This window comes from Staphylococcus sp. GDB20D11A (assembly GCF_016893255.1).
GTDB classification, from domain to species: Bacteria; Bacillota; Bacilli; order Staphylococcales; family Staphylococcaceae; genus Staphylococcus; species Staphylococcus aureus.
In genome coordinates this window covers 1-57,671 of record NZ_JAFEPJ010000011.1, presented here as the reverse complement: position 1 = coordinate 57,671, position 57,671 = coordinate 1, and the positions used below count along the sequence as shown (strand labels likewise).

47 protein-coding genes, 1 other RNA gene and 2 pseudogenes (1 of these 50 running past the window's edge) are annotated in these 57,671 nt (G+C 33.0%); 43 read left to right on the top strand and 7 right to left on the bottom strand.

The genetic code is table 11. From position 1 onward, the window contains the following. The 4 genes from pepT to gdpS all read right to left on the bottom strand — a co-directional run. Positions 1 to 178: the start of a peptidase T gene (pepT, locus tag JV528_RS08095; protein WP_204254818.1), read on the bottom strand. The gene continues 1,049 nt to the left of window position 1, outside the view; the window shows 178 of its 1,227 coding nt (coding positions 1–178); the start codon lies at positions 176 to 178; the stop codon falls past the left edge of the window. Between the two features lie 13 nt (positions 179 to 191). Beyond that, the gene (locus JV528_RS08090; RefSeq protein ID WP_000899890.1) at positions 192 to 686 is read right to left on the bottom strand and encodes a threonine/serine exporter family protein; all 495 of its coding nucleotides are present in this window, start codon (positions 684 to 686) and stop codon (positions 192 to 194) included. Between the two features lie 17 nt (positions 687 to 703). Then, positions 704 to 1,465 (bottom strand): threonine/serine exporter family protein, encoded by a 762-nt coding sequence (locus JV528_RS08085; RefSeq protein WP_001113406.1) that lies wholly within the window; start codon positions 1,463 to 1,465, stop codon positions 704 to 706. Between the two features lie 195 nt (positions 1,466 to 1,660). Then, positions 1,661 to 2,731 (bottom strand): GGDEF domain-containing protein GdpS, encoded by a 1,071-nt coding sequence (gene gdpS / locus JV528_RS08080; RefSeq protein WP_000460983.1) that lies wholly within the window; start codon positions 2,729 to 2,731, stop codon positions 1,661 to 1,663. A gap of 317 nt (positions 2,732 to 3,048) precedes the next feature. Between gdpS and JV528_RS08075 the strand changes: the two genes are divergently transcribed. Then, a complete protein-coding gene (locus JV528_RS08075) occupies positions 3,049 to 4,104 on the top strand; it encodes a glycosyltransferase family 4 protein (protein ID WP_000258151.1) in 1,056 nt (351 codons plus the stop codon). Positions 4,105 to 4,275: 171 nt separating this feature from the next. Here the strand turns inward: JV528_RS08075 and JV528_RS08070 are convergent, their stop codons facing one another. Continuing rightward, positions 4,276 to 4,917, bottom strand: coding sequence for a YigZ family protein (locus JV528_RS08070; protein WP_000192947.1), 642 nt, complete (start codon positions 4,915 to 4,917; stop codon positions 4,276 to 4,278). Between the two features lie 143 nt (positions 4,918 to 5,060). Between JV528_RS08070 and fakB1 the strand changes: the two genes are divergently transcribed. The 23 genes and pseudogenes from fakB1 (at position 5,061) to JV528_RS07955 (ending at position 32,470) form a co-directional block, all read left to right on the top strand. Continuing rightward, entirely contained in the window at positions 5,061 to 5,927 is an 867-nt protein-coding gene (fakB1, locus tag JV528_RS08065; RefSeq protein WP_000686340.1) for a fatty acid kinase binding subunit FakB1, read from the top strand. Positions 5,928 to 6,290: 363 nt separating this feature from the next. Next, on the top strand, positions 6,291 to 7,373 hold the full coding sequence (locus JV528_RS08060; protein ID WP_014532585.1) for an ATP-dependent helicase ComFA: 1,083 nt from the start codon (positions 6,291 to 6,293) through the stop codon (positions 7,371 to 7,373). Continuing rightward, on the top strand, positions 7,366 to 8,040 hold the full coding sequence (locus tag JV528_RS08055) for a ComF family protein (RefSeq protein WP_001057965.1): 675 nt from the start codon (positions 7,366 to 7,368) through the stop codon (positions 8,038 to 8,040). The genes JV528_RS08060 and JV528_RS08055 overlap by 8 nt, the downstream gene beginning before the upstream one ends. Positions 8,041 to 8,100: 60 nt before the next feature. Next, positions 8,101 to 8,673 (top strand): ribosome hibernation-promoting factor, HPF/YfiA family, encoded by a 573-nt coding sequence (gene hpf / locus JV528_RS08050; RefSeq protein ID WP_000617735.1) that lies wholly within the window; start codon positions 8,101 to 8,103, stop codon positions 8,671 to 8,673. A 413-nt stretch (positions 8,674 to 9,086) separates the two neighbouring features. Beyond that, positions 9,087 to 11,618, top strand: coding sequence for a preprotein translocase subunit SecA (secA, locus tag JV528_RS08045; RefSeq protein ID WP_204177172.1), 2,532 nt, complete (start codon positions 9,087 to 9,089; stop codon positions 11,616 to 11,618). Between the two features lie 41 nt (positions 11,619 to 11,659). Then, positions 11,660 to 11,758 (top strand): annotated as a pseudogene (locus JV528_RS08040) (hypothetical protein). A 169-nt stretch (positions 11,759 to 11,927) separates the two neighbouring features. Beyond that, positions 11,928 to 13,038 (top strand): peptide chain release factor 2 gene (prfB, locus tag JV528_RS08035; protein ID WP_010956549.1). Its coding sequence is split into 2 segments (ribosomal slippage): positions 11,928 to 11,999 and positions 12,001 to 13,038, totalling 1,110 coding nucleotides; the frame shifts between segments, so codons are not numbered across the junction. Positions 13,039 to 13,191: 153 nt separating this feature from the next. Beyond that, complete coding sequence (locus JV528_RS08030; RefSeq protein ID WP_078061094.1) at positions 13,192 to 13,299, top strand: hypothetical protein; 108 nt, start codon at positions 13,192 to 13,194, stop codon at positions 13,297 to 13,299. Between the two features lie 147 nt (positions 13,300 to 13,446). Beyond that, positions 13,447 to 14,286: a CHAP domain-containing protein gene (locus JV528_RS08025; protein ID WP_000749387.1), complete on the top strand. Its 840-nt coding sequence runs from the start codon at positions 13,447 to 13,449 to the stop codon at positions 14,284 to 14,286. A gap of 173 nt (positions 14,287 to 14,459) precedes the next feature. Then, a complete protein-coding gene (locus tag JV528_RS08020) occupies positions 14,460 to 15,110 on the top strand; it encodes a YfbR-like 5'-deoxynucleotidase (protein WP_000538141.1) in 651 nt (216 codons plus the stop codon). Next, positions 15,107 to 15,343: a CsbA family protein gene (locus JV528_RS08015; protein WP_000638419.1), complete on the top strand. Its 237-nt coding sequence runs from the start codon at positions 15,107 to 15,109 to the stop codon at positions 15,341 to 15,343. The genes JV528_RS08020 and JV528_RS08015 overlap by 4 nt, the downstream gene beginning before the upstream one ends. Positions 15,344 to 15,611: 268 nt before the next feature. After that, positions 15,612 to 17,597 (top strand): excinuclease ABC subunit UvrB, encoded by a 1,986-nt coding sequence (uvrB, locus tag JV528_RS08010; RefSeq protein WP_000229251.1) that lies wholly within the window; start codon positions 15,612 to 15,614, stop codon positions 17,595 to 17,597. A 7-nt stretch (positions 17,598 to 17,604) separates the two neighbouring features. Further along, positions 17,605 to 20,451, top strand: a complete 2,847-nt coding sequence (uvrA, locus tag JV528_RS08005) for an excinuclease ABC subunit UvrA (protein ID WP_000662671.1) — start codon at positions 17,605 to 17,607, stop codon at positions 20,449 to 20,451. A gap of 595 nt (positions 20,452 to 21,046) precedes the next feature. Beyond that, entirely contained in the window at positions 21,047 to 21,979 is a 933-nt protein-coding gene (hprK, locus tag JV528_RS08000; RefSeq protein WP_000958224.1) for an HPr(Ser) kinase/phosphatase, read from the top strand. 5 nt (positions 21,980 to 21,984) lie between these two features. Continuing rightward, positions 21,985 to 22,824 (top strand): prolipoprotein diacylglyceryl transferase, encoded by an 840-nt coding sequence (gene lgt, locus JV528_RS07995; RefSeq protein WP_000513301.1) that lies wholly within the window; start codon positions 21,985 to 21,987, stop codon positions 22,822 to 22,824. Between the two features lie 7 nt (positions 22,825 to 22,831). After that, positions 22,832 to 23,317 carry an acyltransferase gene (locus tag JV528_RS07990; protein ID WP_001224800.1) on the top strand — a complete coding sequence of 162 codons (486 nt, stop codon included), beginning with the start codon at positions 22,832 to 22,834 and terminating at the stop codon, positions 23,315 to 23,317. 7 nt (positions 23,318 to 23,324) lie between these two features. Next, complete coding sequence (locus tag JV528_RS07985) at positions 23,325 to 24,767, top strand: tetratricopeptide repeat protein (RefSeq protein WP_204254817.1); 1,443 nt, start codon at positions 23,325 to 23,327, stop codon at positions 24,765 to 24,767. A gap of 66 nt (positions 24,768 to 24,833) precedes the next feature. Beyond that, the gene (trxB, locus tag JV528_RS07980; RefSeq protein WP_000134963.1) at positions 24,834 to 25,769 is read left to right on the top strand and encodes a thioredoxin-disulfide reductase; all 936 of its coding nucleotides are present in this window, start codon (positions 24,834 to 24,836) and stop codon (positions 25,767 to 25,769) included. Between the two features lie 767 nt (positions 25,770 to 26,536). Then, positions 26,537 to 27,448, top strand: a complete 912-nt coding sequence (rapZ, locus tag JV528_RS07975; protein WP_000369722.1) for an RNase adapter RapZ — start codon at positions 26,537 to 26,539, stop codon at positions 27,446 to 27,448. After that, positions 27,445 to 28,440 carry a YvcK family protein gene (locus JV528_RS07970; protein WP_001248939.1) on the top strand — a complete coding sequence of 332 codons (996 nt, stop codon included), beginning with the start codon at positions 27,445 to 27,447 and terminating at the stop codon, positions 28,438 to 28,440. Before rapZ ends, JV528_RS07970 begins: the two co-directional genes overlap by 4 nt. Positions 28,441 to 28,550: 110 nt before the next feature. Next, positions 28,551 to 29,495 carry a DNA-binding protein WhiA gene (whiA, locus tag JV528_RS07965; protein WP_000006551.1) on the top strand — a complete coding sequence of 315 codons (945 nt, stop codon included), beginning with the start codon at positions 28,551 to 28,553 and terminating at the stop codon, positions 29,493 to 29,495. A 571-nt stretch (positions 29,496 to 30,066) separates the two neighbouring features. Beyond that, entirely contained in the window at positions 30,067 to 30,654 is a 588-nt protein-coding gene (gene clpP / locus JV528_RS07960) for an ATP-dependent Clp endopeptidase proteolytic subunit ClpP (RefSeq protein WP_001049165.1), read from the top strand. A 181-nt stretch (positions 30,655 to 30,835) separates the two neighbouring features. Then, positions 30,836 to 32,470, top strand: a complete 1,635-nt coding sequence (locus tag JV528_RS07955) for a malolactic enzyme (protein WP_000675913.1) — start codon at positions 30,836 to 30,838, stop codon at positions 32,468 to 32,470. A 206-nt stretch (positions 32,471 to 32,676) separates the two neighbouring features. On the opposite strand, the gene JV528_RS07950 is transcribed toward JV528_RS07955, so the two are convergent. Beyond that, on the bottom strand, positions 32,677 to 33,579 hold the full coding sequence (locus JV528_RS07950) for a TIGR01777 family oxidoreductase (protein ID WP_000816301.1): 903 nt from the start codon (positions 33,577 to 33,579) through the stop codon (positions 32,677 to 32,679). Between the two features lie 702 nt (positions 33,580 to 34,281). Between JV528_RS07950 and JV528_RS07945 the strand changes: the two genes are divergently transcribed. From JV528_RS07945 to ssrA, 13 genes are all read left to right on the top strand, one after another. Further along, a complete protein-coding gene (locus JV528_RS07945; protein ID WP_000070826.1) occupies positions 34,282 to 34,911 on the top strand; it encodes a DUF4887 domain-containing protein in 630 nt (209 codons plus the stop codon). A gap of 699 nt (positions 34,912 to 35,610) precedes the next feature. Beyond that, positions 35,611 to 36,624: a sugar-binding transcriptional regulator gene (locus JV528_RS07940; protein WP_000654030.1), complete on the top strand. Its 1,014-nt coding sequence runs from the start codon at positions 35,611 to 35,613 to the stop codon at positions 36,622 to 36,624. A 52-nt stretch (positions 36,625 to 36,676) separates the two neighbouring features. Further along, on the top strand, positions 36,677 to 37,687 hold the full coding sequence (gene gap, locus JV528_RS07935; protein ID WP_000279414.1) for a type I glyceraldehyde-3-phosphate dehydrogenase: 1,011 nt from the start codon (positions 36,677 to 36,679) through the stop codon (positions 37,685 to 37,687). Between the two features lie 138 nt (positions 37,688 to 37,825). Continuing rightward, positions 37,826 to 39,016 (top strand): phosphoglycerate kinase, encoded by a 1,191-nt coding sequence (locus JV528_RS07930; protein WP_001074749.1) that lies wholly within the window; start codon positions 37,826 to 37,828, stop codon positions 39,014 to 39,016. Positions 39,017 to 39,137: 121 nt separating this feature from the next. Beyond that, a complete protein-coding gene (gene tpiA / locus JV528_RS07925) occupies positions 39,138 to 39,899 on the top strand; it encodes a triose-phosphate isomerase (RefSeq protein ID WP_001260089.1) in 762 nt (253 codons plus the stop codon). Positions 39,900 to 39,901: 2 nt separating this feature from the next. Beyond that, positions 39,902 to 41,419 (top strand): 2,3-bisphosphoglycerate-independent phosphoglycerate mutase, encoded by a 1,518-nt coding sequence (gene gpmI, locus JV528_RS07920; protein WP_001085505.1) that lies wholly within the window; start codon positions 39,902 to 39,904, stop codon positions 41,417 to 41,419. Positions 41,420 to 41,548: 129 nt separating this feature from the next. Further along, on the top strand, positions 41,549 to 42,853 hold the full coding sequence (gene eno, locus JV528_RS07915; RefSeq protein WP_001121760.1) for a surface-displayed alpha-enolase: 1,305 nt from the start codon (positions 41,549 to 41,551) through the stop codon (positions 42,851 to 42,853). Positions 42,854 to 43,177: 324 nt separating this feature from the next. Continuing rightward, a complete protein-coding gene (locus JV528_RS07910) occupies positions 43,178 to 43,636 on the top strand; it encodes a hypothetical protein (RefSeq protein ID WP_000785251.1) in 459 nt (152 codons plus the stop codon). 66 nt (positions 43,637 to 43,702) lie between these two features. Next, positions 43,703 to 43,936, top strand: coding sequence for a preprotein translocase subunit SecG (gene secG / locus JV528_RS07905; protein WP_000556760.1), 234 nt, complete (start codon positions 43,703 to 43,705; stop codon positions 43,934 to 43,936). A gap of 128 nt (positions 43,937 to 44,064) precedes the next feature. Beyond that, a complete protein-coding gene (locus JV528_RS07900; RefSeq protein ID WP_001165970.1) occupies positions 44,065 to 44,805 on the top strand; it encodes an alpha/beta hydrolase in 741 nt (246 codons plus the stop codon). A gap of 33 nt (positions 44,806 to 44,838) precedes the next feature. Then, positions 44,839 to 47,211 carry a ribonuclease R gene (gene rnr, locus JV528_RS07895; protein WP_204177177.1) on the top strand — a complete coding sequence of 791 codons (2,373 nt, stop codon included), beginning with the start codon at positions 44,839 to 44,841 and terminating at the stop codon, positions 47,209 to 47,211. A gap of 21 nt (positions 47,212 to 47,232) precedes the next feature. Continuing rightward, entirely contained in the window at positions 47,233 to 47,697 is a 465-nt protein-coding gene (smpB, locus tag JV528_RS07890) for an SsrA-binding protein SmpB (RefSeq protein WP_001085185.1), read from the top strand. Positions 47,698 to 47,787: 90 nt separating this feature from the next. Then, positions 47,788 to 48,149: a transfer-messenger RNA gene (gene ssrA, locus JV528_RS07885) on the top strand. A 474-nt stretch (positions 48,150 to 48,623) separates the two neighbouring features. On the opposite strand, the gene JV528_RS07880 is transcribed toward ssrA, so the two are convergent. Then, entirely contained in the window at positions 48,624 to 49,349 is a 726-nt protein-coding gene (locus JV528_RS07880) for a DUF5067 domain-containing protein (RefSeq protein ID WP_000757410.1), read from the bottom strand. A gap of 434 nt (positions 49,350 to 49,783) precedes the next feature. Between JV528_RS07880 and JV528_RS07875 the strand changes: the two are divergent. From JV528_RS07875 to emp, 6 genes and pseudogenes are all read left to right on the top strand, one after another. Next, positions 49,784 to 49,939: pseudogene (locus JV528_RS07875) on the top strand (hypothetical protein). 7 nt (positions 49,940 to 49,946) lie between these two features. Further along, entirely contained in the window at positions 49,947 to 50,468 is a 522-nt protein-coding gene (locus JV528_RS07870) for a hypothetical protein (RefSeq protein WP_000608194.1), read from the top strand. A 138-nt stretch (positions 50,469 to 50,606) separates the two neighbouring features. Further along, the gene (locus JV528_RS07865) at positions 50,607 to 51,137 is read left to right on the top strand and encodes a GNAT family N-acetyltransferase (protein WP_001167173.1); all 531 of its coding nucleotides are present in this window, start codon (positions 50,607 to 50,609) and stop codon (positions 51,135 to 51,137) included. Between the two features lie 262 nt (positions 51,138 to 51,399). Then, positions 51,400 to 54,345, top strand: coding sequence for an MSCRAMM family adhesin clumping factor ClfA (gene clfA, locus JV528_RS07860; protein ID WP_204177178.1), 2,946 nt, complete (start codon positions 51,400 to 51,402; stop codon positions 54,343 to 54,345). 220 nt (positions 54,346 to 54,565) lie between these two features. Beyond that, the gene (gene vwb, locus JV528_RS07855; protein WP_000791734.1) at positions 54,566 to 56,080 is read left to right on the top strand and encodes a von Willebrand factor binding protein Vwb; all 1,515 of its coding nucleotides are present in this window, start codon (positions 54,566 to 54,568) and stop codon (positions 56,078 to 56,080) included. Positions 56,081 to 56,432: 352 nt separating this feature from the next. Beyond that, positions 56,433 to 57,452, top strand: coding sequence for an extracellular matrix protein-binding adhesin Emp (gene emp, locus JV528_RS07850; RefSeq protein WP_000727722.1), 1,020 nt, complete (start codon positions 56,433 to 56,435; stop codon positions 57,450 to 57,452). Positions 57,453 to 57,671: the final 219 nt, after the last annotated feature.

Below are 57,671 nucleotides of genomic sequence, written 5' to 3'. Positions count from 1 at the left end.
CAAATAAGTAGCCATTTTCATCTAAATCAGTTGGCAATCCTAATTGTTGTAATTCTTTTTCTAATAAATGTAACAAATCCCATTGCTTTTCAGTTGAAGGTGTTGTTGTAGATTTTGGATCAGATTGCGTATCAATTGTCGTATATCTTGTTAATCTATCTATCAATTGGTTCTTCATTATATTCGACCCCTTAAACTCTATTATTCATGTTGTAAGATTTTTTATATGTCTTACCTTTGATTTTACCATATAGCTGTTTGATACGTGTGTACAGGTAATATAGAATTTCAGAAACTAATATACCGAAAGCAATCGCACCTGAAATCAGTGTAACTTCTAAAAATGTATTTACAGCACTTGTATAATCATTCGATACTAAAAAACGAGTCGCTTGATAAGCTGCACCACCAGGTACTAATGGTATAATGCCTGGCACTATGAATATAATTACCGGTCGTTTATATCTGCGACTCATAGTATGACTCATTAAGCCTAAAATTAAGCTTCCCAAAAATGAAGCGCCAACTTTTCCAAACTCTAAATCTACCGTTAATTGGTAAATCGTCCATGCAATGGCACCTACAAATCCACATGCTACTAAGAGGCGTTTGGGTGCATTGAAAATGATAGAGAAAAGTACTGTTGATATAAAGCTGATTGTAAAATGAAATAAATAAAATAGCATGCTTTAACAGTCCTTCCTTAAATGATTAATAAAACGATTGCGACACCAGCACCGATTGCGAATGCTGTTAATGCAGCTTCAACACCGCGAGACATACCTGCAAGTAATTCACCCGCTAATAAATCTCGAATGGCATTGGTAATTAATATACCAGGGACAAGTGGCATGACACTGGCTATAGTAATGATATCTTGATTGGTTGCAATACCTAATTTAGTAAATGTGGCTGCAATGGATATGACCACAGCGGCTGCAACAAACTCTGAGAAAAATTTAATTTGTATATAGCGTTGTACAAAGCTGAATGTTAAAAATGCGGATCCACCAGCAATGACTGCAATCCAACAATCTGATGCAACACCACCAAACATAAATAGGAAGAAGCCACATGCAATGGCAGCTGCAAAGAAATTCGTTAAAAAAGAATATTGTAATGATGCATGCTGTAAATGAATAAATTCAGATTTAGCTTCATCAATTGTGAGTTCTTTATTTGATATTTTACGTGAAAGACTATTCGTTAAAGCGATTTTCTCTAAATCTGTTGTACGCTCTTGTACACGAATTAATCTTGTACTTGTACGATCGTTTAATGAAAAAATAATTGCAGTTGAACTGACAAAACTATATGTATTATGAAGACCATAACTATGTGCGATACGGTTCATTGTATCTTCAACTCGATATGTTTCAGCACCTGATTCAAGTAAAATTCTACCTGCAATTAATACAACATCAATCACTTTGTTTTCATCTATAATTGTGATTGAATCCGGCATATCAATTCACCTCCAATGAAATGTGTTATTTATTTGAACAATTGAAGTTTACAACTTGTTGTTGCAACTTTCAATAGTGAGACTTTGTGTTAGTATGATGAACTTGTATGGTTCAAATTTAAATAAGAAAAACTGTTAATCTTTGCTATTATACTATGATTTAATAATAGCAAAGGATTAACAGTTTTGTCGTTGTTATAAATTGATAATAGGGTTAAACATTACTTTGTTTCGCCCTTGATTTTTGGCTACATGCACCATATCGTCTGCATCTTTAAACACTTTACGCTGTGATTTTGGATCATCATCTGTTAGATAACCAACACCGATAGACACTGACAATTTAATAACTTCTTTGTTTGGTAAATGGAATGATGATTTTTCAACACCTGAACGAATATTTTCAGCTAATTTAACACTTTGATCAAGTGAATAGTTGTGAATGACAACTGAGAACTCTTCGCCACCATTTCTAAAAATTTTAAATTGATTCGGCACATAGTTTTTAAGTAATTGAGACATTTGTTTTAACACAGCATCACCTGATTTGTGTGAGTAGGTATCATTGACATCTTTAAATCCATCGATATCGATTAATAATAATGCGATACTTTGATGTTCTTTTTCAGCTTTTCGTGAAATTTCATTTAAATGTCTATCAAATTCTTTTACATTACCTAAGCCTGTTAAGTAATCATATTTATCTTCGTTTTCATAACGATTTACGAGTGAGAAGAAATGCCAAATATCGACAAATGTTATCGCTGAAGCTAAAGTGATAATTAATGAAATTGGTATTAAAATGATAACTTCCGATAGTGTGTAAATAGGACTCACTAATGCGACACCAAATAAAATGATTATTGTAACAACATTAAGTATTAATAATGATAGCACATCATTTTGTTTTAAAAATGGTCCAATAGCACTTGTTACTGCGGCAATAACAATCAACGTAACACCGTACATAATCGAGTTGTTAAATACTACAATTTCAACAATTGCTACAATTACTGTGGCAGATAATGTATAGACCATATTTGTAAATCTACCTAAAAACAATAAAGGAACGAATGTTAAGTGAATTAAATAATCTTCACGATAAGGGATAGGGTAGACAGATAATAATAATGATACGATTGTCATTAAAACAGTGACATAAGCCTTAGAAAAAACCATACGTTTGTTTTCTGAATACTGTAAGCGATGGAATAAATAGATTCCAGCGACTATAACAGATATATTGTATATAAATGCTTCGAACATGTCTGAATCGACTCCTTTAATTGACCACTAGCTATTGTAAGTGAAAACTTACAATTTGTCATTAGTTTACATATAAAATTAATGTATGATATAGACTTTGATGTTAAAATGTTGCCTTAAATGATATGATGAAAAAATGAATAATAGGCGATATATAAGAAATGAATCGTATAGTTGTAAATATGATATCATTGATTGAGCGAATTAATTTATAATAAAGCTATAAGATATACGTAGAAAATAGATATATCATTCTATAAAGACAATATTAAATAAATATAACGTTAAAAACAATTAATATCGATGAAGGTGAATAAATGGTTACATTATTACTAGTTGCAGTAACAATGATTGTCAGTTTGACGATAACACCAATTGTTATTGCAATATCGAAAAGATTAAATTTAGTTGATAAACCAAATTTTAGAAAAGTACACACTAAACCTATTTCGGTTATGGGTGGTACAGTGATTCTCTTTTCATTTTTAATAGGTATTTGGATTGGTCATCCTATTGAAACAGAAATCAAACCACTTATTATTGGTGCGATTATTATGTACGTACTTGGGCTTGTAGATGATATCTACGATTTGAAACCGTATATAAAATTGGCTGGTCAAATTGCCGCTGCCTTAGTAGTTGCTTTTTATGGTGTGACTATTGATTTTATTTCGTTGCCTATGGGTACAACGATTCATTTTGGATTTCTTAGTATTCCAATTACTGTGATTTGGATTGTTGCTATTACAAATGCAATTAACTTAATTGATGGACTCGATGGTTTGGCGTCGGGTGTTTCTGCAATAGGACTCATTACAATAGGATTCATTGCAATTTTACAAGCTAATATTTTCATAACGATGATTTGTTGTGTTTTATTAGGCTCTTTAATTGGGTTTTTATTTTACAATTTCCATCCTGCCAAAATATTTTTAGGTGATAGTGGGGCTTTAATGATTGGATTTATCATCGGATTCCTTTCTTTACTCGGATTCAAAAATATTACAATTATTGCATTGTTCTTCCCAATTGTTATCTTAGCAGTTCCATTCATTGATACTTTGTTCGCAATGATTCGACGTGTGAAAAAAGGACAGCATATAATGCAAGCTGATAAATCGCATTTGCATCATAAACTATTAGCTTTAGGCTACACACATAGACAAACAGTATTATTAATCTATTCAATCTCTATTTTATTTAGTCTTTCGAGCATTATCTTGTATGTATCGCCACCATTAGGTGTTGTATTAATGTTTGTATTAATCATATTTAGTATTGAATTAATTGTTGAATTTACAGGATTAATAGATAACAACTACCGACCAATATTAAATTTAATTAGTCGTAAGTCATCTCATAAAGAGGAATAGGGAATGAAAGCATAGCTGTATGGGATAATTTGTATTATATGGCTTTACTCTTTACAATTTTTTATGTATTAAATTTCAAATATAAAAAAGCACTGCCATAAACGTGTACTTCAATTGTCGTTTAATAATACGCAATTGATATTTACCATCTTATGATAGTGCTTTTTATTTTTATTCAGTTGGTATATCGAAAGGCAACTGCTTTGGAGTTTCTTCAGTCAAATCGAAATTTCCAGCAGTCATTTGATTTAAAAAGTTAATAAACGCTTCATAGTCACTTTTAACGACATCGATATAGTAGCTTACCTTATCAGTGTAAGTTTGGTTTCTTAACATAAAATGAGTTGAAGCTAATTCATATTCAAATTTACCAGTTTGATCATAATTCAGTGTTACTATACATGGTACTGCTTCTCGTAGTTCGACACGTCCGATATCATAAATGACGTCTCTAACAGCACCGCTATAGGCGCGAATTAAACCGCCACCACCTAATTTAATACCACCAAAATATCTTGTTACTACGACACACGCATTATGAACATCGAGCTTTTTTAATATGTCTAACATTGGGACACCGGCAGTTCCTGTCGGTTCACCATCATCATTTGCTTTTTGAATATTCATTTCAGGTCCAATAGTATATGCAGAACAATTATGAGTGGCATCTTTATGTTCTTTTTTTATTGCAGCAATAAATGCTTTAGCTTCATCTTCATTTTGAACAGGTTTGATATGAGCAATGAATCTTGATTTACTAATCACATTTTCAATAATGTGTTCTTTTTTAACAGTAATGATATTTTGTGTCATAATAACTCCTTAATTCATAAGCTTAAGATTATTTAATCTTCATTATACACTGAAAATGACATGACTATAAATCGTTTGATTGCCATTTTCTTTTTAACTGAAATATTGTATCATTGCTATGAGTATATTTTAGGAGGACGACTATGAAAATTGCTGTGATGACCGATTCTACAAGTTATCTGTCGCAGGACTTAATCGATAAATATAATATTCAAATAGCGCCATTAAGTGTGACTTTTGATGATGGGAAGAACTTTACAGAAAGTAATGAAATAGCAATTGAAGAATTTTATAATAAAATGGCATCGTCTCAAACGATTCCAACAACAAGCCAACCAGCAATTGGCGAATGGATTACTAAATATGAAATGTTAAAAGATCAAGGTTACACAGATATCATTGTCATTTGCTTATCAAGTGGAATTAGTGGAAGTTATCAATCTAGTTATCAAGCAGGGGAAATGGTTGAAGGTGTTAATGTACATGCATTTGATAGTAAGCTTGCAGCAATGATTGAAGGATGTTATGTATTACGTGCTATTGAAATGGTTGAAGAAGGATACGAACCACAGCAAATTATTGATGATTTAACTAATATGCGTGAACACACAGGTGCGTATTTAATTGTTGATGACTTAAAGAATTTACAAAAAAGTGGTCGAATTACTGGTGCTCAAGCATGGGTTGGAACATTATTGAAAATGAAGCCAGTTCTTAAGTTTGAAGATGGCAAGATTATACCAGAAGAAAAAGTTCGTACTAAAAAGCGTGCCATTCAAACATTAGAAAAGAAAGTATTAGATATTGTAAAAGACTTTGAAGAAGTAACTTTATTTGTCATAAATGGAGATCATTTCGAAGATGGTCAAGCGTTATACAAAAAGTTACAAGATGATTGTCCTTCAGCTTATCAAGTAGCATACTCTGAGTTTGGTCCAGTTGTTGCAGCACATTTAGGTTCTGGTGGATTAGGTTTAGGCTATGTTGGCAGAAAAATAAGATTAACATAATTATAAAATTTTAATAAAAGAGTCTATATTGTAATTGGAAATTATATCTCGTATACATGGCTTTAAATGTTCATCATTTGAAAGTCAAAATGCTAAAGATATAAGAAAATCATTATAATATTAGGCTCTTTTTTACGTTGAAATGAGGTTTTAAGCATTAAACATTACGGGAAATTAATTCATCCTCATACTTCACTTACTAATGAAAAAATTAAAAAAGAAGTAACAGGTGTCATCAAACAAAATTCAAACTATTATTGTGTTCAATGTGAAAGTACAAATCCAAAGCATTTTTATCAGTATGATTCCTCAGTACATTCCAAGAAAATTGTATATTGCAGAAATTGTATATCACTGGGTCGAATGGATAATGTAACAAGATATAAAATAACAGAGAGTTCGCAAAGTGCATCACAAGCATATTATCATCTCTCATTTGAATTGTCGGAACAGCAGTCTTATGCCTCAGAACATATTGTTCGAGCCATTAGAATGAGACAAACGATTTTGTTATATGCAGTAACAGGTGCAGGTAAGACAGAAATGATGTTTCAAGGCATTCAATATGCAAGACGACAGGGAGATAATATAGCTATTGTGTCACCACGTGTAGATGTTGTTGTAGAAATTAGTAAACGTATTAAAGACGCATTTCTTAATGAAGATATAGACATACTACACCAGCAATCAAGTCAACAATTTGAAGGGCATTTTGTTGTATGCACAGTGCATCAACTTTACCGATTCAAACAGCACTTTGATACTATTTTTATTGATGAAGTCGATGCCTTTCCTTTATCAATGGATAAAAGTTTACAACAAGCATTGAAGTCATCTTCTAAAGTTGAACATGCAACGATTTATATGACAGCAACACCACCGAAACAACTTCTGTCAGAGATTCCCAACGAAAATATAATTAAATTGCCAGCTCGCTTTCATAAAAAATCACTTCCAGTTCCTAAATATCGCTATTTCAAACTTAATAATAATAAGATTCAGAAAATGTTATATCGAATTTTACAAGATCAAATTAATAATCAACGTTATACATTGGTGTTTTTTAACAATATAGAAACAATGATTAAAACATTTTCGGTTTATAAGCAGAAAATTACTAAATTAACATATATCCATAGCGAGGATGTTTTTCGCTTTGAAAAAGTTGAACAATTAAGGAATGGACATTTCGATGTCATTTTTACTACGACAATATTAGAACGTGGATTTACAATGGCAAATTTGGATGTTGTTGTTATCGATGCACATCAATATACTCAAGAGGCTTTAATACAAATTGCTGGACGTGTTGGACGAAAATTAGAATGTCCTACTGGAAAAGTATTGTTTTTTCATGAAGGAGTAAGTATGAATATGATTCAAGCAAAAAAAGAGATTCAAAAGATGAACAAATTAGCATTAAAAAGAGGTTGGATTGATGAATAATTGTTTGAGTTGTGGTGCTAAGTTATATGAAAATATAACCATTTATAATTTGTTCAAGAAACCTAATAGATTATGTGACAGATGCAAAGAGAATTGGGACAATATTAAACTTGATATTAAAGCAAGGCGATGTTCAAGGTGCTTAAAACACTTAAATCAAGATGAAGCGTATTGTTTAGACTGCAAGTTTCTATCGGCACACTTTAATTTAATGGAACAATTATATTGTCAATTTCAATATGACGGTTTAATGAAAGAGATGATACATCAGTATAAATTTTTGAAAGACTATTATTTATGTGAATTATTGGCACATTTGATTGAAATACCACAAACATCTTATGACTATATTGTGCCAATTCCTTCTTCGCCGGCACATGATTTATCTAGAACATTTAACCCGGTAGAAGCAGTACTAAAAGCTAAAGGGATTCGCTTTGATAAGATTTTAAAGATGTCAAATAGACCAAAACAGTCTCATTTAACTAAGAAAGAGCGTCTGGCAGATGAAAATCCATTTATTATTGATACGGAATTAGATTTAAACGGCAAGGAAATATTACTCGTTGACGATATTTATACAACTGGATTAACAATTCATCGTGCAGGGTGTAAATTATATGCTAAAAATATCAGAAAATTCAAAGTGTTTGCGTTTGCACGATAGCGTAAAAATGTTAAAATATAATAAAGAGTTACCAATAAAGAGGTTTAAGGAGAGATTACTATGATTAGATTTGAAATTCATGGAGATAACCTCACTATCACAGATGCTATTCGCAACTATATTGAGGAAAAAATTGGTAAGTTGGAACGTTATTTTAATGACGTACCAAATGCAGTGGCGCATGTTAAAGTTAAAACTTATTCAAATTCAGCTACTAAAATTGAAGTAACAATTCCGTTGAAAAATGTTACGTTAAGAGCTGAAGAGCGAAACGATGATTTATACGCAGGTATTGATTTAATTAATAATAAACTTGAAAGACAAGTTCGAAAATATAAAACACGTATTAATCGTAAGAGCCGTGATCGAGGAGATCAAGAAGTGTTTGTTGCCGAATTACAAGAAATGCAAGAAACACAAGTTGATAATGACGCTTACGATGATAACGAGATAGAAATTATTCGTTCAAAAGAATTCAGCTTAAAACCAATGGATTCAGAAGAAGCGGTATTACAAATGAATCTATTAGGTCATGACTTCTTTGTATTCACAGACAGAGAAACTGATGGAACAAGTATCGTTTACCGCCGTAAAGACGGTAAATATGGCTTGATTCAAACTAGTGAACAATAAATTAAGTTTAAAGCACTTGTGTTTTTGCACAAGTGCTTTTTTATACTCCAAAAGCAATTTCTGACTATTTCATAGTTCGATAATGTAATTTGTTGAATGAAACATAGTGACTATGCTAATGTTAATGGATGTATATATTTGAATGTTAAGTTAATAATAGTATGTCAGTCTATTGTATAGTCCGAGTCGAAAATCGTAAAATATTTATAATATAATTTATTAGGAAGTATAATTGCGTATTGAGAATATATTTATTAGTGATAAACTTGTTGACAACAGAATGTGAATGAAGTATGTCATAAATATATTTATATTGATTCTACAAATGAGTAAATAAGTATAATTTTCTAACTATAAATGATAAGATATATTGTTGTAGGCCAAACAGTTTTTTAGCTAAAGGAGCGAACGAAATGGGATTTTTATCAAAAATTCTTGATGGCAATAATAAAGAAATTAAACAGTTAGGTAAACTTGCTGATAAAGTAATCGCTTTAGAAGAAAAAACGGCAATTTTAACTGATGAAGAAATTCGTAATAAAACGAAACAATTCCAAACAGAATTAGCTGACATTGATAATGTCAAAAAGCAAAATGATTATTTAGATAAAATTTTACCAGAAGCATATGCACTTGTTAGAGAAGGCTCTAAACGTGTATTCAATATGACACCATATAAAGTTCAAATTATGGGTGGTATTGCAATTCATAAAGGTGATATCGCTGAGATGAGAACAGGTGAAGGTAAAACATTAACAGCGACAATGCCAACATACTTAAATGCATTAGCTGGTAGAGGTGTTCACGTTATTACAGTCAATGAATACTTATCAAGTGTTCAAAGTGAAGAAATGGCTGAGTTATATAACTTCTTAGGTTTGACTGTCGGATTAAACTTAAACAGTAAGACGACAGAAGAAAAACGTGAAGCATACGCACAAGACATTACTTACAGTACTAATAATGAGCTAGGTTTTGATTACTTACGTGATAACATGGTGAATTATTCTGAAGATAGAGTAATGCGTCCATTACATTTTGCAATCATTGATGAGGTTGACTCAATTTTAATTGACGAGGCACGTACGCCATTAATTATTTCTGGTGAAGCTGAAAAGTCAACGTCACTTTATACACAAGCAAATGTTTTTGCGAAAATGTTAAAACAGGACGAAGATTATAAATACGATGAAAAAACGAAAGCCGTACATTTAACAGAACAAGGTGCGGATAAAGCAGAACGTATGTTCAAAGTTGAAAACTTATATGATGTACAAAATGTTGATGTTATTAGTCATATCAACACAGCTTTACGTGCGCACGTTACTTTACAACGTGACGTAGACTATATGGTTGTTGATGGCGAAGTATTAATTGTCGATCAATTTACAGGACGTACAATGCCAGGCCGTCGTTTCTCGGAAGGTTTACACCAAGCTATTGAAGCGAAAGAAGGCGTTCAAATTCAAAATGAATCTAAAACTATGGCGTCTATTACATTCCAAAACTATTTCAGAATGTACAATAAACTTGCGGGTATGACAGGTACAGCTAAAACTGAAGAAGGAGAATTTAGAAATATTTATAACATGACAGTAACTCAAATTCCGACAAATAAACCTGTGCAACGTAACGATAAGTCTGATTTAATTTACATTAGCCAAAAAGGTAAATTTGATGCAGTAGTAGAAGATGTTGTTGAAAAACACAAGGCAGGGCAACCAGTGCTATTAGGTACTGTTGCAGTTGAGACTTCTGAATATATTTCAAATTTACTTAAAAAACGTGGTATCCGTCATGATGTGTTAAATGCGAAAAATCATGAACGTGAAGCTGAAATTGTTGCAGGCGCTGGACAAAAAGGTGCCGTTACTATTGCCACTAACATGGCTGGTCGTGGTACAGATATCAAATTAGGTGAAGGCGTAGAGGAATTAGGCGGTTTAGCAGTAATAGGTACAGAACGACATGAATCTCGTCGTATTGATGACCAGTTACGTGGTCGTTCTGGACGTCAAGGTGATAAAGGGGATAGTCGCTTCTATTTATCATTACAAGATGAATTAATGATTCGTTTTGGTTCTGAACGTTTACAGAAGATGATGAGCAGACTAGGTTTAGATGACTCTACACCAATTGAATCAAAAATGGTATCAAGAGCTGTAGAATCAGCGCAAAAACGTGTAGAAGGTAATAACTTCGACGCGCGTAAACGTATCTTAGAATACGATGAAGTATTACGTAAACAACGTGAAATTATCTATAACGAAAGAAATAGTATTATTGATGAAGAAGACAGCTCTCAAGTTGTAGATGCAATGCTACGTTCAACGTTACAACGTAGTATTAATTACTATATTAATACAGCAGATGACGAGCCTGAATATCAACCATTCATCGACTACATTAATGACATTTTCTTACAAGAAGGTGACATTACAGAGGATGATATCAAAGGTAAAGATGCTGAAGATATTTTCGAAGTCGTTTGGGCTAAGATTGAAGCAGCATATCAAAGTCAAAAAGATATCTTAGAAGAACAAATGAATGAGTTTGAGCGTATGATTTTACTTCGTTCTATTGATAGCCATTGGACTGATCATATCGACACAATGGATCAATTACGTCAAGGTATTCACTTACGTTCTTATGCACAACAAAATCCATTACGTGACTATCAAAATGAAGGTCATGAATTATTTGATATCATGATGCAAAATATCGAAGAAGATACTTGTAAATTTATTTTAAAATCTGTAGTACAAGTTGAAGATAATATTGAACGTGAAAAAACAACAGAGTTTGGTGAAGCGAAGCACGTTTCAGCTGAAGATGGTAAAGAAAAAGTGAAACCAAAACCAATCGTTAAAGGCGATCAAGTTGGTCGTAACGATGATTGTCCATGTGGTAGTGGTAAAAAGTTCAAAAATTGCCATGGAAAATAAATGATATAAAATAACTCCTTCCAATTAAACACCTATAGTTTGTGTTATGGGAGGAGTCTTTTTATTTTACAAGCGTTAAATAATTTAAAAAATGTGAAGAAGTTGTTAAACGTTGTTATGTACTTAGTTTTAAAAAATAGGTTTAGGCATATGTCTATGATAAATGTACTGTTTTTTAACAATAAAAGCATAAACTAATTGTCAGTGTGCTTATATTTCTTAACATTGTTATTTAACAAAATTATGTTAAAATTTAGCATTATAAAAGATACAAATCAATGACTTGAATTATAAATAGGAGCGAAGGCTATGGAATTATCAGAAATCAAACGAAATATAGATAAGTATAATCAAGATTTAACACAAATTAGGGGGTCTCTTTGACTTAGAGAACAAAGAAACTAATATTCAAGAATATGAAGAAATGATGGCAGAACCTAATTTTTGGGATAACCAAACGAAAGCGCAAGATATTATAGATAAAAATAATGCGTTAAAAGCAATAGTTAATGGTTATAAAACACTACAAGCAGAAGTAGATGACATGGATGCTACTTGGGATTTATTACAAGAAGAATTTGATGAAGAAATGAAAGAAGACTTAGAGCAAGAGGTCATTAATTTTAAGGCTAAAGTGGATGAATACGAATTGCAATTATTATTAGATGGGCCTCACGATGCCAATAACGCAATTCTAGAGTTACATCCTGGTGCAGGTGGCACGGAGTCTCAAGATTGGGCTAATATGCTATTTAGAATGTATCAACGTTATTGTGAGAAGAAAGGCTTTAAAGTTGAAACTGTTGATTATTTACCTGGGGATGAAGCGGGGATTAAAAGTGTAACATTGCTCATCAAAGGGCATAATGCTTATGGATATTTAAAAGCTGAAAAAGGTGTACACCGACTAGTACGAATTTCTCCATTTGATTCATCAGGACGTCGCCATACATCATTTGCATCATGCGACGTAATTCCAGATTTTAATAATGATGAAATAGAGATTGAAATCAATCCGGATGATATTACAGTTGATACATTCAGAGCTTCTGGTGCAGGTGGTCAGCATATTAACAAAACTGAATCGGCAATACGAATTACCCACCACCCCTCAGGTATAGTTGTTAATAACCAAAATGAACGTTCTCAAATTAAAAACCGTGAAGCAGCAATGAAAATGTTAAAGTCTAAATTATATCAATTAAAATTGGAAGAGCAGGCACGTGAAATGGCTGAAATTCGTGGCGAACAAAAAGAAATCGGATGGGGAAGCCAAATTAGATCATATGTTTTCCATCCATACTCAATGGTGAAAGATCATCGTACGAACGAAGAAACAGGTAAGGTTGATGCAGTGATGGATGGAGACATTGGACCATTTATCGAATCATATTTAAGACAGACAATGTCGCACGATTAATATATATTTTAAAACCGAGGCTCTAAAAGGGCATCGGTTTTTGGTTTTTTTAAAGGTAGCGAAATAAATTGTAAATTAGATTTTGAAATATGATTTGTTTATGAATATTTAAGTACAATTCGGTAGATAGGGTTAGAAAATATTTTTTAAAAGTTGTGTTTGTTAAAACAACATATGCAGTGTGCATTTAGTAATATTACCTATGGCAATTTTCAAGGTATTGAATTAATTATTGAAAACGTTCTCAATTACATGATATGAATACATTTTACACTATGATAAAAGGTTGTATTCTTTTTATATTGTTAACCATTTGATTACATCGTTATAACAATAGCTTTTGACAAAATGTATTGTGCTATAGTATTTGCATACTTAAAATACTAACAGCAAAGGAATGACAGCAAGATGAAAAAATCTCTTACAGTGACAGTTTCGTCAGTATTAGCTTTTTTAGCTTTAAATAATGCAGCACATGCACAACAACATGGCACACAAGTAAAAACACCTGTTCAACATAATTATGTATCAAATGTTCAAGCACAAACGCAATCACCGACAACTTATACAGTAGTTGCTGGCGATTCATTATATAAAATTGCTTTAGAGCATCACTTAACGTTGAATCAATTATATTCATACAATCCTGGTGTAACACCTTTAATTTTTCCTGGTGATGTGATTTCACTTGTGCCTCAAAATAAAGTGAAACAAACTAAAGTGGTTAAATCGCCAGTAAGAAAAGCAAGCCAAGCTAAAAAGGTAGTAAAACAACCTGTACAACAAGCGTCTAAAAAAGTAGTAGTTAAGCAAGCACCTAAGCAAGCAGTAGCTAAGGCAGTTAATGTAGCATACAAACCTGCTCATGTACAAAAATCAGTACCAACTGTACCTGTTGCACATAACTACAATAAATCAGTTGCTAACAGAGGAAACTTATATGCTTATGGAAACTGCACATATTATGCTTTCGATCGTCGTGCACAATTAGGTAGAAGTATAGGAAGTTTATGGGGCAATGCAAATAACTGGAATTACGCAGCAAAAGTTGCAGGATTTAAAGTAGATAAAACACCAGAAGTTGGCGCTATTTTCCAAACAGCTGCTGGTCCATATGGACATGTTGGTGTTGTTGAATCTGTAAACCCTAATGGAACAATTACTGTTTCGGAAATGAACTATGCTGGATTTAATGTTAAATCTTCAAGAACAATTTTAAATCCAGGAAAATATAATTACATCCACTAAGTAATATATCAAGACAAGACTATCCTCTTAGCCTGTTTAAGTAACAGGTTAAGAGGATTTTTTGGTATCATTTAATCAGAGTTATATAAAGAAGATATTTAAATGATACTTAATTGAATGATATGTAAAAAGAAAGTATAATTTATGATTAATTAATGGAGGAGGTAATTGAAATGGGTGTACATCAATATTTTAAAAGATTATCAGATATGGAAAGACTTATAAGATTACCTGGAAAATTTAAATATTTTGAACACAATGTTGCAGCACACTCCTTTAAAGTAACTAAAATTGCTCAATATCTAGCAACAGTTGAAGAATATCATGGACGAAAGATTAATTGGAAAAGCTTATATGAAAAAGCATTAAATCATGATTTCGCTGAAGTGTTTACTGGTGATATAAAAACACCTGTTAAATATGCGAGTAGTGAATTAAAAAAATTATTTTCGCAAGTTGAAGAAGAAATGGTAGAGACCTTTATTGAAGAAGAAATTCCATTACAATATAGAGATGTTTATAAGCAACGACTGCAAGAAGGTAAAGATGATTCATTAGAAGGCCAAATACTTTCAGTTGCTGATAAAATTGATTTACTTTATGAAACATTTGGAGAAATACAAAAACGTAATCCCGAAGAATTATTTTTCGAAATTTATGAAATGAGTCTAGAAACAATTATTCAATTTGACCATTTAGCATCTGTACAAGATTTTATTAATAATATCATTCCAGAAATGTTAACTGAAAACTTTATACCTAGAACAGAATTAAGAGAAACAACCATGAACATTTTAAATAAAAGAAAAGAGGAAAATGAATGATATGGTATTTTAGCGCAGCATTCTTTCCATGTGTCCTGGTAGTATTGTTTAGTGTAATAACAAGAAGTAAATGGGTCGGTACTATTCTGACATTAATTTTAATCGGTGCCTCAATCTATAAAGAGTATTTCCATAACGAGTGGATTATTTTTATTGATGTAGTGTCATTATTAGCTGGTTATTTAATTATAGATCAACTCGAATTTCATAAACATCAAGATGAAGATCGCTAAGATTAACTTTAAAATAATGTTTCAAACAAATTTGTTGAAACAAAACGATGATTAATATAATGTGTATTTACATACTAAAAATAACAAGATAAACGATTTGATTTAAGGCAAGCATAGTTAGCACAACTATGTTTGTTTTTCTTTGTTCGACATTTTTACGAACAAACGTTTGCTTTTTGTGTGACTACTTTGCTAAAATATGTAATGAGAAAGCGAAGAGTTGAGCGGAAATATAAATAATACGTTGAAAGAGGAGGCATATGTGACAATGGTTGAACATTATCCTTTTAAAATACATTCTGATTTTGAGCCTCAAGGTGACCAACCGCAAGCAATTAAGGAAATCGTGGAAGGTATTAAAGCGGGGAAAAGACATCAAACTTTATTAGGTGCAACTGGCACAGGTAAAACATTTACGATGAGTAATGTTATTAAAGAAGTTGGGAAACCAACGTTAATTATCGCGCATAACAAAACATTAGCAGGACAATTATATAGTGAGTTTAAAGAATTTTTTCCTGAAAACAGGGTGGAATACTTTGTAAGTTACTATGATTATTATCAACCTGAGGCATACGTACCGTCTACTGACACTTTTATTGAAAAAGATGCCTCAATCAATGATGAAATTGATCAACTACGACATTCTGCTACAAGTGCGTTATTTGAACGCGATGATGTAATTATTATTGCTAGTGTAAGTTGTATATATGGTTTAGGTAATCCTGAAGAATATAAAGATTTAGTAGTAAGTGTTCGAGTTGGTATGGAAATGGATAGAAGCGAATTACTTAGAAAACTTGTAGATGTGCAATATACACGTAATGACATCGATTTCCAACGAGGAACGTTTCGAGTGCGTGGTGATGTAGTTGAAATATTCCCAGCCTCTAAAGAAGAACTTTGTATAAGGGTTGAGTTTTTCGGCGATGAGATTGACCGTATTCGAGAAGTTAACTACCTAACAGGTGAAGTGTTGAAAGAAAGAGAACATTTTGCGATATTCCCAGCTTCTCACTTCGTAACACGTGAAGAAAAGTTGAAAGTTGCGATTGAACGTATTGAAAAAGAATTGGAAGAACGATTGAAAGAATTACGAGATGAGAATAAATTACTAGAAGCGCAAAGGTTAGAACAGCGTACCAACTATGATTTAGAAATGATGCGAGAAATGGGGTTCTGTTCAGGAATTGAAAACTATTCAGTACATTTAACGTTGCGACCACTAGGTTCGACACCATATACTTTATTGGATTACTTTGGCGATGATTGGTTAATAATGATTGATGAATCACATGTGACGTTACCGCAAGTTCGTGGCATGTATAATGGAGACAGAGCACGAAAACAAGTTTTAGTTGATCATGGATTTAGATTACCAAGTGCGTTAGATAACCGCCCACTTAAATTTGAAGAATTTGAAGAAAAGACTAAACAACTTGTGTATGTATCTGCAACGCCTGGTCCATACGAAATTGAACATACGGATAAGATGGTTGAACAAATTATTCGTCCTACTGGTTTACTGGACCCTAAGATTGAGGTTAGACCTACTGAAAATCAAATTGACGATTTATTAAGTGAAATTCAAACAAGGGTTGAGCGTAATGAAAGAGTACTTGTTACAACGCTCACTAAAAAGATGAGTGAAGATTTAACCACATATATGAAAGAAGCAGGCATTAAAGTTAACTATCTACATTCTGAAATTAAAACATTAGAACGAATCGAAATAATTAGAGACTTACGAATGGGTACATATGATGTTATCGTAGGTATTAATTTATTAAGAGAGGGTATTGATATACCAGAAGTTTCTCTAGTTGTCATATTAGATGCAGATAAAGAAGGATTTTTACGTTCTAACCGCTCATTAATTCAAACAATAGGTAGAGCTGCGCGTAACGATAAAGGTGAAGTCATTATGTATGCCGATAAAATGACTGATTCGATGAAGTATGCAATTGATGAGACACAACGTCGTCGAGAAATACAGATGAAACATAATGAAAAACATGGTATTACACCTAAAACAATTAATAAAAAAATACATGATTTAATTAGTGCTACTGTTGAAAATGACGAAAATAATGACAAAGCACAAACTGTGATACCTAAGAAGATGACGAAAAAAGAACGTCAAAAGACAATCGACAATATAGAAAAAGAAATGAAACAAGCAGCGAAAGATTTAGATTTCGAGAAAGCTACAGAATTAAGAGATATGTTATTTGAATTAAAAGCAGAAGGGTGACAAGTAAATGAAAGAACCATCCATAGTAGTAAAAGGTGCTCGTGCGCATAACTTGAAAGATATTGATATCGAACTACCTAAAAATAAATTAATTGTTATGACAGGATTATCTGGGTCAGGTAAATCGTCATTAGCATTCGATACTATATATGCTGAAGGACAACGACGTTATGTTGAATCATTAAGTGCCTATGCGCGTCAATTTTTAGGGCAAATGGACAAACCAGACGTTGATACTATTGAAGGATTATCGCCAGCAATTTCAATAGATCAAAAAACAACAAGTAAAAATCCAAGGTCAACAGTTGCAACAGTAACAGAAATATATGATTATATACGTTTGTTATATGCACGTGTTGGTAAACCTTACTGTCCAAATCACAATATAGAAATTGAATCGCAAACAGTACAACAAATGGTTGACCAGATTATGGAATTAGAGGCACGTACAAAGATTCAATTATTAGCACCTGTCATCGCTCATCGTAAAGGTAGTCATGAAAAGCTAATCGAAGATATTGGTAAAAAAGGTTATGTACGTTTAAGAATCGATGGCGAAATTGTTGATGTAAATGATGTACCTACATTAGATAGGAACAAGAATCATACAATAGAAGTTGTTGTAGACCGATTAGTTGTTAAAGATGGAATTGAAACACGACTAGCTGACTCTATAGAAACTGCGTTAGAGCTTTCAGAAGGACAATTAACAGTCGATGTCATTGACGGGGAAGACCTTAAGTTTTCAGAAAGCCACGCTTGTCCTATATGTGGATTTTCAATCGGAGAATTAGAACCAAGAATGTTTAGCTTTAACAGTCCTTTTGGTGCTTGTCCAACATGTGATGGCTTAGGTCAAAAGTTAACAGTCGATGTAGACTTGGTTGTTCCCGACAAAGATAAGACGCTAAACGAAGGTGCAATAGAACCATGGATACCGACGAGTTCTGATTTTTATCCAACACTGTTAAAACGTGTTTGTGAAGTTTATAAAATCAATATGGATAAACCTTTTAAAAAGTTAACAGAACGTCAACGTGATATTTTATTGTATGGTTCGGGTGACAAAGAAATTGAATTTACATTTACACAACGTCAAGGTGGTACTAGAAAACGAACAATGGTCTTCGAGGGTGTAGTTCCTAATATAAGTAGACGATTCCATGAATCACCTTCAGAATATACACGTGAAATGATGAGTAAATATATGACCGAACTACCTTGCGAAACTTGTCATGGAAAGCGATTGAGTCGTGAAGCGTTATCTGTTTATGTAGGTGGTTTAAATATTGGTGAAGTAGTCGAATACTCAATCAGTCAAGCGCTGAACTATTATAAAAACATTAATTTGTCAGAACAAGATCAAGCGATTGCAAATCAAATATTGAAAGAAATTATTTCCCGACTCACTTTTTTAAATAATGTGGGACTTGAATATTTAACGCTAAACAGAGCTTCAGGTACACTTTCAGGTGGTGAAGCACAACGTATTCGATTGGCAACGCAAATTGGGTCACGTTTGACTGGTGTCTTATATGTATTAGATGAGCCATCAATTGGACTGCATCAAAGAGATAATGATCGATTAATTAATACACTTAAAGAAATGAGAGATTTAGGAAATACTTTAATTGTAGTTGAACACGATGATGATACTATGCGTGCGGCTGATTACTTAGTGGATATAGGGCCTGGTGCTGGTGAGCATGGAGGACAGATTGTTTCTAGTGGTACACCTCAAAAGGTAATGAAAGATAAAAAATCTTTAACAGGACAATACTTGAGTGGTAAGAAACGTATTGAAGTACCTGAATATCGCAGACCGGCTTCAGATCGTAAAATTTCTATACGTGGAGCTAGAAGTAACAACCTTAAAGGGGTTGATGTGGACATACCACTATCAATCATGACGGTCGTTACAGGTGTATCAGGTTCAGGTAAAAGCTCATTAGTAAATGAAGTATTATACAAATCATTAGCTCAAAAAATCAATAAATCTAAAGTAAAGCCAGGATTGTACGATAAGATTGAAGGTATTGATCAACTTGATAAAATTATTGATATTGATCAATCACCGATAGGTAGAACGCCACGCTCTAATCCAGCAACGTATACTGGTGTGTTTGATGATATACGTGATGTGTTTGCGCAAACAAATGAAGCTAAAATTCGAGGATATCAAAAAGGCCGTTTTAGTTTTAATGTAAAAGGTGGACGCTGTGAAGCTTGTAAAGGTGACGGTATTATTAAAATTGAAATGCATTTTTTACCTGATGTTTATGTTCCTTGTGAAGTGTGTGATGGTAAACGATATAATCGTGAGACACTAGAGGTTACTTACAAAGGTAAAAATATTGCTGACATTTTAGAAATGACTGTTGAGGAAGCAACACAATTTTTTGAAAACATTCCTAAGATTAAGCGCAAGCTACAAACACTAGTTGATGTTGGTCTTGGATACGTCACATTAGGTCAACAAGCTACAACGTTATCAGGTGGTGAGGCTCAACGTGTGAAACTTGCATCTGAACTTCATAAACGTTCAACTGGTAAATCTATTTATATCCTAGACGAACCGACAACAGGGTTACATGTTGACGATATTAGCAGATTATTAAAAGTATTAAACCGATTAGTTGAAAATGGTGACACTGTTGTAATTATTGAGCATAACCTAGATGTTATCAAAACAGCAGACTATATTATAGACTTAGGTCCTGAAGGTGGTAGTGGCGGTGGTACTATTGTTGCGACTGGCACACCCGAAGATATTGCTCAGACAAAGTCATCATATACAGGAAAGTATTTAAAAGAAGTACTTGAACGAGATAAACAAAATACTGAAGATAAATAAGATTAAAAGAAGTGAAGGATGTTATAAATTTATCCTTCGCTTCTTTTTATTAATTTAGTAATGAATAGTAGAAAGAAAAGATGCATAAAAAGAATTATGTTAAGATAGGGTCAATCTAGAGTAGCTAAACATAAATCGAACTGGGAGTGGGACAGAAATGATAAAGAATCACTAATGATTTATTATGTAGTGGTTCTTTGTCATTAGCCACAGCTATTGTGTACTTAAAAATAGGAATGCATGAGTGCAACTCATGCATAAGAAATACTAATTTCTAAAGAAAAAGTATTTCTTTATGTCGGGGCCCCTGACTAGAATTGAAAAAAGCTTGTTACAAGCGTATTTTCGTTCAGTCAACTACTACCAATATAACTTCGTAGAGCTTAGGTCATTGATTTATGGCTCGGACTTTTATGGCGATATGAACCATGTAAATTAAGCAAGCAATAAATTAATGATTGATATTGACTTGTAAAATAATAACAATAATGAACAATTAATATTTATTTTAGCTTTTCAATGTAGATTGGTGTTATATTTTTGATATGATAAGAAGAGATGTAAGAGTAGGGATAAATACAATTGAGGTGAACCCATGTTAACGACAGAAAAACTAGTTGAAACATTAAAGTTAGATTTAATCGCTGGTGAAGAAGGACTATCGAAGCCAATTAAAAATGCTGATATATCAAGACCGGGCTTAGAGATGGCAGGTTATTTTTCACATTATGCGTCAGATAGAATACAACTATTAGGAACAACAGAACTATCGTTTTACAATTTATTACCAGATAAGGATCGTGCAGGTCGTATGCGTAAACTATGCAGACCAGAAACGCCTGCAATTATTGTGACACGTGGATTGCAGCCACCAGAAGAATTAGTTGAAGCTGCAAAAGAATTAAATACGCCACTTATAGTTGCTAAAGATGCAACTACAAGTTTAATGAGTCGCTTAACAACGTTTTTAGAGCATGCACTTGCAAAGACGACATCTTTACATGGTGTTTTAGTAGATGTTTACGGTGTTGGTGTACTAATTACCGGTGATTCAGGAATAGGTAAAAGTGAGACTGCGTTGGAGTTAGTTAAACGTGGGCATAGATTAGTAGCAGATGATAATGTAGAAATACGTCAAATTAATAAAGATGAACTAATAGGGAAACCACCAAAGTTAATAGAACATCTATTAGAAATACGTGGACTAGGTATTATCAATGTTATGACTTTATTTGGCGCGGGTTCAATATTAACTGAAAAACGAATTAGATTAAATATTAATTTGGAAAACTGGAACAAGCAAAAGTTATATGACCGCGTCGGTCTTAATGAAGAGACGTTAAGTATTTTAGATACTGAAATCACTAAAAAAACAATACCTGTAAGACCTGGTAGAAATGTTGCGGTAATTATTGAGGTCGCTGCAATGAACTATCGATTAAATATCATGGGCATTAACACTGCCGAAGAATTTAGTGAAAGATTAAATGAAGAAATTATCAAGAACAGTCATAAGAGTGAGGAGTAGGTTGAATGGGTATTGTATTTAACTATATAGATCCTGTGGCATTTAACTTAGGACCACTGAGTGTACGATGGTATGGAATTATCATTGCTGTCGGAATACTACTTGGTTACTTTGTTGCACAACGTGCACTAGTTAAAGCAGGATTACATAAAGATACTTTAGTAGATATTATTTTTTATAGTGCACTATTTGGATTTATCGCGGCACGAATCTATTTCGTGATTTTCCAATGGCCATATTACGCGGAAAATCCAGGTGAAATTATTAAAATATGGCATGGTGGTATAGCAATACATGGTGGTTTAATAGGTGGCTTTATTGCTGGTGTTATTGTATGTAAAGTGAAAAATTTAAACCCATTTCAAATTGGTGATATCGTTGCGCCAAGTATAATTTTAGCGCAAGGAATTGGACGCTGGGGTAACTTTATGAATCACGAGGCACATGGTGGACCTGTGTCACGCGCTTTTTTAGAACAATTACATTTGCCTAATTTTATAATAGAAAATATGTATATTAACGGCCAATATTATCATCCAACATTCTTATATGAATCCATTTGGGATGTCGCTGGATTTATTATCTTAGTTAATATTCGTAAACATTTAAAATTAGGAGAAACATTCTTTTTATATTTAACTTGGTATTCAATTGGTCGATTCTTTATAGAAGGATTACGTACAGATAGCTTAATGCTCACAAGTAATATTAGAGTTGCACAATTAGTATCAATTCTTTTAATTTTAATAAGTATAAGTTTAATTGTATATAGAAGGATTAAGTATAATCCACCGTTGTATAGCAAAGTTGGGGCGCTTCCATGGCCAACAAAAAAAGTGAAGTAGTGATATTTTGAGAAAATTTTTATCAAAAACATATCATCATACAAACCCTTTATGGCATGTATACCGTCTTGTTAAATTTTCGAAAGTTTTTAAGAATGTAATCATCATTGAATTTTCGAAATTTATTCCAAGTATGGTACTGAAAAGACATATATATAAACAACTTTTAAATATTAATATCGGTAATCAATCATCGATAGCTTATAAAGTAATGTTAGATATTTTTTACCCAGAACTGATTACGATTGGTAGTAACAGTGTTATTGGTTACAATGTAACAATTTTGACGCATGAAGCATTAGTTGATGAATTTCGTTATGGACCAGTGACGATAGGATCTAACACTTTGATTGGTGCAAATGCTACCATTTTACCCGGTATAACGATTGGTGACAATGTAAAAGTTGCAGCTGGTACGGTTGTTTCAAAAGATATACCGGATAATGGATTTGCATATGGCAACCCTATGTATATAAAAATGATTAGGAGGTGACAATTTTATGGCGCAAAAGAATAATAATGTAATTCCAATGACTTTTGATGATGCATTTTATCGTAAAATGGCTAATCAGAAGTTTAAACAAAGAGAATATAAACGAGCTGCTGAATACTTTGAAAAAGTGTTAGAATTGTCACCTGATGATCTGGAAATTCAAATTGATTATGCACAATGTCTAGTACAACTAGGTATTGCTAAAAAAGCAGAACATTTATTTTATGACAATATTATTTATAATAGGCATCTAGAAGATAGCTTTTATGAATTGAGTCAGCTCAACATTGAAGTTAACGAACCAAACAAGGCATTCTTGTTTGGTATTAATTATGTTATTGTTAGCGACGACCAAGATTATAGAGATGAACTAGATCAAATGTTTGATGTGAAATATCAAAGTGAAGAACAAATTGAACTTGAAGCTCAATTGTTTGTAGTTCAAATACTATTCCAATATCTTTTTTCTCAAGGTCGATTAAAAGATGCAAAGAATTATGTCTTACATCAACCACAAGAAGTTCAAGAGCATCGTGTGGTACGTAATTTATTGGCAATGTGTTATTTATATCTCGGCGAATATGATACTGCTAAAGCATTGTACGAAGCACTATTACAAGAGGATAGTACAGATATATATGCATTATGCCATTATACTTTGCTACTTTATAACACTAAGGAAAATGAACAATACCAAAAGTATTTAAAAATATTAAATAAAGTTGTACCTATGAATGACGATGAAAGTTTTAAATTAGGTATTGTTTTAAGTTATTTAAAGCAGTATCGTGCATCACAACAATTGTTGTATCCTTTATATAAAAAAGGGAAATTTTTATCAATTCAAATGTACAATGCTTTAGCATATAATTATTATTATTATTTAGGTGAAGAAGACGAAAGTCATTACTACTGGGATAAATTGAAGCAAATTTCTAAAGTGGAAATTGGACATGCTCCTTGGGTAATTGAAAATAGCAAAGAAGTTTTTGACCAACATATTTTGCCATTACTTCAAAGTGATGACAGTCATTATCGTTTATATGGTATTTTTTTATTGGATCAATTAAATGGCAAAGAAATTGTGATGACGGAAAGTATTTGGCAGGTTCTGGAAAATCTAAATAATTATGAGAAATTGTATTTAACGTATTTAGTTCAAGGTTTAACGCTCAATAAATTAGACTTCATTCATCGCGGCTTGTTAACGCTTTACCATAATGAATTATTTGTAAGTGAAAATGATTTAATGGTTGCATGGATTAATCAAGGTGAACTCATAATTGCTGAAAAAGTAGATTTAACTGATGTTGAGCCATATATCGGTGCGTTTATTTATTTGTATTTTAAAAATCAACCTCGAAACGTTACAAAGAACCAAATTACAACATGGTTAGGCATAACACAATATAAACTGAACAAAATGATTGAATTTCTCTTGAGCATATAGATTTATGAAAAGTTAGATTTATTATATAATGCGCATAATGATTAATAATGAGGAGGCGTTAATAAAATGACTGAAATAGATTTTGATATAGCAATTATCGGTGCAGGTCCAGCTGGTATGACTGCTGCAGTATACGCATCACGTGCTAATTTAAAAACAGTTATGATTGAAAGAGGTATTCCAGGCGGTCAAATGGCTAATACAGAAGAAGTAGAGAACTTCCCTGGTTTCGAAATGATTACAGGTCCAGATTTATCTACAAAAATGTTTGAACACGCTAAAAAGTTTGGTGCAGTTTATCAATATGGAGATATTAAATCTGTAGAAGATAAAGGCGAATATAAAGTGATTAACTTTGGTAACAAAGAATTAACAGCTAAAGCGGTCATTATTGCTACAGGTGCAGAATACAAGAAAATTGGTGTTCCGGGTGAACAAGAACTTGGTGGACGCGGTGTAAGTTATTGTGCAGTATGTGATGGTGCATTCTTTAAAAATAAACGCCTATTCGTTATCGGTGGTGGTGACTCAGCAGTAGAAGAGGGAACATTCTTAACTAAATTTGCTGACAAAGTAACAATCGTTCACCGTCGTGATGAGTTACGTGCACAGCGTATTTTACAAGATAGAGCATTCAAAAATGATAAAATCGACTTTATTTGGAGTCATACTTTGAAATCAATTAATGAAAAAGACGGCAAAGTGGGTTCTGTGACATTAACGTCTACAAAAGATGGTTCAGAAGAAACACACGAGGCTGATGGTGTATTCATCTATATTGGTATGAAACCATTAACAGCGCCATTTAAAGACTTAGGTATTACAAATGATGTTGGTTATATTGTGACAAAAGATGATATGACAACATCAGTACCAGGTATTTTTGCAGCAGGAGATGTTCGCGACAAAGGTTTACGCCAAATTGTCACTGCTACTGGTGATGGTAGTATTGCAGCGCAAAGTGCAGCGGAATATATTGAACATTTAAACGATCAAGCTTAATTCGAAGTCGAATTAAGATGTTGAGTTGTAAATTATTTGGATATTTATTTTAATAGTGTCATCACATTGTTAAAATAATGTCTTTCTTTTAAATTAAAACAAATTATATAGAAAACTAGAACTTAGCACGTATCATTTGTGCGTTTCAATGAGTTCTAGTTTTTTTATATGTTATATTAAACTTATAACTTTATGGGAGTGGGACAGAAATGATAAAGAGCCACTAATGATTTATTATGTAGTGGTTCTTACACATTAGCCACAGCTAATGTGTACTTAAAAATAGGAATACATGAGTAAAACTCATGCATAAGAAATACTAATTTCTATAGAAAAAGTATTTCTTTATCGTTGTCCCGCCCTAACTTGCACATTATCGTAAGCTGACTTTTCGTCAGCTTCTGTGTTGGGGCCCCGCCAACTTGCATTGCCTGTAGAAATTGGGAATCCAATTTCTCTTTGTTGGGGCCCACACCCCAACCCGCATTGCCTGTAGAATTTCTTTTCGAAATTCTCTGTGTTGGGGCCCCTGACTAGAGTTGAAAAAAAGCTTGTTGCAAGCGCATTTTCATTCAGTCAACTACTAGCAATATAATATTATAGACCTTAGGACATTGATTTATGTCCCAAGCTCCTTTTAAATGATGTATATTTTTAGAAATTTAATCTAGACATAGTTAAAAATAAATATAAAAACATCGTTGCTTAATTTTGTCATAGAACATTAAAATTAACATCATGAAATTCGTTTTGGCGGTGAAAAAATAATGGATAATAATGAAAAAGAAAAAAGTAAAAGTGAACTATTAGTTGTCACAGGTTTATCTGGTGCAGGTAAATCTTTGGTTATTCAATGTTTAGAAGACATGGGATATTTTTGTGTAGATAATCTACCACCAGTGTTATTGCCTAAATTTGTAGAGTTGATGGAACAAGGAAATCCATCCTTAAGAAAAGTGGCAATTGCAATTGATTTAAGAGGTAAGGAACTATTTAATTCATTAGTTGCAGTAGTGGATAAAGTCAAAAGTGAAAGTGACGTCATCATTGATGTTATGTTTTTAGAAGCTAGTACTGAAAAATTAATTTCAAGATATAAGGAAACGCGTCGTGCACATCCTTTGATGGAACAAGGTAAAAGATCGTTAATCAATGCAATTAATGATGAGCGAGAGCATTTGTCTCAAATTAGAAGTATAGCTAATTTTGTTATAGATACTACAAAGTTATCACCTAAAGAATTAAAAGAACGCATTCGTCGATACTATGAAGATGAAGAGTTTGAAACTTTTACAATTAATGTCACAAGTTTCGGTTTTAAACATGGGATTCAGATGGATGCAGATTTAGTATTTGATGTACGATTTTTACCAAATCCATATTATGTAGTAGATTTAAGACCTTTAACAGGATTAGATAAAGACGTTTATAATTATGTTATGAAATGGAAAGAGACAGAGATTTTCTTTGAAAAATTAACTGATTTGTTAGATTTTATGATACCCGGGTATAAAAAAGAAGGGAAATCTCAATTAGTAATTGCCATCGGTTGTACGGGTGGACAACATAGATCTGTAGCATTAGCAGAAAGACTAGGTAATTATCTAAATGAAGTATTTGAATATAATGTTTATGTGCATCATAGGGACGCACATATTGAAAGTGGCGAGAAAAAATGAGACAAATAAAAGTTGTACTTATCGGTGGTGGCACTGGCTTATCAGTCATGGCTAGGGGATTAAGAGAATTCCCAATTGATATTACAGCGATTGTAACAGTTGCTGATAATGGTGGGAGTACAGGGAAAATCAGAGATGAAATGGATATACCAGCACCAGGAGACATCAGAAATGTGATTGCAGCTTTAAGTGATTCTGAGTCAGTTTTAAGCCAACTTTTTCAGTATCGTTTTGAAGAAAATCAAATTAGCGGTCACTCGTTAGGTAATTTATTAATCGCAGGTATGACTAATATTACGAATGATTTCGGACATGCCATTAAAGCATTAAGTAAAATTTTAAATATTAAAGGTAGAGTCATTCCATCTACAAATACAAGTGTGCAATTAAATGCTGTTATGGAAGATGGAGAAATTGTTTTTGGAGAAACAAATATTCCCAAAAAACATAAAAAAATTGATCGTGTGTTTTTAGAACCTAACGATGTGCAACCAATGGAAGAAGCAATCGATGCTTTAAGGGAAGCAGATTTAATCGTTCTTGGACCAGGGTCATTATATACGAGCGTTATTTCTAACTTATGTGTCAATGGTATTTCAGATGCGTTAATTCATTCTGATGCGCCTAAGCTATATGTATCTAATGTGATGACGCAACCTGGGGAAACAGATGGTTATAGCGTGAAAGATCATATCGACGCGATTCATAGACAAGCTGGTCAACCGTTTATTGATTATGTCATTTGTAGTACACAAACTTTCAATGCTCAAGTTTTGAAAAAATATGAAGAAAAACATTCTAAACCAGTTGAAGTTAATAAGGCTGAACTTGAAAAAGAAAGCATAAATGTAAAAACATCTTCAAATTTAGTTGAAATTTCTGAAAATCATTTAGTAAGGCATAATACTAAAGTGTTATCGACAATGATTTATGACATAGCTTTAGAATTAATTAGTACTATTCCTTTCGTACCAAGTGATAAACGTAAATAATATAGAACGTAATCATATTATGATATGATAATAGAGCTGTGTAAAAAAATGAAAATAGACAGTGGTTCTAAGGTGAATCATGTTTTAAATAAGAAAGGAATGACTGTACGATGAGCTTTGCATCAGAAATGAAAAATGAATTAACTAGAATAGACGTCGATGAAATGAATGCAAAAGCAGAGCTCAGTGCACTGATTCGAATGAATGGTGCACTTAGTCTTTCAAATCAACAATTTGTTATAAATGTTCAAACGGAAAATGCAACAACGGCAAGACGTATTTATTCGTTGATTAAACGTGTCTTTAATGTGGAAGTTGAAATATTAGTCCGTAAAAAAATGAAACTTAAAAAAAATAATATTTATATTTGTCGTACAAAGATGAAAGCGAAAGAAATTCTTGATGAATTAGGAATTTTAAAAGACGGCATTTTTACGCATGAAATTGATCATTCAATGATTCAAGATGACGAAATGAGACGCAGTTACTTGAGAGGAGCTTTTCTGGCAGGTGGCTCAGTGAATAACCCCGAAACATCTTCGTACCATTTGGAAATTTTTTCTCAAAATGAGAGTCATGCAGAAGGCTTAACGAAACTAATGAATAGTTATGAGTTGAATGCCAAACATTTAGAGCGAAAAAAAGGAAGTATTACGTATTTAAAAGAAGCGGAAAAGATTTCGGATTTTCTTAGTTTGATAGGTGGCTATCAAGCGTTATTAAAATTTGAAGACGTACGTATTGTAAGAGATATGCGTAATTCTGTTAACCGACTCGTTAATTGTGAAACGGCAAATCTAAATAAAACAGTTAGTGCTGCGATGAAACAAGTTGAGAGCATTAAATTGATTGATAAAGAAATTGGTATTGAAAATTTACCAGACAGGTTGAGAGAGATTGCTAGAATTCGAGTAGAACATCAAGAAATTTCGTTGAAAGAGCTTGGAGAAATGGTGTCAACTGGTCCAATTTCAAAATCAGGTGTAAATCATCGATTAAGAAAACTTAATGATTTAGCCGATAAGATTAGAAATGGTGAACAAATAGAATTATAAGTAAGAAGGTGTTTTTGGTAGTAAATTATCAAAAACACCTTTTTTATGATTAAAAAGTGTTTAATGAATAATAGTCGACTAACTATTAAATTGATCTGGAAAGTTTAATGAAGGAAATTCAATAACCAAGCGTTACCCAATTTTCTCATTAAGTAGCATCATATATATCAATTTGGTCATAAGAAAATGTGAATGTGATAATTAATTGAGTCCCTGAAAGTCCCTGATCATAGACAAAACAAAATCAACATAATAAGAATCCCGACATTGCGGGATTCTCTGTATTGAAAAGTATTGTATTTTATTAAAACAGCCTCCTTGAAGGGAATTGAACCCCTATCTTAAGAACCGGAATCTTACGTGTTATCCATTACACCACAAGGAGCAAGTATGTAATCATATCACTGTACTATCAGAAGTAAAATAAGTACAATCTAAAATAGATATTATCAGTTTACAAAGGAAAGAGACAAGCGTCAAACAATGTAACTATTTAGAGTCAAAGTTTTTGACCAAATTTGACTTAATATGTAAAATAATGAGTAACAGTTATTACAAGGAGGAAATATAGATGAATTTAATTCCTACAGTTATTGAAACAACAAATCGCGGTGAACGTGCATACGATATATACTCACGTTTATTAAAAGACCGTATTATTATGTTAGGTTCACAAATTGATGACAACGTAGCAAATTCAATCGTATCACAGTTATTATTCTTACAAGCACAAGACTCAGAGAAAGATATTTATTTATACATTAATTCACCAGGTGGAAGTGTAACAGCTGGTTTTGCGATTTATGATACAATTCAACACATTAAACCTGATGTTCAAACAATTTGTATCGGTATGGCTGCATCAATGGGATCATTCTTATTAGCAGCTGGTGCAAAAGGTAAACGTTTCGCGTTACCAAATGCAGAAGTAATGATTCACCAACCATTAGGTGGTGCTCAAGGACAAGCAACTGAAATCGAAATTGCTGCAAATCACATTTTAAAAACACGTGAAAAATTAAACCGCATTTTATCAGAGCGTACTGGTCAAAGTATTGAAAAAATACAAAAAGACACAGATCGTGATAACTTCTTAACTGCAGAAGAAGCTAAAGAATATGGCTTAATTGATGAAGTGATGGTACCTGAAACAAAATAATTCAAAGTAAAGAGTAGACTAAGCAGTCTGCTCTTTTTGTATGATTAAACCAATGTATCAATAAATTGTTCGAAATATTTTGAGTTAAAGCAAAAAATAACGGGTAAAAATATTTGTGAGGATTTAATTAGACACGTTGCGTCTGCGGTTCTACAATCTAACAAATATAAAGGATGATTTTATGAAAGGCATTGAATTACTTAACAATCCATTTTTAAACAAAGGTACAGCTTTTACTAACGAAGAAAGAAAACAGTTAGGGCTTGAAGGTTTATTACCTGCGAATGTTCGAACTTTAGAACAACAAGCAGAACAATGTTATGAACAATTCAAGGCGAAACAAACCGATTTTGAGAAACGTTTATTTTTAATGGCAATTTTTAATCGTAATCGTACATTGTTTTACAAATTGACTTCAGAGCATTTAGTTGAATTTATGCCAATTATTTATGACCCTGTTATTGCACAATCGATTGAACAATATAATGAGAATTTCAGCAGACCCCAAGATGCAGTATTTTTATCTGTTGATAGACAAGACCAAATTGAACAAGAATTGCGCAACGTTGCAAATGGCAGAGATATTCGATTAATCGTAGTGACAGATGCGGAAGGTATATTAGGTATCGGCGATTGGGGCGTTGATGGTGTAGATATTGCAATAGGAAAATTAATAGTATATACAGCGGCAGCTGGAATAAATCCTTCACAAGTATTACCTGTATCTTTAGATGTAGGTACTAATAATGAACAATTACTAAAGGATGACCTTTATTTAGGAAATCGTCATAAACGTGTCGATGATGAGACATATTACGCATTTGTAGATAAATTTGTAAGTGCAGTACGTAAAGAATATCCTAATGCACTATTACATTGGGAAGATTTTGGTAGAGGGCATGCCAAAAATATTTTAGATAAATATGAAGATACGTTGCCAACTTTTAATGATGATATTCAAGGTACAGGTATAGTTACATTAGCTGGCGTACTAGGTGCATTAAATATTTCTAAAGTAGATTATACGAATCAGACGTTTTTAGTTTATGGTGGTGGTACAGCTGGTATGGGTATTACCAATATTTTAAAAGATGAACTAATTAAACAGGGTGTTTCAGAAGAAAAAGCAAATCAGCATTTCTATATTATGGATAAACAAGGATTGTTGTTTGATGATATGGATGATTTAACAGAAGCGCAACAAGTATTTGCTAAAAATAGGAATGAATTTTCAAATACAGTAAACTGGAAAAATTTAAAAGAAGTAATTGAAAATATTAAGCCTACTGTTTTAATCGGTACATCAACTCAAACAGGTGCATTTACAGAAGATGCAGTAAAAGAGATGTTAAAACATACAGAACGTCCAATGATTTTCCCATTGTCTAATCCTACAAAATTAGCAGAAGCAACTGCACAAGATTTATTAAAATGGACTAACGGAAAAGCATTAATTGGAACTGGTATCCCATATAATGACATTGAATACAATGGTGTGAATTACAGTATTGGTCAAGCAAATAATGCATTGATGTATCCTGGTTTAGGTTTGGGCCTTATTGCGTCAAAAGCGAAGAAAGTAAATCAACAGATTCTATCAGCTGCGAGTCATGCACTTGGTGGCATGGTCAATCCAGATGAACCAGGTGCTGCAGTCTTACCACCTGTCGAGAAAATACATCAATGTTCTCGTGCCATAGCTAAAGCGGTTGCACAAAGTGTCATTGATCAAGGATTAAACGCTGAAACTATTGATGATATTGACAAAGCAATTGAAGCTGAAATTTGGTATCCTGAATACAAATCATACATTTAATTTTATAAAGTAGTAAAAGGTCGTTTGAACATTTTGTTTCAAGTGGCCTTTTCGTATTTACTTTATAATTAATCAACCAATATTCATAAGTGACTTTAAAGTTATATCTATATGTAATATCAGCAAATAGATAAGTCTAGAGAGATTTAACGAATTATCTCCTAGACTTTTTGCTTGAAGTGGAGTAGGAGAGATCAATGTCCCACTCACTTACTAATTAAATCTTCAAGTGCCATTTTTAAATTACTATATTTAAATTGGAATCCCAATGCTTGAATTTTATTAGGTAATACTTTTTGAGTATCCAATACTACTGTTGACATTTGACCAAGTATGAGACGCATTGCAAGACTTGGTGCCCAAGTTTCATGAGGCTTATGCATAGCTCTTGCTAAAGTGTAGCCAAATAAATTTTGACGCTCAGGTATAGGTGCAGTTAAATTAAACGGACCACTAGCTGACTCGTTATTTATTAAAAATAAAATAGCTTGAATTAAATCATTGATATGAATCCATGAATACCATTGTTGACCAGAACCTAATTTACCACCAATGTAATATTCGTATGGTAGTTTCATTGTTTGTAACGCACCGCCTTCATTCGATAAAATTATACCGAAACGACCGATGACAACTCGTGTACCTAATTGTTCAAATTGTTGTGCGAAACGTTCCCATTGATACACAATATCTGATAAGAAATCAAACGGTAAAGTTTTATAAACTTCTGTGTAACTCATAAATAAATCAGGAGGATAGTAACCAGTGGCACTAGCATTAAATAAAACTTTAGGTGCTTTATTACGTGATTTAAACAATTCATATAAAGCTTGCGTAGATTGAATTCTACTTAGCATTAGCGTTTGTTTATATTCCGGTGTCCATCGTTTATTCAATGTAGCACCTGCTAAGTTGATGACCACATCGATATTTTGAGGAACTTTGTGTTCCCACCCAGATTTAGCCCAGTTGACATATGAAATTTTCTTATCATTTGAAATTTGGTCGTGTCGCGTTAATATCGTAATATGTGAATCTGATTTTTTGATTTCATTAACTAATTGAGATCCAACCATACCAGTCCCACCAGTAATTAAGTATTGTTTCATTATCATTCACCCCATGTAATTTTGTATTTAGTTACTATTTAATAATCATTATTGTTGTTCAAAGGTTATACATTATTTAGACAATAATATGTCAATAACTTTTTTTGAATTGTATTTTAATAAAAATGATATAAGTTATAATAAAGGTGTACCTTCGATAACGAATAAACATCTCTTAAAAGTATGTGTAAAACGCTGCATGATACAAACGAAGGTAAAAATTTGACTCCCTTTAGTAGTGGACCCGTACGTTTATCGTGCGGGTCGTTTTTATTTATTTCTTATTCCCATTATAGATCAATTCAAAGCATTAATTTTTTAAACAAATTTAAGAATACATAGTAATATAACAATCTAAACATAAAAACTTTTAACACAACACTTAAACTAATGCTTTAATTTTCAATACGTAGCTATAAATTGTTGTAAAATCAAAAAGGTTGAAATGTTAATTTTCAAAAAAAGGCTCAAAATATGTTTGATTTAGTTATTAAATGTTAAGATATATAAGACTACTATTTCTTTGTAAAAATGAATCCGATTTACGAGTGAGTAATAGTGAATACAGTTTTAAGTTGAAGAAGGCAAAAAGAGTAAATGTTTATTGATATTTGTAGAAACTAGGTAAGCAAATTAGTTGTGAAAATGTTAATGGTTGCGTGATAATTTCTATATTTAAATTAGTTTGAAGTGAGGGAGAGTATGTCGAATCAAAATTACGACTACAATAAAAATGAAGATGGAAGTAAGAAGAAAATGAGTACAACAGCGAAAGTAGTTAGCATTGCGACGGTATTGCTATTACTCGGAGGATTAGTATTTGCAATTTTTGCATATGTAGATCATTCGAATAAAGCTAAAGAACGTATGTTGAACGAACAAAAGCAGGAACAAAAAGAAAAGCGTCAAAAAGAAAATGCAGAAAAAGAGAGAAAGAAAAAGCAACAAGAGGAAAAAGAGCAGAATGAGCTAGATTCACAAGCAAACCAATATCAGCAGTTGCCACAGCAGAATCAATATCAATATGTGCCACCTCAGCAACAAGCACCTACAAAGCAACGTCCTGCTAAAGAAGAGAATGATGATAAAGCATCGAAGGATGAGTCGAAAGATAAGGATGACAAAGCATCTCAAGATAAATCAGATGATAATCAGAAGAAAACTGATGATAATAAACAACCAGCTCAGCCTAAACCACAGCCGCAACAACCAACACCAAAGCCAAATAATAATCAACAAAACAATCAATCAAATCAACAAGCAAAACCACAAGCACCACAACAAAATAGCCAATCAACAACAAATAAACAAAATAATGCTAATGATAAGTAGTATTTAGTCAAACAAAAATGAACCAGTATGACAGACAACACAATTAATTAGGTTGTCTCGAATATTGGTTCTTATTTTTATAATTGTTAATTAGGGGAGAGATGATACTTAAATAGTTAGTTGTTTGTTTTGCGGATAGTGAAATTTATTTTGAGTGAGGTGGGACAGAAATGATATTTTCGCAAAATTTATTTCGTCGTCCAACCCCAACTCCCATTGCCTGTAGAAATTGGGAGGAGCCAATTTCTCTATGTTGGGGCCCCGCCAACTTGCATTGTCTGTACAAATTGGGAATCCAATTTCACTATGTTGGGGCCCCTGACTTTAATTGGAAAAGCTTGTTACAAGCGAAATTTTGTTCAGTCAATTACTACTAATGTAAATTTTCGGGTTCTAGAGCATTGATTTATGTCCTAGTCTCAAATAATAAGCAAATGATTAGCGAGTTGTTATAAGGGTATACATTTGACTACAGCGAATAAAATAAAACGTTTTGTTGTATAACAAATCGAAAATATATTGCAAGCGCTTTATCAAATTATTTAGAAAATTTAAGTTTTATGCTTGCAATTTTTGAAATAGAATAGTACTATTGCAAGTGTAAAGAGGTTAATTTTTGTCCCACGCGGGACTTAAAAAGGCAACCACTGGTTGTGATATATCCTTATTTACATTTATAAATATAAGGAGGAGGTAGTAGTGAAAGACTTATTGCAAGCACAGCAAAAGCTTATACCGGATCTCATAGATAAAATGTATAAACGTTTTTCTATTCTTACTACTATCTCAAAAAATCAGCCTGTCGGACGTCGAAGTTTAAGCGAACATATGGATATGACTGAACGTGTACTGCGTTCTGAAACAGATATGCTTAAGAAACAAGATTTGATAAAAGTTAAGCCTACCGGTATGGAAATTACAGCTGAAGGTGAGCAACTGATTTCGCAATTGAAAGGTTACTTTGATATCTATGCAGATGACAATCGTCTGTCAGAAGGTATTAAGAATAAATTTCAAATTAAGGAAGTTCATGTTGTTCCTGGTGATGCTGATAATAGCCAATCTGTTAAAACAGAATTAGGTAGACAAGCAGGTCAATTACTTGAAGGCATATTACAAGAAGATGCGATAGTTGCTGTAACTGGCGGATCCACGATGGCATGTGTTAGTGAAGCAATTCATTTATTACCATATAATGTATTCTTCGTACCAGCCAGAGGTGGACTAGGCGAAAATGTTGTCTTTCAGGCAAACACAATTGCAGCTAGTATGGCACAACAAGCTGGCGGTTATTATACGACGATGTATGTACCTGATAATGTCAGCGAAACAACATATAACACATTGTTGTTAGAGCCATCAGTCATAAACACTTTAGACAAAATTAAACAAGCAAACGTTATATTACACGGCATTGGTGATGCGCTGAAGATGGCGCATCGACGTCAATCACCTGAAAAGGTCATTGAACAACTTCAACATCATCAAGCTGTCGGAGAGGCATTTGGTTATTATTTTGATACACAAGGTCAAATTGTCCATAAGGTTAAAACAATTGGACTTCAATTAGAAGACCTTGAATCAAAAGACTTTATTTTTGCAGTTGCAGGAGGCAAATCGAAAGGTGAAGCAATTAAAGCATACTTGACGATTGCACCCAAGAATACAGTGTTAATCACTGATGAAGCCGCAGCAAAGATAATACTTGAATAAGAGATAAAAAGTTTAATACTTTTTAAATATCATTTTAAAGGAGGCCATTATAATGGCAGTAAAAGTAGCAATTAATGGTTTTGGTAGAATTGGTCGTTTAGCATTCAGAAGAATTCAAGAAGTAGAAGGTCTTGAAGTTGTAGCAGTAAACGACTTAACAGATGACGACATGTTAGCGCATTTATTAAAATATGACACTATGCAAGGTCGTTTCACAGGTGAAGTAGAGGTAGTTGATGGTGGTTTCCGCGTAAATGGTAAAGAAGTTAAATCATTCAGTGAACCAGATGCAAGCAAATTACCTTGGAAAGACTTAAATATCGATGTAGTATTAGAATGTACTGGTTTCTACACTGATAAAGATAAAGCACAAGCTCATATTGAAGCAGGTGCTAAAAAAGTATTAATCTCAGCACCAGCTACTGGTGACTTAAAAACAATCGTATTCAACACTAACCACCAAGAGTTAGACGGTTCTGAAACAGTTGTTTCAGGTGCTTCATGTACTACAAACTCATTAGCACCAGTTGCTAAAGTTTTAAACGATGACTTTGGTTTAGTTGAAGGTTTAATGACTACAATTCACGCTTATACAGGTGATCAAAATACACAAGACGCACCTCACAGAAAAGGTGACAAACGTCGTGCTCGTGCAGCAGCAGAAAACATCATCCCTAACTCAACAGGTGCTGCTAAAGCTATCGGTAAAGTTATTCCTGAAATCGATGGTAAATTAGATGGTGGTGCACAACGTGTTCCTGTAGCTACAGGTTCATTAACTGAATTAACAGTAGTATTAGAAAAACAAGACGTAACAGTTGAACAAGTTAACGAAGCTATGAAAAATGCTTCAAACGAATCATTCGGTTACACTGAAGACGAAATCGTTTCTTCAGACGTTGTAGGTATGACTTACGGTTCATTATTTGACGCTACACAAACTCGTGTAATGTCAGTTGGCGACCGTCAATTAGTTAAAGTTGCAGCTTGGTATGATAACGAAATGTCATATACTGCACAATTAGTTCGTACATTAGCATACTTAGCTGAACTTTCTAAATAATTTTAGTATAGTTTTTATTCAAATACGCTAGTGCTCAGAACTATTTAGCATTAATTAAAGCTTATGAGTAAGCGGGGAGCACAAACGCTTCTCCGCTTATTTTTATATAAAATTTCCTAATTACAAGGAGGAAACACCATGGCTAAAAAAATTGTTTCTGATTTAGATCTTAAAGGTAAAACAGTCCTAGTACGTGCTGATTTTAACGTACCTTTAAAAGACGGTGAAATTACTAATGACAACCGTATCGTTCAAGCTTTACCTACAATTCAATACATCATCGAACAAGGTGGTAAAATCGTACTATTTTCACATTTAGGTAAAGTAAAAGAAGAAAGTGATAAAGCAAAATTAACTTTACGTCCAGTTGCTGAAGACTTATCTAAGAAATTAGATAAAGAAGTTGTTTTCGTACCAGAAACACGTGGCGAAAAACTTGAAGCAGCTATTAAAGACCTTAAAGAAGGAGACGTATTATTAGTTGAAAATACACGTTATGAAGATTTAGACGGTAAAAAAGAATCTAAAAATGATCCAGAATTAGGTAAATACTGGGCATCTTTAGGTGATGTGTTTGTAAATGATGCTTTTGGTACTGCGCATCGTGAGCATGCATCTAATGTTGGTATTTCTACACACTTAGAAACTGCAGCTGGATTCTTAATGGATAAAGAAATTAAGTTTATTGGTGGCGTAGTTAACGATCCACATAAACCAGTTGTTGCTATTTTAGGTGGAGCAAAAGTATCTGACAAAATTAATGTCATCAAAAACTTAGTTAACATTGCCGATAAAATTATCATCGGCGGAGGTATGGCTTATACTTTCTTAAAAGCGCAAGGTAAAGAAATTGGTATTTCATTATTAGAAGAAGATAAAATCGACTTCGCAAAAGATTTATTAGAAAAACATGGTGATAAAATTGTATTACCAGTAGACACTAAAGTTGCTAAAGAATTTTCTAATGATGCCAAAATTACTGTAGTACCATCTGATTCAATTCCAGCAGACCAAGAAGGTATGGATATTGGACCAAACACTGTAAAATTATTTGCAGATGAATTAGAAGGTGCGCACACTGTTGTATGGAATGGACCTATGGGTGTATTCGAGTTCAGTAACTTTGCACAAGGTACAATTGGTGTATGTAAAGCAATTGCAAACCTTAAAGATGCAATTACGATTATCGGTGGCGGTGATTCAGCTGCAGCAGCAATTTCTTTAGGTTTTGAAAATGACTTCACTCATATTTCAACTGGTGGCGGAGCGTCATTAGAGTACTTAGAAGGTAAAGAATTGCCTGGTATCAAAGCAATCAATAATAAATAATAAAGTGATAGTTTAAAGTGATGTGGCATGTTTGTTTAACATTGTTACGGGAAAACAGTCACAAGATGACATCGTGTTTCATCACTTTTCAAAAATATTTACAAAACAAGGAGTGTCTTTAATGAGAACACCAATTATAGCTGGTAACTGGAAAATGAACAAAACAGTACAAGAAGCAAAAGACTTCGTCAATGCATTGCCAACATTACCAGATTCAAAAGAAGTAGAATCAGTAATTTGTGCACCAGCAATTCAATTAGATGCATTAACTACTGCAGTTAAAGAAGGAAAAGCACAAGGTTTAGAAATCGGTGCTCAAAATACGTATTTCGAAGATAATGGTGCGTTCACAGGTGAAACGTCTCCAGTTGCATTAGCAGATTTAGGCGTTAAATACGTTGTTATCGGTCATTCTGAACGTCGTGAATTATTCCACGAAACAGATGAAGAAATTAACAAAAAAGCGCATGCTATTTTCAAACATGGAATGACTCCAATTATTTGTGTTGGTGAAACAGACGAAGAGCGTGAAAGTGGTAAAGCTAACGATGTTGTAGGTGAGCAAGTTAAGAAAGCTGTTGCAGGTTTATCTGAAGATCAACTTAAATCAGTTGTAATTGCTTATGAACCAATTTGGGCAATCGGAACTGGTAAATCATCAACATCTGAAGATGCGAATGAAATGTGTGCATTTGTACGTCAAACTATTGCTGACTTATCAAGCAAAGAAGTATCAGAAGCAACTCGTATTCAATATGGTGGTAGTGTTAAACCTAACAACATTAAAGAATACATGGCACAAACTGATATTGATGGGGCATTAGTAGGTGGCGCATCACTTAAAGTTGAAGATTTCGTACAATTGTTAGAAGGTGCAAAATAATCATGGCTAAGAAACCAACTGCGTTAATTATTTTAGATGGTTTTGCGAACCGCGAAAGCGAACATGGTAATGCGGTAAAATTAGCAAACAAGCCTAATTTTGATCGTTATTACAACAAATATCCAACGACTCAAATCGAAGCGAGTGGCTTAGATGTTGGACTACCTGAAGGACAAATGGGTAACTCAGAAGTTGGTCATATGAATATCGGTGCAGGACGTATCGTTTATCAAAGTTTAACTCGAATCAATAAATCAATTGAAGACGGTGATTTCTTTGAAAATGATGTTTTAAATAATGCAATTGCACACGTGAATTCACATGATTCAGCGTTACACATCTTTGGTTTATTGTCTGACGGTGGTGTACACAGTCATTACAAACATTTATTTGCTTTGTTAGAACTTGCTAAAAAACAAGGTGTTGAAAAAGTATACGTACACGCATTTTTAGATGGTCGTGACGTAGATCAAAAATCCGCTTTGAAATACATCGAAGAGACTGAAGCTAAATTCAATGAATTAGGTATTGGTCAATTTGCATCTGTGTCTGGCCGTTATTATGCAATGGACCGTGACAAACGTTGGGAACGTGAAGAAAAAGCTTACAATGCTATTCGTAACTTTGATGCCCCAACTTATGCAACTGCTAAAGAAGGTGTGGAAGCAAGTTATAATGAAGGCTTAACTGACGAATTCGTAGTACCATTCATCGTTGAGAATCAAAATGACGGTGTTAATGATGGAGATGCAGTGATCTTCTATAATTTCCGACCTGATAGAGCAGCACAATTATCGGAAATTTTTGCGAACAGAGCATTCGAAGGCTTTAAAGTTGAACAAGTTAAAGATTTATTCTATGCAACATTCACTAAGTATAATGACAATATCGATGCGGCTATCGTTTTCGAAAAAGTCGATTTAAATAACACAATTGGTGAAATTGCACAAAATAACAATTTAACTCAATTACGTATTGCAGAAACTGAAAAATATCCTCACGTTACTTACTTTATGAGTGGTGGACGTAATGAGGAATTTAAAGGTGAACGCCGTCGTTTAATTGATTCACCTAAAGTTGCAACGTATGACTTGAAACCAGAAATGAGTGCTTATGAAGTTAAAGATGCATTATTAGAAGAGTTAAATAAAGGTGACTTGGACTTAATTATTTTAAACTTTGCTAACCCTGATATGGTTGGACATAGTGGTATGCTTGAGCCGACTATCAAAGCAATCGAAGCGGTTGATGAATGTTTAGGTGAAGTCGTTGATAAAATTTTAGACATGGACGGTTATGCAATTATTACTGCTGACCATGGTAACTCTGATCAAGTATTGACGGATGATGATCAACCAATGACTACGCATACAACGAACCCAGTACCAGTGATTGTAACAAAAGAAGGCGTTACACTTAGAGAAACTGGTCGCTTAGGTGACTTAGCACCTACATTATTAGATTTATTAAATGTAGAACAACCTGAAGACATGACAGGTGAATCTTTAATTAAACACTAATATTGTAAAAGATGTTAAGTAAACGCTTAATGACACTTATTTTTTGAAAATAATAGTAATATCATTTTGTTAAATGAAAGAATAAAGCTATAATAATTATAGAATAACTATTTAAAGGAGATTATAAACATGCCAATTATTACAGATGTTTACGCTCGCGAAGTCTTAGACTCTCGTGGTAACCCAACTGTTGAAGTAGAAGTATTAACTGAAAGTGGCGCATTTGGTCGTGCATTAGTACCATCAGGTGCTTCAACTGGTGAACACGAAGCTGTTGAATTACGTGATGGAGACAAATCACGTTATTTAGGTAAAGGTGTTACTAAAGCAGTTGAAAACGTTAATGAAATCATCGCACCAGAAATTATTGAAGGTGAATTTTCAGTATTAGATCAAGTATCTATTGATAAAATGATGATCGCATTAGACGGTACTCCAAACAAAGGTAAATTAGGTGCAAATGCTATTTTAGGTGTATCTATCGCAGTAGCACGTGCAGCAGCTGACTTATTAGGTCAACCACTTTACAAATATTTAGGTGGATTTAATGGTAAGCAGTTACCAGTACCAATGATGAACATCGTTAATGGTGGTTCTCACTCAGATGCTCCAATTGCATTCCAAGAATTCATGATTTTACCTGTAGGTGCTACAACGTTCAAAGAATCATTACGTTGGGGTACTGAAATTTTCCACAACTTAAAATCAATTTTAAGCAAACGTGGTTTAGAAACTGCAGTAGGTGACGAAGGTGGTTTCGCTCCTAAATTTGAAGGTACTGAAGATGCTGTTGAAACAATTATCCAAGCAATCGAAGCAGCTGGTTACAAACCAGGTGAAGAAGTATTCTTAGGATTTGACTGTGCATCATCAGAATTCTATGAAAATGGTGTATATGACTACAGTAAGTTCGAAGGCGAACACGGTGCAAAACGTACAGCTGCAGAACAAGTTGACTACTTAGAACAATTAGTAGACAAATATCCTATCATTACAATTGAAGACGGTATGGACGAAAACGACTGGGATGGTTGGAAACAACTTACAGAACGTATCGGTGACCGTGTACAATTAGTAGGTGACGATTTATTCGTAACAAACACTGAAATTTTAGCAAAAGGTATTGAAAACGGAATTGGTAACTCAATCTTAATTAAAGTTAACCAAATCGGTACATTAACTGAAACATTTGATGCAATCGAAATGGCTCAAAAAGCTGGTTACACAGCAGTAGTTTCTCACCGTTCAGGTGAAACAGAAGATACAACAATTGCTGATATCGCTGTTGCTACAAACGCTGGTCAAATTAAAACTGGTTCATTATCACGTACTGACCGTATTGCTAAATACAATCAATTATTACGTATCGAAGATGAATTATTTGAAACTGCTAAATATGACGGTATCAAATCATTCTATAACTTAGATAAATAATCATTTTAAACATTAAGTACTGCCATAATTTTAGTTGAGGATTATTATGTCGGTATAAATTGAATAAAGTTTTTGAGTTCACGCTTTTATTTATAACCTGCCACAGAGTTGAGACTGTGGTAGGTTTTTTATTTTGAAGTATTATTCGTAATAGACTAATAATCAGGAGGTAACTAATAACACATATTTAACTTGTATTCTTAAACTGGTATAATAAATTTATGTTGAAATGAATATTGTATGACAGGGTATTCACTTTTATTAAAAGGTAAAAATTAAATAAAGGTTTTATAGAACGTATTTAAATATATGAGGAGTAAACAAATGGCTGATAGAACGAATAAAGAAATTAAAACAGGACGCTTTATTGCAACTGCATCAATCGTATTCTCAATATTGTTGATTATTCATTACTTTGTTTCGTTGGATAATGCGACTGCCAAAGCATTACTCAATTTAACGAATCAAAACACTTCAGATAAAGCGATAGATTACATTTTAAACAGCTTTAGATTCACTGGTATTATGTATATTTTGGCTTATCTAGCAGGCTTCATCACTTTTTGGAATCGACATACTTATGTGTGGTGGTTTATGTTTGCAGTTTATGTATCAAATAGTTTGTTTACGTTGATTAATTTATCAATCACAATTCAAGCAATAAAAGCTGCACACGGTGCGTACTTAACATTGCCAATTTTAATTGTTATTATAGGTTCGATTGCATTAGCGATTTATATGCTTGTTGTTTCTATCAAACGTAAAAGTACATTTAATCGCTAGAAAATTGATTTTAACAATAAAAATATGATATACTACTTGTCGTATATAAGGAACGGAGGACAATTTATGCATACATTTTTAATCGTATTATTAATCATTGATTGTATTGCATTAATAACTGTTGTACTACTCCAAGAAGGTAAAAGCAGTGGACTTTCAGGTGCCATCAGTGGTGGTGCTGAGCAGTTATTCGGTAAACAAAAACAACGTGGCGTCGATTTATTCTTAAATAGATTAACAATTATTTTATCAATATTATTTTTTGTACTTATGATTTGCATAAGTTATCTTGGTATGTAAGGTCCGGCGATGTAAATGTCGGGCTTTTTTATTTATAATTAGAATAATAAAGGACTCATGTTCAATTATTAGAAACATATTGTTTAATTAAGTACGTTTGTTAATTGTGAAAAAGGAGCGTTAGATTTATGCAAATAAAGTTACCAAAGCCTTTCTTTTTTGAGGAAGGTAAACGTGCCGTGTTATTACTACATGGTTTTACAGGCAATTCGTCTGATGTTCGTCAATTAGGTCGATTTTTACAAAAGAAAGGTTATACATCGTATGCACCGCAATATGAAGGCCATGCAGCACCACCAGAAGAGATACTTCAATCAAGTCCTTTTGTTTGGTTTAAAGATGCCTTAGATGGCTATGACTACCTTGTTGAACAAGGTTATGATGAAATCGTTGTTGCTGGCTTGTCATTAGGTGGCGATTTTGCATTAAAATTAAGCTTAAATCGAGATGTAAAGGGTATTGTAACGATGTGTGCTCCTATGGGTGGCAAAACTGAAGGTGCCATTTATGAAGGCTTTTTAGAATATGCACGCAATTTTAAAAAGTATGAGGGTAAAGATCAAGAAACGATTGATAACGAAATGCATCATTTCAAACCAACTGAAACTTTAAAAGAATTAAGTGAAGCATTAGATACGATTAAAGATCAAGTTGATGAGGTGTTTGACCCAATTTTAGTGATTCAAGCAGAAAACGACAATATGATTGATCCACAATCCGCAAATTATATATATGAACATGTAGACTCTGACGAAAAAGATATCAAATGGTATAGTCAGTCAGGACATGTTATTACAATTGATAAAGAAAAAGAACAAGTTTTCGATGATATTTATCAATTTTTAGAGTCATTAGACTGGTCAGAATAAAAAGAGATTTTAACATTAGAAAGGAGGGGCATAATGAATTTAAAGCAATCAATAGAAGAGATTATTAATCAACCTGAATATGAACCTATGTCAGTGTCAGATTTTCAAGATGCATTAGGTTTAAGCAGTGCCGACTCGTTTAGAGATTTAATTAAGGTGCTTGTGGAGTTAGAACAATCAGGATTAATCGAACGTTCGAAAACAGATAGATACCAAAAAAAGCATAGTTCCAAAGGTCAATCGAAATTAATTAAAGGAACATTAAGTCAAAACAAAAAAGGTTTTGCTTTCCTAAGACCTGAAGACAAAGATATGGAAGATATATTTATTCCCCCAACAAAAATTAATCGTGCCTTGGATGGAGATACTGTTATTGTAGAAATCCATCAATCAAAAGGTGAGCATAAAGGTAAAATTGAAGGGGAAGTTAAGTCAATTGAGAAGCATTCAGTAACTCAAGTGGTTGGTACGTATAGTCAGGCTAGACATTTTGGTTTTGTCATTCCAGATGATAAACGAATTATGCAAGATATTTTCATTCCTAAAGGTCAAAGCTTAGGTGCAGTAGATGGACACAAAGTATTAGTTCAAATTACTAAGTATGCTGACGGTTCAGATAATCCAGAAGGACATATTTCTGCTATTTTAGGACATAAAAATGATCCTGGCGTAGATATTTTATCTATTATCTATCAACATGGCATAGAAATTGAATTTCCTGATGAAGTGTTACAAGAAGCTGAAGCAACACCAGACAATATAGAAGATAGTGAAATTAAAGGACGTCATGATTTACGTAATGAATTGACCATCACTATTGATGGCGCGGATGCTAAAGACTTAGATGACGCAATTAGTGTTAAAAAGTTAGCGAACGGTAATACACAATTAACTGTAAGTATTGCTGATGTCAGCTATTATGTAACAGAAGGTTCTGCATTGGATAAAGAGGCTTATGATAGAGCTACAAGTGTATATCTTGTTGACCGTGTAATTCCAATGATTCCACATCGATTAAGTAATGGTATTTGTTCATTGAATCCTAATGTTGATCGTTTAACTTTAAGCTGTCGCATGGAAATCGATGATAGTGGTCGCGTTGTAAAACATGAAATCTTTGATAGTGTGATTCATTCTGATTATCGAATGACGTATGATGCGGTAAATCAGATTATTACTGAAAAGGATCCTACGATTCGAAAGCAGTATAATGAAATTACGCCTATGCTAGATTTAGCACAAGATTTATCAAATCGTTTAATTCAAATGAGAAAACGCCGTGGTGAAATTGATTTCGATATTAGCGAAGCGAAAGTACTAGTTAACGAAGATGGTATACCTACAGATGTTCAATTGAGGCAACGTGGTGAAGGCGAACGTCTTATTGAGTCATTTATGTTAATTGCAAATGAAACAGTTGCTGAACATTTTAGTAAGTTAGATGTACCATTTATTTACCGAGTGCATGAGCAACCTAAATCAGATCGCTTAAGACAATTCTTTGATTTTATTACAAACTTTGGCATCATGATTAAGGGTACTGGCGAAGATATTCATCCAACAACACTTCAAAAGGTTCAAGAAGAAGTAGAAGGTCGACCTGAACAAATGGTCATTTCAACAATGATGTTACGTTCAATGCAACAAGCGCATTATGATGATGTGAACTTGGGACATTTTGGCTTATCAGCTGAATATTATACGCATTTTACATCACCAATTAGACGTTATCCTGATTTAACAGTTCATCGTTTAATCCGTAAGTATTTAATTGAGAAATCAATGGATAACAAAGAAGTGAAGCGTTGGGAAGACAAATTGCCTGAGTTAGCTGAACATGCTTCTAAACGTGAACGTCGTGCTATTGAGGCAGAACGTGACACTGATGAATTGAAAAAAGCAGAATATATGATTCAACATATTGGTGATGAATTTGAAGGTATTGTCAGCTCAGTAGCTAACTTCGGTATGTTCATTGAATTGCCAAATACGATAGAAGGTATGGTTCATATTGCGAATATGACTGATGATTATTACCGTTTTGAAGAGCGTCAAATGGCATTAATTGGTGAGCGTCAAGCTAAAGTATTTAGAATTGGTGACACAGTTAAGGTCAAAGTGACGCATGTTGATGTAGATGAACGATTAATTGATTTTCAAATTGTAGGCATGCCTTTACCGAAAAATGATCGATCACAGCGCCCAGCGCGAGGTAAGACAATACAAGCTAAAACGCGTGGTAAATCATTAGATAAATCGAAATCTGATGATAAAGGTCATAAGAAAAAAGGTAAGCAACGTAAAGGTAAAAATGAACGTAAAAATGACAAATCAGGAAACAGTAAATATAAGCCATTTTATAAAGATAAAAGTGTGAAAAAGAAAGCACGTCGTAAGAAAAAATAAGCAGCAATGAGGTGAGTATGAATGGCTAAGAAGAAATCACCAGGTACATTAGCGGAAAATCGTAAAGCTAGACATGATTATAATATTGAAGACACGATTGAAGCGGGAATTGTATTGCAAGGCACAGAAATAAAATCAATTCGCCGAGGTAGTGCTAACCTTAAAGATAGTTATGCGCAAGTTAAAAACGGTGAAATGTATTTGAATAATATGCATATAGCACCATACGAAGAAGGGAATCGTTTTAATCACGATCCTCTTCGTTCTCGAAAATTATTATTGCATAAGCGTGAAATCATTAAATTGGGTGATCAAACACGTGAGATTGGTTATTCGATTGTGCCGTTAAAGCTTTATTTGAAGCATGGACATTGTAAAGTATTACTTGGTGTTGCACGAGGTAAGAAAAAATATGATAAACGTCAAGCTTTGAAAGAAAAAGCAGTCAAACGAGATGTTGCGCGCGATATGAAAGCCCGTTATTAAGCGATTTAGTTGCTTAATCGGGCTATATTTGATATAGTTATATGTGCTTTTGTAAATTACAAAAGTATGATTTGTTTGATTTATTATTTCGGGGGCGTTTCTGGATTCGACAGGGGTCCCCCGAGCTCATTAAGCGTGTCGGAGGGTTGTCTTCGTCATCAACACACACAGTTTATAATAACTGGCAAAACAAACAATAATTTCGCAGTAGCTGCCTAATCGCACTCTGCATCGCCTAACAGCATTTCCTATGTGCTGTTAACGCGATTCAACCTTAATAGGATATGCTAAACACTGCCGTTTGAAGTCTGTTTAGAAGAAACTTAATCAAGCTAGCATCATGTTGGTTGTTTATCACTTTTCATGATGCGAAACCTTTCGATAAACTACACACGTAGAAAGATGTGTATCAGGACCTCTGGACGCGGGTTCAAATCCCGCCGTCTCCATAAAAATATGCTTGGAAACCTTGATTTAATGGGGTTTTAATCTAGCAAGTGTCAAATATGTGTCAAGAAAATAATTTTCTGACACGTTGACCTTGCTCTTTTTTATGTATTTTATCTTTTCTTGTGAGGAAGGTTAAATTAGCTGTGTACGTTGATATGTTAGTATCTGCTTAGGTTCAAATTTTTATGAATAAAAATTAATAGTTGAGTACATATAAGATTTTGCGTTAAAGATTGAAAGAATGTGTGTCAAATAAGTGTCAAAAAAGTTGAGCTTTGAGTTTTAATATTGTTCATAAAAAAATTCTTTATACAAGATAATTCTTTATCCAAAACAACAAAAAAGAGTAGGCGAGCTACTCTTTTTTATTATATTTAACAATTAAATTAGTATGTCATTATGAGTGTAAGTAAGCTAATCTATAATGACAATAATAACAACAAAGATTATAACGTTGAATGCGAGCATTCATAAATTTATACTTCATTTAAAGCACTATCGTCATCTTTTTGCTTTTCTTTTTCTTTCTCTCGTTCTTGTTCTTTTTTGTACTCTTCTTCAAATTCTTTTTCTTTCTTTTCTACTTCTTCTCTTGTTTCCGCTCTATGAGAAAAATCTTCGGTTTTAAGTTTACTATATTTGAATGATTTAGAATCAACTGTTTTATCTTCTGAGTATTTATGGACATTTAAATTAATATTTCCATCACCTCTTAACTCATAGATAAACATGGCTTGTGCAGTTTTGCCTTTTTTAATTTGATCTTGGTTATGTTCTGTCCAAGCTTTATATTTTTTATCACTTAATAGATAACCATCTCTTAATTTATTTACTGTATTTTTATCATCTTGAGTGATATTAATATAGTCATGAGAAATAGAAGATGGATTTAAATCTTTATCGTCTTTTTTAGCAGTAATTTCCATTTTAAAAGCGATATATTTCTTTTTCTCATCTTTTTCATTGATGATAAACGGTTCTTTTATTTTAGCTTCAAATTTGTCACTAACAATAGTATCGCCTTTAATTTTTATATCCATATTTTTTTTGCTTTTAAATTCTTTAAGTTCTTCATTTAATTCTTCATTGTCACTTTCTTTCTTTTTGTGACTAGTGCTCTCTTTTTTTGCACTATCTTGATGATGTCCACAAGCACCTAAAATAAGTGTACTTGCTAATAATATCCCCATTACTTTTTTCATTTAACATGTCTCCTTTATTTCGCAAAAATTTATTTTAAAAACTCTAAACGACTTATCGTTTTGAGTAATTAAACAAAGTTGATATTTTGTGAGATTCTAAGATGATATTAAATAATTCTTGTAATAATGATTCTATGTATTGTTGGAATAAATTAATGGAACTATAATTACTAATATTATATTACTTTTATTGATAGAAATATATTACTTTTTTAAAAAACTTGTAATATATCGAAAGATTTAAATGTAAAATTTTGATTTGTTAAGAAATTGCGTTTATAAAAATAAAAAAATCAACTTATTTGTATGAGATGAATATGTATTGAAGAAGATGTGTTATTAAATTGGAAAATACAGGTCAAAGATGGGAACTCTCAAAAGCGTTATTGTATTTTTTAGTCAATGCAAATAGATTTCCATAATAATAAACGTACTTGATGGTTAAAAAATTACTTAAGGCTATATAGCAAAACTTTTTATATGAGCAGTCGAATATAACGTTTAAAATGATTCTTTTTGGATATAAACGATTAAGTAAAATGATTTTTCAGTTTGAAATTAATCATATAAATATCTTAAGGGAAGGTTGATATCTTAATGATTAATATTATTTCAGCTTTAGGGTCTATTGGAACATTTATTATGGCTTTATTTTATTTTGTATCAGTTTCAGTTCAACTTTATCAAATGAAAATTAGCTTTCTGCCAGCTTTAGGTTTTAACCAAATTTTATTAGAAAGGGAGGGGGATCAACTTAATATAATGAATTCGGCAACAGATGAGCATCATCATAAAGATTATATTAAACTATATAATTTAGGTGGCGGTGCTGCTAAAAAAATTGCAATAGAGGTTTTATTGGGTAATGATAAAGTCATTCAGAAAAAATACGTGAATATTTTACCTAGTAAAGAAGGATACATGTTACCAATTAATAAAAATGTGTACGAAGAATTAGAAAGAACGATTGAGAATAATGGTTATGAAGCTGATTTGAATGTACGTATGACTTATTATCATAATGTAAGTCGCAAACAACAGGAAGTTATATTAAAAGGTCAAATCGACCGTTTTAATACTTATAATAATAAAGAAATTTATGATTTGCAGTTTATCTAAAAATTGATTTAAGAGGGTAGTTGTTTATTGCGAAAAATATCATTCAATTTTAATGAAATAATGGCGTCATTACTATAAAATATTACTTTATGTTGTAATGCATTTTTCTATAAGATAGAACTAAAAGGAGGGGCAAAGATGCAAATTAGACAAATACATCAACATGACTTTGCTCAAGTTGACCAGTTAATTAGAACGGCATTTGAAAATAGTGAACATGGTTATGGTAATGAATCAGAACTAGTAGACCAAATTCGTCTAAGTGATACGTATGACAATAACTTAGAATTAGTAGCTGTTCTTCAAAATGAAGTTGTAGGGCACGGTTTACTAAGTGAAGTTTATCTTGATAACGAGACACAACGGGAAATTGGATTAGTGTTAGCACCTGTATCAGTTGATATTCATCATCAAAATAAAGGTATTGGGAAGCGATTGATTCAAGCATTAGAACGAGAAGCAATATTAAAAGGATATAATTTTATCAGTGTATTAGGATGGCCGACGTATTATGGCAATCTAGGATATCAACGCGCAAGTATGTACGACATTTATCCACCATATGATGGTATACCAGATGAAGCGTTTTTAATTAAAGAATTAAAAGTGAACAGTTTAGCGGGAAAAACAGGTACCATAAATTACACATCTGCTTTTGAAAAAATATGATTTCAAGCTAGGATTACATTAGGCAGAGTTCATATTAATAATACAAATTGTTTACAATGAAATCGTGTGTTGTCGTTTGCAATTTTTAAAATAGCAATAAATAAAATGTTTGTTAGTAAAGTATTATTGTGGATAATAAAATGTCGATACAAATTAATTGCTATAATGCAATTTTAGTGTATAATTGCATTAATGGAGATTAAATATATCTTTAAAGGGTATATAGTTAATATAAAATGACTTTTTAAAAAGAGGGAATAAAATGAATATGAAGAAAAAAGAAAAACACGCAATTCGGAAAAAATCGATTGGCGTGGCTTCAGTGCTTGTAGGTACGTTAATCGGTTTTGGACTACTCAGCAGTAAAGAAGCAGATGCAAGTGAAAACAGTGTTACGCAATCCGATAGCGCAAGTAACGAAAGCAAAAGTAGTGATTCAAGTAGCGTTAATGCTGCACCTAAAACAGACAACGCAAACGTGAGTGATACTAAAACAACGTCAAACACTAATAATGGCGAAACGAGTGTGGCGCAAAATCCAGCACAACAGGAAACGACACAATCAGCATCAACAAATGCAACTACGGAAGAAACACCGGTAACTGGTGAAGCTACTACTACGGCAACGAAGCAAGCTAATACACCGGCAACAACTCAATCAAGCAATACAAATGCGGAGGAATTAGTGAATCAAACAAGTAATGAAACGGCTTCTAATGATACTAATACAGTATCATCTGTAAATTCACCTCAAAATTCTACAAATGCGGAAAATGTTTCAACAACGCAAGATACTTCAACTGAAGCAACACCTTCAAACAATGAATCAGCTCCACAGAGTACAGATGCAAGTAATAAAGATGTAGTTAATCAAGCGGTTAATACAAGTGCGCCTAGAATGAGAGCATTTAGTTTAGCGGCTGTAGCTGCAGATGCACCGGCTGCTGGCACAGATATTACGAATCAGTTGACAGATGTGAAAGTTACTATTGACTCTGGTACGACTGTGTATCCGCACCAAGCAGGTTATGTCAAACTGAATTATGGTTTTTCAGTGCCTAATTCTGCTGTTAAAGGTGACACATTCAAAATAACTGTACCTAAAGAATTAAACTTAAATGGTGTAACTTCAACTGCTAAAGTGCCACCAATTATGGCCGGAGATCAAGTATTGGCAAATGGTGTAATCGATAGTGATGGTAATGTTATTTATACATTTACAGACTATGTTGATACTAAAGAAAATGTAACAGCTAATATTACTATGCCAGCTTATATTGACCCTGAAAATGTTACAAAGACAGGTAATGTAACATTGACAACTGGCATAGGAACCAATACTGCTAGTAAGACAGTATTAATCGACTATGAGAAATATGGACAATTCCATAATTTATCAATTAAAGGTACGATTGATCAAATCGATAAAACAAATAATACGTATCGCCAAACAATTTATGTCAATCCAAGCGGAGATAACGTTGTGTTACCTGCCTTAACAGGTAATTTAATTCCTAATACAAAGAGTAATGCGTTAATAGATGCAAAAAACACTGATATTAAAGTTTATAGAGTAGATAATGCTAATGATTTATCTGAAAGTTATTATGTGAATCCTAGCGATTTTGAAGATGTAACTAATCAAGTTAGAATTTCATTTCCAAATGCTAATCAATACAAAGTAGAATTTCCTACGGACGATGATCAAATTACAACACCGTATATTGTAGTTGTTAATGGTCATATTGATCCTGCTAGCACAGGTGATTTAGCACTACGTTCGACATTTTATGGTTATGATTCTAATTTTATATGGAGATCTATGTCATGGGACAACGAAGTAGCATTTAATAACGGATCAGGTTCAGGTGACGGTATCGATAAACCTGTTGTTCCTGAACAACCTGATGAGCCTGGTGAAATTGAACCAATTCCAGAGGATTCAGATTCTGATCCAGGTTCAGATAGTGGTTCAGATTCTAATTCAGATAGCGGTTCAGATTCGGGTAGTGATTCTACATCAGATAGTGATTCAGATTCAGCGAGTGATTCAGATTCAGCGAGTGATTCAGATTCAGCGAGTGATTCAGATTCAACGAGTGATTCAGATTCAGCAAGCGATTCAGATTCAGCGAGTGATTCAGATTCAGCAAGCGATTCAGACTCAGACAGTGACTCAGACTCAGATAGCGATTCAGATTCAGATAGCGATTCAGACTCAGACAGTGACTCAGACAGTGATTCAGATTCCGACAGCGACTCAGATTCCGATAGCGATTCCGACTCAGATAGCGACTCAGATTCAGATAGCGATTCCGACTCAGATAGCGACTCAGACTCAGACAGTGACTCGGATTCAGATAGCGATTCTGACTCAGACAGTGACTCGGATTCAGATAGCGATTCCGATTCAGATAGCGATTCAGACTCAGACAGTGACTCGGATTCAGATAGCGATTCAGATTCCGATAGTGACTCAGACTCAGACAGCGATTCCGACTCAGACAGCGATTCCGATTCAGACAGTGACTCGGATTCAGATAGCGATTCCGATTCCGACAGCGACTCAGACTCAGACAGCGATTCCGATTCCGACAGTGATTCAGACTCAGACAGCGACTCAGATTCAGATAGCGATTCGGATTCAGATAGTGACTCAGATTCAGATAGCGATTCAGAATCAGATAGTGATTCCGATTCCGACAGCGACTCTGACTCAGACAGTGACTCAGATTCAGATAGCGATTCCGACTCAGATAGTGATTCCGATTCCGACAGCGACTCAGATTCAGCGAGTGATTCCGACTCAGGTAGTGACTCAGATTCAGCGAGTGATTCCGACTCAGGTAGTGACTCAGATTCAGCGAGTGATTCCGACTCAGGTAGTGACTCAGATTCATCAAGTGATTCAGACTCAGACAGTGCCTCTGATTCAACGAGTGACACAGAATCAGACAACGACTCTGACTCAGAAAGTGATTCAAATAGCGATTCCGACTCAGGTTCTAACAATAATGTAGTTCCGCCTAATTCACCTAAAAATGGTACAAATGCTTTTAATAAAAATGAGGCTAAAGATAGTAAAGAGCCATTACCAGATACAGGTTCTGAAGGTGAAGCGAATTCGTCACTAATTTGGGGATTATTAGCATCATTAGGTTCATTACTACTTTTCAGAAGAAAAAAAGAAAATAAAGATAAGAAATAAGTAATAATGATATTAAATTAATCATATGATTCATGAAGAAGCCACCTAAAAAGGTGGCTTTTTTACTTGGGTTTTCCAAATATATTGTTTGAATATAATTAATAATTAATTCATCAACAGTTAATTATTTTAAAAAGGTAGATGTTATATAATTTGGCTTGGCGAAAAAATAGGGTGTAAGGTAGGTTGTTAATTAGGGAAAATTAAGGAGAAAATACAGTTGAAAAATAAATTGCTAGTTTTATCATTGGGAGCATTATGTGTATCACAAATTTGGGAAAGCAATCGTGCGAGTGCAGTGGTTTCTGGGGAGAAGAATCCATATGTATCAAAAGCGTTAGAATTAAAAGGGACAAGTAATAAATCAAATACTTATGAAAATTATAGAGAGAGTTTAGAAAACTTGATTTTTTCATTATCTTTTGCTGATTATGAAAAATATGAAGAGCCAGAATACAATAACGCTGTAAAAAAATATCAACAAAAATTTATGGCGGAAGATGATGCTTTAAAGACATTTTTAAGTGAAGAAAAGAAGCTGGAAAAAACAGATAGCAGTAGAAATTCCAATGGTTTACTAGGTTTAACACATGAACGATACACTTATATTTTCGATACATTAAAGAAAAACAAACAAGAGTTTTTACAAGAAATTCAAGAAATAAATTTGAAAAATAGTGATTTAAAAGATTTTAATGATACTGAGCAATATAATGCTGACGTAGAAATAAACAATTTAGAAAATAAAGTATTAATGTTAGGTTATACATTCTTTAGTACATATAAAGATGAAGTTGAAGAATTATATAGTGAGTTAGATTTAATTGTTGGAGAAGTTCAAGATAAGTCAGATAAAAAAAGAGCTGTGAATCAAAGAATGCTAAGTAGAAAAAAAGAGGATTTGGAATCTATTATAGATAAATTTTTCAAAGAGATTAAACAAGAACGTCCAGAAAATATACCTGCATTAACTAGTGATAAAAATCATAATCAATCTATGGCATTAAAATTAAAGTCGGATACAGAAGCTGCTAAAACTGATGTTTCAAAAAGAAGTAAAAGAAGTTTAGAATCTCAAAAATATAAATCTACATCAAAAGAAGTCTCTGAACAACAAAAAGCTGACTACGAAAGAAAAGCTAAAGAAAGAAAAGAAAGATTTCTAGATAGACAAAAAAGTAAAAAAGAACCGGTTGTATCATTAGAATATGATTTTGAACACAAGCAACGTTTTAATAACGCAAATGAAAAACAACTTGTTGTTTCTGCGCCAACAAAGAAACCGACACCACCTACATATACTGAAACGACTACACAGGTTCCAATGCCTACAGTAGAACGTCAAACTCAAGAACAAATTGTTTATAAAGCACCGAAGCAATTGGCTGGATTAAATGGTGAAAGTCATGATTTCTCTACAACGCATCAAACACCAACAACTTCAAATCATACTCACAATAATGTTGTAGAATTTGAAGAAACGTCGGCTTTACCTGGTAGAAAAACAGGTTCTTTAGTTGGTTTGAGTCAAATCGATTCATCTCATTTAACTGAACGTGAAAAACGTGTGATTAAGCGTGAACATGTTAGGGAAGCTCAGAAATTAGTTGAAAACTATAAAGATACACATAGTTATAAAGACCGTTTGAATGCCCAACAAAAAGTAAATACTTTAAGTTCAGGTCATCAAAAACGTTTTAATAAACAAATCAATAAAGTATATAATGGCAAATAATATTAATGTATGGCTGCAAAGCAAATAATGAGTTTGCCGTAAAAATAACAACATTTTAAACTAGCAATAAATAATATCAAAGTCATCATTTCAATGATGCAATCTAGTATAGTCCACATTCTAAACAGGTGTGGACTATTACTTTTTTTACTTTATATTACGAAAAAATTATTATGCTTAACTATCAATATCAATAATTAATTTTAAGCTGAAAAACAATAAAAATGTTAAGACAACGTTTACTTCAAGTTAATTATTATACTGAAAATTCTGGTATATAATGCTGTTAGTGAATATAACAGGAAAATTAAATTGGTTATAATATTGAGTCTATATAAAGGAGAAATAACAGATGAAAAAGAAATTATTTGTTTTAACTATGAGCACGCTATTTGCTACACAACTTATCAATTCAAATCACGCTAATGCATCAACAGAAAGTGTTGATAAAAACTTTGTAGTTCCAGAATCAGGAATTAATAAAATTATTCCAGCTTACGATGAATTTAAGAGTGCACCAAAAGTAAATGTTGGAAGTTTAGCTGACAACAAAAACTTTATAGCTTCTGAAGACAAATTGAAAAAGATTTCGGATCCTTCAGCAGCAAGTAAAATTGTAGATAAAAACTTTGCCGTACCAGAATCAAAGTTAGGAAACATTGTACCAGAGTACAAAGAAATCAATAATCGCGTGAATGTAGCAACAAACAATCCAGCTTCACAACAAGTTGATAAGCATTTTGTTGCTAAAGGCCCAGAAGTAAATAGATTTATTACGCAAAACAAAGTAAACCACCACTTCATTACTACGCAAACCCACTACAAGAAAGTTATTACTTCATACAAATCAACACATGTACATAAACATGTAAATCATGCAACGGATTCTATTAATAAACACTTTATTGTTAAACCATCAGAAGCACCTAGATATACACACCCATCTCAATCTCTAATGATAAATCATTATTTTGCAGTGCCTGGATATCACGCGCATAAATTTGTAACACCAGGGCATGCTAGCATTAAAATTAATCACTTTTGTGTTGTGCCACAAATAAATAGTTTCAAGGTAATTCCACCATATGGTCACAATTCACATCGTATGCATGTACCAAGTTTCCAAAATAATACAACAGCAACACATCAAAATGCTAAAGTAAATAAAGCATATGACTATAAATACTACTATTCTTATAAAGTAGTTAAAGGTGTGAAGAAATATTTCTCATTTTCACAATCAAATGGTTATAAAATTGGTAAACCATCATTAAATATCAAAAATGTAAATTATCAATATGCTGTTCCAAGTTATAGCCCTACACACTACGTTCCTGAATTTAAGGGTAGCTTACCAGCACCACGAGTATAAATATTGGCACTAAGTTTACGAGATATGATAAATACCTATTATTTTAAATATAGTCTACAATCTATGTGGTTGTAGGCTGTATTTTTTTACGCTAAGTGATATACATCTATCAACAAATTATTTTGCTTTTCTACTTTGAAAGTTGAATAGTAAAATAATCTTAAATAATCATTTTATTAATTAATATAAATATAAGACTCGATAAAGTCCGTATAATTG

Coding starts and splice junctions, on each gene's coding strand:
- JV528_RS08015 (WP_000638419.1), top strand. CDS start 15,107: ATGATATGGTATTTTAGCGCAGCATTCTTTCCATGTGTCCTGGTAGTA.
- JV528_RS07900 (WP_001165970.1), top strand. CDS start 44,065: ATGCAAATAAAGTTACCAAAGCCTTTCTTTTTTGAGGAAGGTAAACGT.
- rnr (WP_204177177.1), top strand. CDS start 44,839: ATGAATTTAAAGCAATCAATAGAAGAGATTATTAATCAACCTGAATAT.
- lgt (WP_000513301.1), top strand. CDS start 21,985: ATGGGTATTGTATTTAACTATATAGATCCTGTGGCATTTAACTTAGGA.
- smpB (WP_001085185.1), top strand. CDS start 47,233: ATGGCTAAGAAGAAATCACCAGGTACATTAGCGGAAAATCGTAAAGCT.
- whiA (WP_000006551.1), top strand. CDS start 28,551: ATGAGCTTTGCATCAGAAATGAAAAATGAATTAACTAGAATAGACGTC.
- clpP (WP_001049165.1), top strand. CDS start 30,067: ATGAATTTAATTCCTACAGTTATTGAAACAACAAATCGCGGTGAACGT.
- trxB (WP_000134963.1), top strand. CDS start 24,834: ATGACTGAAATAGATTTTGATATAGCAATTATCGGTGCAGGTCCAGCT.
- JV528_RS07970 (WP_001248939.1), top strand. CDS start 27,445: ATGAGACAAATAAAAGTTGTACTTATCGGTGGTGGCACTGGCTTATCA.
- secA (WP_204177172.1), top strand. CDS start 9,087: ATGGGATTTTTATCAAAAATTCTTGATGGCAATAATAAAGAAATTAAA.
- JV528_RS08020 (WP_000538141.1), top strand. CDS start 14,460: ATGGGTGTACATCAATATTTTAAAAGATTATCAGATATGGAAAGACTT.
- gdpS (WP_000460983.1), bottom strand. CDS start 2,731: ATGTTCGAAGCATTTATATACAATATATCTGTTATAGTCGCTGGAATC.
- hpf (WP_000617735.1), top strand. CDS start 8,101: ATGATTAGATTTGAAATTCATGGAGATAACCTCACTATCACAGATGCT.
- JV528_RS07880 (WP_000757410.1), bottom strand. CDS start 49,349: ATGAAAAAAGTAATGGGGATATTATTAGCAAGTACACTTATTTTAGGT.
- JV528_RS08060 (WP_014532585.1), top strand. CDS start 6,291: ATGGATAATGTAACAAGATATAAAATAACAGAGAGTTCGCAAAGTGCA.
- JV528_RS08055 (WP_001057965.1), top strand. CDS start 7,366: ATGAATAATTGTTTGAGTTGTGGTGCTAAGTTATATGAAAATATAACC.
- fakB1 (WP_000686340.1), top strand. CDS start 5,061: ATGAAAATTGCTGTGATGACCGATTCTACAAGTTATCTGTCGCAGGAC.
- JV528_RS07870 (WP_000608194.1), top strand. CDS start 49,947: ATGATTAATATTATTTCAGCTTTAGGGTCTATTGGAACATTTATTATG.
- JV528_RS08075 (WP_000258151.1), top strand. CDS start 3,049: ATGGTTACATTATTACTAGTTGCAGTAACAATGATTGTCAGTTTGACG.
- JV528_RS07950 (WP_000816301.1), bottom strand. CDS start 33,579: ATGAAACAATACTTAATTACTGGTGGGACTGGTATGGTTGGATCTCAA.
- JV528_RS07985 (WP_204254817.1), top strand. CDS start 23,325: ATGGCGCAAAAGAATAATAATGTAATTCCAATGACTTTTGATGATGCA.
- rapZ (WP_000369722.1), top strand. CDS start 26,537: ATGGATAATAATGAAAAAGAAAAAAGTAAAAGTGAACTATTAGTTGTC.
- gap (WP_000279414.1), top strand. CDS start 36,677: ATGGCAGTAAAAGTAGCAATTAATGGTTTTGGTAGAATTGGTCGTTTA.
- JV528_RS08025 (WP_000749387.1), top strand. CDS start 13,447: ATGAAAAAATCTCTTACAGTGACAGTTTCGTCAGTATTAGCTTTTTTA.
- emp (WP_000727722.1), top strand. CDS start 56,433: ATGAAAAAGAAATTATTTGTTTTAACTATGAGCACGCTATTTGCTACA.
- JV528_RS08070 (WP_000192947.1), bottom strand. CDS start 4,917: ATGACACAAAATATCATTACTGTTAAAAAAGAACACATTATTGAAAAT.
- hprK (WP_000958224.1), top strand. CDS start 21,047: ATGTTAACGACAGAAAAACTAGTTGAAACATTAAAGTTAGATTTAATC.
- uvrB (WP_000229251.1), top strand. CDS start 15,612: ATGGTTGAACATTATCCTTTTAAAATACATTCTGATTTTGAGCCTCAA.
- uvrA (WP_000662671.1), top strand. CDS start 17,605: ATGAAAGAACCATCCATAGTAGTAAAAGGTGCTCGTGCGCATAACTTG.
- JV528_RS08090 (WP_000899890.1), bottom strand. CDS start 686: ATGCTATTTTATTTATTTCATTTTACAATCAGCTTTATATCAACAGTA.
- JV528_RS07955 (WP_000675913.1), top strand. CDS start 30,836: ATGAAAGGCATTGAATTACTTAACAATCCATTTTTAAACAAAGGTACA.
- JV528_RS07945 (WP_000070826.1), top strand. CDS start 34,282: ATGTCGAATCAAAATTACGACTACAATAAAAATGAAGATGGAAGTAAG.
- gpmI (WP_001085505.1), top strand. CDS start 39,902: ATGGCTAAGAAACCAACTGCGTTAATTATTTTAGATGGTTTTGCGAAC.
- eno (WP_001121760.1), top strand. CDS start 41,549: ATGCCAATTATTACAGATGTTTACGCTCGCGAAGTCTTAGACTCTCGT.
- JV528_RS07930 (WP_001074749.1), top strand. CDS start 37,826: ATGGCTAAAAAAATTGTTTCTGATTTAGATCTTAAAGGTAAAACAGTC.
- JV528_RS07910 (WP_000785251.1), top strand. CDS start 43,178: ATGGCTGATAGAACGAATAAAGAAATTAAAACAGGACGCTTTATTGCA.
- tpiA (WP_001260089.1), top strand. CDS start 39,138: ATGAGAACACCAATTATAGCTGGTAACTGGAAAATGAACAAAACAGTA.
- JV528_RS07865 (WP_001167173.1), top strand. CDS start 50,607: ATGCAAATTAGACAAATACATCAACATGACTTTGCTCAAGTTGACCAG.
- JV528_RS08085 (WP_001113406.1), bottom strand. CDS start 1,465: ATGCCGGATTCAATCACAATTATAGATGAAAACAAAGTGATTGATGTT.
- secG (WP_000556760.1), top strand. CDS start 43,703: ATGCATACATTTTTAATCGTATTATTAATCATTGATTGTATTGCATTA.
- clfA (WP_204177178.1), top strand. CDS start 51,400: ATGAATATGAAGAAAAAAGAAAAACACGCAATTCGGAAAAAATCGATT.